Origin of the sequence: Aureimonas pseudogalii, from assembly GCF_014196835.1 — a bacterium.
Classification (GTDB): domain Bacteria; phylum Pseudomonadota; class Alphaproteobacteria; order Rhizobiales; family Rhizobiaceae; genus Aureimonas; species Aureimonas pseudogalii.
Genome location: NZ_JACIEK010000008.1, coordinates 57,672 through 115,342, shown reverse-complemented (window position 1 = coordinate 115,342; position 57,671 = coordinate 57,672). Strand labels below are relative to the sequence as shown.

General features: G+C 67.8%; 46 protein-coding genes and 1 tRNA gene (1 of these 47 only partly in view). 14 read left to right on the top strand and 33 right to left on the bottom strand.

Annotated features, from left to right (window positions below):
* Position 1: 1 nt before the first annotated feature.
* Together alaS and recA are read right to left on the bottom strand one after the other, a co-directional pair.
* Positions 2–2,650, bottom strand: a complete 2,649-nt coding sequence (alaS, locus tag GGR04_RS14910) for an alanine--tRNA ligase (protein WP_183200723.1) — start codon at positions 2,648–2,650, stop codon at positions 2–4.
* Positions 2,651–2,842: 192 nt separating this feature from the next.
* Complete coding sequence (recA, locus tag GGR04_RS14905; protein WP_183200722.1) at positions 2,843–3,925, bottom strand: recombinase RecA; 1,083 nt, start codon at positions 3,923–3,925, stop codon at positions 2,843–2,845.
* Positions 3,926–4,077: 152 nt separating this feature from the next.
* On the opposite strand from recA, the gene GGR04_RS14900 reads away from it, so the two are divergent.
* Together GGR04_RS14900 and GGR04_RS14895 are read left to right on the top strand one after the other, a co-directional pair.
* Positions 4,078–5,055, top strand: a complete 978-nt coding sequence (locus tag GGR04_RS14900) for a PfkB family carbohydrate kinase (protein ID WP_183200721.1) — start codon at positions 4,078–4,080, stop codon at positions 5,053–5,055.
* Complete coding sequence (locus GGR04_RS14895) at positions 5,052–5,972, top strand: pseudouridine-5'-phosphate glycosidase (protein WP_183200720.1); 921 nt, start codon at positions 5,052–5,054, stop codon at positions 5,970–5,972. Before GGR04_RS14900 ends, GGR04_RS14895 begins: the two co-directional genes overlap by 4 nt.
* Before the next feature lie 4 nt (positions 5,973–5,976).
* Here the strand turns inward: GGR04_RS14895 and cckA are convergent, their stop codons facing one another.
* Positions 5,977–8,490, bottom strand: a complete 2,514-nt coding sequence (gene cckA, locus GGR04_RS14890; protein ID WP_183200719.1) for a cell cycle histidine kinase CckA — start codon at positions 8,488–8,490, stop codon at positions 5,977–5,979.
* A gap of 271 nt (positions 8,491–8,761) precedes the next feature.
* Between cckA and GGR04_RS14885 the strand changes: the two genes are divergently transcribed.
* Positions 8,762–10,591 (top strand): flagellar biosynthetic protein FliO, encoded by a 1,830-nt coding sequence (locus GGR04_RS14885; RefSeq protein WP_183200718.1) that lies wholly within the window; start codon positions 8,762–8,764, stop codon positions 10,589–10,591.
* 395 nt (positions 10,592–10,986) lie between these two features.
* On the opposite strand, the gene dksA is transcribed toward GGR04_RS14885, so the two are convergent.
* On the bottom strand, positions 10,987–11,403 hold the full coding sequence (gene dksA / locus GGR04_RS14880; protein ID WP_183200717.1) for an RNA polymerase-binding protein DksA: 417 nt from the start codon (positions 11,401–11,403) through the stop codon (positions 10,987–10,989).
* Positions 11,404–11,706: 303 nt separating this feature from the next.
* On the opposite strand from dksA, the gene GGR04_RS14875 reads away from it, so the two are divergent.
* From GGR04_RS14875 to GGR04_RS14860, 4 genes are all read left to right on the top strand, one after another.
* Entirely contained in the window at positions 11,707–12,183 is a 477-nt protein-coding gene (locus tag GGR04_RS14875) for a SixA phosphatase family protein (protein WP_183200716.1), read from the top strand.
* 87 nt (positions 12,184–12,270) lie between these two features.
* Complete coding sequence (locus GGR04_RS14870) at positions 12,271–13,716, top strand: YcjX family GTP-binding protein (RefSeq protein ID WP_183200715.1); 1,446 nt, start codon at positions 12,271–12,273, stop codon at positions 13,714–13,716.
* Positions 13,713–14,774, top strand: coding sequence for a YcjF family protein (locus GGR04_RS14865; protein ID WP_183200714.1), 1,062 nt, complete (start codon positions 13,713–13,715; stop codon positions 14,772–14,774). The genes GGR04_RS14870 and GGR04_RS14865 overlap by 4 nt, the downstream gene beginning before the upstream one ends.
* A gap of 110 nt (positions 14,775–14,884) precedes the next feature.
* Entirely contained in the window at positions 14,885–15,418 is a 534-nt protein-coding gene (locus GGR04_RS14860; RefSeq protein WP_183200713.1) for a hypothetical protein, read from the top strand.
* Here GGR04_RS14860 and folK read toward each other — a convergent pair.
* Positions 15,393–15,920: a 2-amino-4-hydroxy-6-hydroxymethyldihydropteridine diphosphokinase gene (folK, locus tag GGR04_RS14855; RefSeq protein WP_183200712.1), complete on the bottom strand. Its 528-nt coding sequence runs from the start codon at positions 15,918–15,920 to the stop codon at positions 15,393–15,395. The genes GGR04_RS14860 and folK overlap by 26 nt on opposite strands.
* Positions 15,917–16,897 carry a dihydropteroate synthase gene (gene folP, locus GGR04_RS14850; protein ID WP_246393176.1) on the bottom strand — a complete coding sequence of 327 codons (981 nt, stop codon included), beginning with the start codon at positions 16,895–16,897 and terminating at the stop codon, positions 15,917–15,919. Before folP ends, folK begins: the two co-directional genes overlap by 4 nt.
* Between folP and GGR04_RS14845 the strand changes: the two genes are divergently transcribed.
* Positions 16,883–17,485: a DUF922 domain-containing protein gene (locus GGR04_RS14845; protein WP_183200711.1), complete on the top strand. Its 603-nt coding sequence runs from the start codon at positions 16,883–16,885 to the stop codon at positions 17,483–17,485. The two genes, folP and GGR04_RS14845, sit on opposite strands and share 15 nt — an antisense overlap.
* 35 nt (positions 17,486–17,520) lie before the next feature.
* Here GGR04_RS14845 and GGR04_RS14840 read toward each other — a convergent pair whose 3' ends face one another.
* Both GGR04_RS14840 and GGR04_RS14835 read right to left on the bottom strand, forming a co-directional pair.
* Positions 17,521–17,841: a 2Fe-2S iron-sulfur cluster-binding protein gene (locus tag GGR04_RS14840; RefSeq protein WP_183200710.1), complete on the bottom strand. Its 321-nt coding sequence runs from the start codon at positions 17,839–17,841 to the stop codon at positions 17,521–17,523.
* 57 nt (positions 17,842–17,898) lie between these two features.
* Positions 17,899–18,285 (bottom strand): Hpt domain-containing protein, encoded by a 387-nt coding sequence (locus GGR04_RS14835; protein WP_183200709.1) that lies wholly within the window; start codon positions 18,283–18,285, stop codon positions 17,899–17,901.
* 399 nt (positions 18,286–18,684) lie between these two features.
* Between GGR04_RS14835 and GGR04_RS14830 the strand changes: the two genes are divergently transcribed.
* Entirely contained in the window at positions 18,685–25,863 is a 7,179-nt protein-coding gene (locus GGR04_RS14830) for an apolipoprotein A-IV repeat region-like domain-containing protein (RefSeq protein WP_183200708.1), read from the top strand.
* A gap of 777 nt (positions 25,864–26,640) precedes the next feature.
* On the opposite strand, the gene GGR04_RS14825 is transcribed toward GGR04_RS14830, so the two are convergent.
* The 4 genes from GGR04_RS14825 to GGR04_RS14810 form a co-directional block, all read right to left on the bottom strand.
* The gene (locus GGR04_RS14825) at positions 26,641–27,237 is read right to left on the bottom strand and encodes an ABC-type transport auxiliary lipoprotein family protein (RefSeq protein ID WP_183200707.1); all 597 of its coding nucleotides are present in this window, start codon (positions 27,235–27,237) and stop codon (positions 26,641–26,643) included.
* Positions 27,238–27,399: 162 nt separating this feature from the next.
* Positions 27,400–29,076 (bottom strand): MlaD family protein, encoded by a 1,677-nt coding sequence (locus GGR04_RS14820; protein ID WP_183200706.1) that lies wholly within the window; start codon positions 29,074–29,076, stop codon positions 27,400–27,402.
* Complete coding sequence (locus tag GGR04_RS14815) at positions 29,076–29,894, bottom strand: ABC transporter ATP-binding protein (protein ID WP_246393175.1); 819 nt, start codon at positions 29,892–29,894, stop codon at positions 29,076–29,078. The genes GGR04_RS14820 and GGR04_RS14815 overlap by 1 nt, the downstream gene beginning before the upstream one ends.
* 1 nt (position 29,895) lies before the next feature.
* The gene (locus tag GGR04_RS14810; RefSeq protein ID WP_183200704.1) at positions 29,896–31,083 is read right to left on the bottom strand and encodes an MlaE family ABC transporter permease; all 1,188 of its coding nucleotides are present in this window, start codon (positions 31,081–31,083) and stop codon (positions 29,896–29,898) included.
* A 158-nt stretch (positions 31,084–31,241) separates the two neighbouring features.
* Here GGR04_RS14810 and dgcA point away from each other — a divergent pair, with 158 nt between their 5' ends.
* Complete coding sequence (dgcA, locus tag GGR04_RS14805; RefSeq protein ID WP_183200703.1) at positions 31,242–32,228, top strand: N-acetyl-D-Glu racemase DgcA; 987 nt, start codon at positions 31,242–31,244, stop codon at positions 32,226–32,228.
* Here the strand turns inward: dgcA and GGR04_RS14800 are convergent.
* The 3 genes from GGR04_RS14800 to GGR04_RS14790 all read right to left on the bottom strand — a co-directional run bounded on the left by GGR04_RS14800 (position 32,180) and on the right by GGR04_RS14790 (position 35,386).
* Entirely contained in the window at positions 32,180–33,433 is a 1,254-nt protein-coding gene (locus tag GGR04_RS14800) for an MFS transporter (RefSeq protein WP_183200702.1), read from the bottom strand. The two genes, dgcA and GGR04_RS14800, sit on opposite strands and share 49 nt — an antisense overlap.
* 85 nt (positions 33,434–33,518) lie before the next feature.
* Complete coding sequence (locus GGR04_RS14795) at positions 33,519–34,553, bottom strand: glycosyltransferase family 4 protein (protein ID WP_183200701.1); 1,035 nt, start codon at positions 34,551–34,553, stop codon at positions 33,519–33,521.
* Entirely contained in the window at positions 34,553–35,386 is an 834-nt protein-coding gene (locus GGR04_RS14790; RefSeq protein ID WP_376769862.1) for a UDP-2,3-diacylglucosamine diphosphatase, read from the bottom strand. The genes GGR04_RS14795 and GGR04_RS14790 overlap by 1 nt, the downstream gene beginning before the upstream one ends.
* A gap of 173 nt (positions 35,387–35,559) precedes the next feature.
* On the opposite strand from GGR04_RS14790, the gene GGR04_RS14785 reads away from it, so the two are divergent.
* Complete coding sequence (locus GGR04_RS14785; protein WP_183200807.1) at positions 35,560–37,863, top strand: NADP-dependent malic enzyme; 2,304 nt, start codon at positions 35,560–35,562, stop codon at positions 37,861–37,863.
* 23 nt (positions 37,864–37,886) lie between these two features.
* On the opposite strand, the gene gltX is transcribed toward GGR04_RS14785, so the two are convergent.
* Both gltX and GGR04_RS14775 read right to left on the bottom strand, forming a co-directional pair.
* Complete coding sequence (gene gltX / locus GGR04_RS14780; RefSeq protein WP_183200699.1) at positions 37,887–39,260, bottom strand: glutamate--tRNA ligase; 1,374 nt, start codon at positions 39,258–39,260, stop codon at positions 37,887–37,889.
* Positions 39,261–39,320: 60 nt separating this feature from the next.
* Positions 39,321–39,629, bottom strand: coding sequence for a hypothetical protein (locus GGR04_RS14775; protein ID WP_183200698.1), 309 nt, complete (start codon positions 39,627–39,629; stop codon positions 39,321–39,323).
* A gap of 290 nt (positions 39,630–39,919) precedes the next feature.
* Here GGR04_RS14775 and GGR04_RS14770 point away from each other — a divergent pair, with 290 nt between their 5' ends.
* Positions 39,920–40,585 (top strand): DedA family protein, encoded by a 666-nt coding sequence (locus GGR04_RS14770; RefSeq protein ID WP_183200697.1) that lies wholly within the window; start codon positions 39,920–39,922, stop codon positions 40,583–40,585.
* Positions 40,586–40,688: 103 nt separating this feature from the next.
* Here the strand turns inward: GGR04_RS14770 and GGR04_RS14765 are convergent, their stop codons facing one another.
* The 5 genes from GGR04_RS14765 to rpiA form a co-directional block, all read right to left on the bottom strand.
* Positions 40,689–42,044 (bottom strand): class II 3-deoxy-7-phosphoheptulonate synthase, encoded by a 1,356-nt coding sequence (locus tag GGR04_RS14765; RefSeq protein WP_183200696.1) that lies wholly within the window; start codon positions 42,042–42,044, stop codon positions 40,689–40,691.
* Between the two features lie 156 nt (positions 42,045–42,200).
* Positions 42,201–42,860 carry a gamma-glutamylcyclotransferase family protein gene (locus GGR04_RS14760; protein ID WP_183200695.1) on the bottom strand — a complete coding sequence of 220 codons (660 nt, stop codon included), beginning with the start codon at positions 42,858–42,860 and terminating at the stop codon, positions 42,201–42,203.
* A complete protein-coding gene (gene gor, locus GGR04_RS14755) occupies positions 42,853–44,268 on the bottom strand; it encodes a glutathione-disulfide reductase (protein WP_183200694.1) in 1,416 nt (471 codons plus the stop codon). The genes GGR04_RS14760 and gor overlap by 8 nt, the downstream gene beginning before the upstream one ends.
* Positions 44,269–44,358: 90 nt before the next feature.
* Positions 44,359–44,904, bottom strand: coding sequence for a DUF2059 domain-containing protein (locus tag GGR04_RS14750; RefSeq protein ID WP_183200693.1), 546 nt, complete (start codon positions 44,902–44,904; stop codon positions 44,359–44,361).
* Positions 44,905–45,004: 100 nt separating this feature from the next.
* Positions 45,005–45,700 (bottom strand): ribose-5-phosphate isomerase RpiA, encoded by a 696-nt coding sequence (rpiA, locus tag GGR04_RS14745; protein WP_183200692.1) that lies wholly within the window; start codon positions 45,698–45,700, stop codon positions 45,005–45,007.
* A gap of 244 nt (positions 45,701–45,944) precedes the next feature.
* On the opposite strand from rpiA, the gene GGR04_RS14740 reads away from it, so the two are divergent.
* On the top strand, positions 45,945–46,715 hold the full coding sequence (locus GGR04_RS14740; protein ID WP_183200691.1) for an HAD-IA family hydrolase: 771 nt from the start codon (positions 45,945–45,947) through the stop codon (positions 46,713–46,715).
* A gap of 97 nt (positions 46,716–46,812) precedes the next feature.
* Positions 46,813–46,887, top strand: a tRNA-Val gene (locus GGR04_RS14735).
* Positions 46,888–47,340: 453 nt separating this feature from the next.
* On the opposite strand, the gene GGR04_RS14730 is transcribed toward GGR04_RS14735, so the two are convergent.
* The 11 genes from GGR04_RS14730 to argS form a co-directional block, all read right to left on the bottom strand.
* Entirely contained in the window at positions 47,341–48,633 is a 1,293-nt protein-coding gene (locus tag GGR04_RS14730; RefSeq protein WP_246393174.1) for a M23 family metallopeptidase, read from the bottom strand.
* A 133-nt stretch (positions 48,634–48,766) separates the two neighbouring features.
* The gene (locus GGR04_RS14725) at positions 48,767–49,417 is read right to left on the bottom strand and encodes a methyltransferase domain-containing protein (RefSeq protein WP_183200689.1); all 651 of its coding nucleotides are present in this window, start codon (positions 49,415–49,417) and stop codon (positions 48,767–48,769) included.
* A 10-nt stretch (positions 49,418–49,427) separates the two neighbouring features.
* A complete protein-coding gene (surE, locus tag GGR04_RS14720) occupies positions 49,428–50,183 on the bottom strand; it encodes a 5'/3'-nucleotidase SurE (RefSeq protein WP_183200688.1) in 756 nt (251 codons plus the stop codon).
* Positions 50,184–50,186: 3 nt separating this feature from the next.
* Positions 50,187–51,470, bottom strand: a complete 1,284-nt coding sequence (serS, locus tag GGR04_RS14715) for a serine--tRNA ligase (protein WP_183200687.1) — start codon at positions 51,468–51,470, stop codon at positions 50,187–50,189.
* A 40-nt stretch (positions 51,471–51,510) separates the two neighbouring features.
* Positions 51,511–52,323 carry a twin-arginine translocase subunit TatC gene (tatC, locus tag GGR04_RS14710; protein ID WP_183200686.1) on the bottom strand — a complete coding sequence of 271 codons (813 nt, stop codon included), beginning with the start codon at positions 52,321–52,323 and terminating at the stop codon, positions 51,511–51,513.
* Positions 52,320–52,868 carry a Sec-independent protein translocase protein TatB gene (gene tatB / locus GGR04_RS14705; RefSeq protein WP_183200685.1) on the bottom strand — a complete coding sequence of 183 codons (549 nt, stop codon included), beginning with the start codon at positions 52,866–52,868 and terminating at the stop codon, positions 52,320–52,322. Before tatB ends, tatC begins: the two co-directional genes overlap by 4 nt.
* 48 nt (positions 52,869–52,916) lie before the next feature.
* Entirely contained in the window at positions 52,917–53,147 is a 231-nt protein-coding gene (locus GGR04_RS14700; RefSeq protein ID WP_183200684.1) for a twin-arginine translocase TatA/TatE family subunit, read from the bottom strand.
* Between the two features lie 38 nt (positions 53,148–53,185).
* On the bottom strand, positions 53,186–54,307 hold the full coding sequence (locus tag GGR04_RS14695; protein ID WP_183200683.1) for an ABC transporter ATP-binding protein: 1,122 nt from the start codon (positions 54,305–54,307) through the stop codon (positions 53,186–53,188).
* Between the two features lie 85 nt (positions 54,308–54,392).
* A complete protein-coding gene (nagZ, locus tag GGR04_RS14690; RefSeq protein WP_183200682.1) occupies positions 54,393–55,415 on the bottom strand; it encodes a beta-N-acetylhexosaminidase in 1,023 nt (340 codons plus the stop codon).
* A gap of 119 nt (positions 55,416–55,534) precedes the next feature.
* Entirely contained in the window at positions 55,535–57,070 is a 1,536-nt protein-coding gene (locus GGR04_RS14685; protein WP_183200681.1) for an SPOR domain-containing protein, read from the bottom strand.
* Positions 57,071–57,171: 101 nt separating this feature from the next.
* A protein-coding gene (gene argS / locus GGR04_RS14680) for an arginine--tRNA ligase (RefSeq protein WP_183200680.1) crosses the window boundary here: on the bottom strand, positions 57,172–57,671 show its final stretch. It continues 1,252 nt past the right edge of the window; the window shows 500 of its 1,752 coding nt (coding positions 1,253–1,752); the start codon falls outside the window, past its right edge — the gene reads right to left on this strand; the stop codon is at positions 57,172–57,174.

Here is a 57,671-nt window from a genome sequence, read left to right as displayed (position 1 = left end):
GTCAGGCCGCGAGCGCGGCCTCGATCGCGGTGATGGCATCGTCCGCCTTTTCGGCATTCGGTCCGCCGGCCTGTGCCATGTCCGGCCGCCCTCCGCCGCCCTTGCCGCCGATCGCCTCCGACGCCGCACGCACAAGATCGACGGCGCTGAAACGCGCGGCGAGATCGGCGGTCACGCCGACCACGACGCTCGCCTTACCGTCGGCAACGCCGATGAAGGCGACGATGCCGGAGCTGAGACCTGCTTTCGCCTCGTCGACCATGCCCTTCAGGTCTTTCGCGGCGACGCCTTCGAGAACACGCCCGACGAACTGGACGCCGCCGATCTGCTTCGGTGCAGCCGCGGCGGTCGATCCGTCGCCGGCCAGAGCCAGCTTCTTCTTGGCTTCGGTGAGTTCGCGTTCCAAGCGGCGACGTTCCTCGACCAACGTCTCGACACGATCCGCGATCTCGCCCGGGCCGACCTTCAGCGAGGCGGCGATGCGGCGCACCCGCGCATCCTGCTCCAAGAGATAGTCGCGCGCGGCGACGCCGGTCAGCGCCTCGACCCGGCGCACGCCGGCGCCGACGGCACTTTCGGACACGACATGCACGAGGCCGATATCGCCGGTGGCGCGCGCGTGGGTGCCACCGCAGAGCTCGATCGAATAGGCGGCCTTGCCGTCCTTCGGCACGCCCATCGACACCACGCGAACCTCGTCGCCGTACTTCTCGCCGAACAGCGCCATGGCGCCGAGGGCGATCGCGTCGTCGACCGCCATCAACCGCGTCTCGATCGGCGTGTTGTCGAGGACGACGGCATTGGCGAGGCGCTCGACTTCGGCGAGTTCGGCCGGCTCCAGCGGCTTGGGGTGCGAGAAGTCGAAGCGCAGGCGATCGGCCGAAACCATCGACCCCTTCTGCGCTACGTGCGTGCCCAGCACCTCGCGCAGGCCTTCATGCAGGAGATGGGTCGCCGAATGGTTGGAGCGAATGCGGGTGCGGCGGTCGTGATCGACCACGAGTTCGAGCGCCGCGTCCTTGCGGAGCGTTCCCTCGACCACTTTGCCGCGATGGATGAAAAGGCCGTTGGCCACCTTCTGCGTGTCGAGGACCTCGAACCGGACACCCTCGCCCTTCAGAAGCCCGACGTCGCCGACCTGACCGCCCGACTCCGCGTAGAACGGGGTCTGGTTGAGGACCACGGCCGCCTCGTCTCCGGCCTTCGCCGTTTCGACTTCCGCGCCGCCCTGGACGATCGCGCGAACCTGTCCTTCGGCCTTCTCGGTGTCGTAGCCGAGAAACTCGGTCGCGCCCTCGCGCTCGCGGATCGAGAACCAGACGGTCTCGGCGGCCGCCTCGCCGGACCCGACCCAGCTCGCGCGCGCCTCGGCCTTCTGGCGCTGCATCGCATCCTCGAACGAGGTGAGATCGACGCCGATGCCGCGGGCGCGCAGGGCGTCCTGCGTCAGGTCGAGCGGGAAGCCGTAGGTGTCGTAGAGCTTGAACGCGGTCTCACCGTCAAGGCTGTCGCCGGTGCCGAGCGAAGCCGTGGCGTCGTTGAGAAGCGACAGGCCGCGATCGAGCGTGGTGAGGAAGCGCTTTTCCTCGAGCTTCAACGTCTCTGAGATCAAGCCTTCCGCGCGCACCAGTTCGGGATAGGCGCGGCCCATCTCGGCGACGAGCGCCGGCAACAGCTTGAACAGCACGGGCTCGCGCGCGCCGAGGAGCTTCGCATGGCGCATGGCGCGGCGCATGATGCGGCGCAGGACATAGCCACGCCCCTCGTTCGACGGCAGCACGCCGTCGGCGATCAGGAAGGCGGTGGACCGCAGGTGATCGGCGATGACGCGGTGGCTGGCGACCTGCTCGTCGTTCTGGGGCGCGCCGATCGCCTCGACCGAGGCGCGGATCAGCGCCTTGAAGAGATCAATGTCGTAATTGTTGTGGACGCCCTGCAGGACGGCAGCGACGCGCTCCAGGCCCATGCCGGTGTCGATCGAGGGCCGCGGCAGCGCGACGCGGTTGCCCGGCGCGATCTGCTCGAACTGCATGAACACGAGGTTCCAGATCTCGATGAACCGGTCGCCGTCTTCCTCGGCGCTGCCGGGAGGGCCGCCCCAGATATGGTCGCCATGGTCGTAGAAGATCTCGGAGCACGGGCCGCACGGGCCGGTCTCGCCCATCGACCAGAAATTGTCGGACGTGCCGATGCGGATGATGCGATCGTCGCCGAGGCCGGCGATCTTGCGCCAGAGCGAGGCGGCATCCTCGTCCTCGGCATAGACGGTGACGAGGAGTTTCTCCTTGGGCAGCCCGAACTCTTTGGTGATCAGGTTCCAGGCGAGCTCGATCGCACGCTCCTTGAAATAGTCGCCGAACGAGAAATTGCCGAGCATCTCGAAGAAGGTGTGATGGCGCGCGGTGTAGCCGACATTGTCGAGATCGTTGTGCTTGCCGCCGGCCCGCACGCATTTCTGCGAGGTCGCGGCGCGCGAGTAGGGGCGCGACTCCAGCCCGGTGAAGACGTTCTTGAACTGCACCATGCCGGCGTTCGTGAACATCAGCGTCGGATCGTTGCGCGGAACCAGCGGCGACGAGGCGACCGGTTCATGTCCATTCTCAGCGAAGTACTGCAGAAAGGTCGACCGGATCTCGTTGACGCCGCTCATGAGAGCCTCTTGGAAAAGGGAGAAGAACGGCTGCAGGAACGCCGCGGATCGGGCCTTTTAACCAGCCGTCAAAACCCTGTCCATGCCGGCGCGGACGGCGGGTCATCGGGGATCGCCTCGCCACCGCGCGAGGCTGAGTCCAGACAGCGAAACGCCCGCCAGAGGGGCGGGCGTTTCGTTCGATCGGTCGGGTCAGGCTTCCGCGCCGTCGTCCTCGTCCGGCTCGGGGCCGGTATCGAGCAACTGATCGGCGATCAGTCCGGCATTCTGGCGGATCGCCAGTTCAATCTCGGCGGCAAGGGCCGGATTGTCGCGCAGCGTCTGCTTGGAGTTCTCACGGCCCTGCCCCAGCCGCTGGCTGTTGTAGGAGAACCAGGCGCCCGACTTCTCGACGATGCCTGCCTTGACACCGAGATCGACGAGCTCGCCGACCTTCGAGACGCCCTCGCCGTACATGATGTCGAACTCGACCTGCTTGAACGGCGGCGCCAGCTTATTCTTCACCACCTTGACGCGGGTCTGGTTGCCCGTGACCTCTTCGCGATCCTTGATCGCGCCGATGCGGCGGATGTCGAGGCGGACGGACGCGTAGAACTTCAGCGCGTTGCCGCCCGTCGTCGTTTCGGGCGAGCCGAACATAACGCCGATCTTCATGCGGATCTGGTTGATGAAGATGACCATGCACTTGGAGCGCGAGATCGAGCCCGTGAGCTTACGCAAGGCCTGGCTCATCAGGCGGGCCTGCATGCCCGGCAGCGAATCGCCCATCTCGCCCTCGATTTCGGCACGCGGCGTCAGCGCCGCGACCGAATCGACCACGAGCACGTCGATCGCGCCCGAACGCACCAGCGTGTCGACGATTTCCAGCGCCTGCTCGCCCGTGTCGGGCTGCGAGATCAGAAGATCCTCGAGATTGACGCCGAGTTTGCGGGCATAGGTCGGGTCGAGCGCATGTTCCGCGTCGACGAAGGCGCAGATGCCGCCGGACTTCTGCGCCTCGGCCACCGTGTGCAGCGCCAGCGTCGTCTTGCCCGACGATTCCGGTCCGTAAATCTCGACGATGCGGCCCTTGGGCAGGCCGCCGACGCCGAGGGCGATATCGAGGCCGAGCGAACCGGTCGACACGGTCTGCACTTCGACGATCTTCTCGTTTGCGCCGAGGCGCATGATCGAGCCCTTGCCGAAAGCGCGCTCGATCTGCGAAAGCGCTGCATCGAGCGCCTTGTTCTTGTCCACCTGTGTATCCTCAACGAGACGAAGTGAATTCTGGGCCATGACGGTGAGACCTTATTCCACGGGGTGGTACGGGGCGCAATCGGAATGCCTGTGCCGATGATGTACTCTTTTTGTTCTTCCTCCACAAGGCGTGATCCCGGTTTGTTCGCAGTTTTCGTCCTTGATTCGCGGCAATCCGGTTCGTCCGATCGATGAACGAAACGTTAACGTCGTCCAAGCTCGCGTCCTCGCCGCGCATCGTCCTCGTCGGCGCCGCGCACATGGATCGCGTCGCACGATCGGGTGAGCCCTACAGGGCCGGCGCCTCGAACCCTGGCGTCGTCCAGTCCCGCGTCGGCGGAGCGGCGTTCAACGCTGCCAGGGCGTTGGCATGCTACGGCGCCCGACTCGATCTCGTGTCGGCACGAGGCGGCGATGGCGACGGACTGACGGTCGCGGAGGCGATCGAGGCGCTGGGCATCGGCGACCGCTCGTCGACCTGGCTCGATCGTCGCACCGCCCAGTATTTGGCCGTCCTCGATGCCGGGGGCGAGCTCGTCGCCGGCGTCGCCGACATGGCGATCTACGATCTCCTGTTGCCGCGCGTCCTCATGCGCCGGCATCAGCGCCAAGCTCTCATCGAGTCGGACGCCGTCTTCCTCGATGCCAACCTCCCGTCCGCGACGCTGACGCAGCTGGCCGCGACCGATCTTCGCATCGCCGCGATCGGCGTCTCGCCCGAGAAGGTCGTGCGGCTTCGGCCGACGCTGGATCGGCTCGAAGCGCTGTTCCTGTCGCGCGCCGAAGCGCTAGCGATGCTGGCGCTCGACGCCACCGCGACGGCGGACGATGTCCTTGCGGCGCTTCGTCGGGCTGGCGTGCGGAGGGCTGTCGTCACCGATGGACCGCGGTCCGCGCTCGTCGTCGACGGACCGAACGCCTGGATGCAGACGCCGCCGAACGTCGAGGCGGTGGCGGACGTGACCGGCGCGGGCGACACGCTCGCAGCGGTCGCCTTCGCGGAATGGCTCGCCGGACGCCCCTTCCTCCAGGCGGCGCGTGCCGGGATGTCGGCCGCAGCGCTCCATATCACCTCCGGCCTTCCCGCATCCTGCGCCGCCTCATGCCGGCAGCGCGGCGCCGCCCTTCCACTCGCCATTCCTCTTCCGATCGAGACGAGCCGACCATGACCCTGCCCTTCACACTCTCGCCCGCCGTCGAGGCCGCCCTCTCCGAAGGGCGCCCGGTCGTGGCGCTCGAATCGACCATCATCACCCACGGCATGCCGTGGCCGCAGAACCTCGAAATGGCGCGCGGCGTGGAAGCGCTGATCCGCGACGCCGGGGCGGAACCCGCGACGATCGTGGTGATCGACGGAACGCTGCACATCGGCCTGACCGACGAGCATCTGGCGGCGCTGGCGCAGCGGAGCGATGCGTTGAAGCTGTCGCGCGCCGACCTCGCCTACGCCGTTTCGGCGGGGCGGACGGGCTCGACCACCGTCGCCGCGACGATGATCGCGGCGGCGCTGGCGGGGATCGACGTGTTCGCGACCGGGGGCATCGGCGGCGTCCACAAGGGTGCGGAGGAAAGCTTCGACATCTCCGCCGATCTCGACGAGCTGGCGCGAACGCCGGTGATCGTGGTCTGCGCCGGCGCGAAGGCGATCCTCGATCTCAGGAAGACCTTCGAAGTGCTGGAAACGAAGGGCGTTCCCGTCGTCGGCTACGGCGTCGACGAGCTGCCGGCGTTCTGGTCGCGCTCGTCCGGCATCGCCTCGCCGATCCGGCTCGACACCGCCGACGAGATCGCCGCGTTCCAGCGGGCGCGCGAGGCGCTGGCCATCGACGGCGGCCTGCTCGTCGCCAACCCGCTCGACGCCCCGCAGGAGATCGATTCGGAAACGGTGGCGGTGTGGATCCGCGAAGCGCTGGCCGATGCCGGGCGTGACGGGATCACCGGCAAGGCGACGACGCCCTACCTCCTCAAGCGCATCTTCGAGCTAAGCGAAGGGCGTTCGCTTGCGGTCAACATCGAGCTCGTGCGGTCCAATGCGCGTCTCGCGGCCGCCATCGCCATCGCGCTGAAGGCCCTCGACGAGGGCTGAGGCGCTACTCGTCGAGCGCTTCCTTCACGGCGACGGCGAGATCGCGCAGCGAGAAGGGCTTGGGCAGGAAGCCGAACTTCTCGCCATCCGGCAGGTTCTTGGCGAAGGCGTCCTCGGCATAGCCGGAGACGAAAATGAACTTCAGTTCGGGCCGCATCTTGCGCATTTCGCGCAGCAGCGTCGGTCCGTCCATCTCCGGCATCACGACGTCGGAGACGACCAGATCGACCTTGCCGTCGATCGCCTCCATCACCTCGAGCGCCTCGATACCGCTCGAGGCCTCGTGGACTTCATAGCCGCGCATCTTGAGCGCGCGCACGTTGCCGGCCCGCACGTTGTCCTCGTCCTCGACCAAGAGGATGGAGGCGGTGCCGGACAAATCCATCTTCGCCGGCGAGACCGCCGTCGTGGTTTCGGACTTCAGCATCGGCAGGTCTGCGGGAATATGCCGCGGCAGGAAGATGCGGAACGTCGTGCCCTCGCCGAGCTTCGACTCGACGAAGATGAAGCCGCCCGACTGCTTGACGATTCCGTAGGCCATAGAGAGGCCGAGCCCGGTTCCCTTGCCGATATCCTTCGTCGTGAAGAACGGCTCGAAGATGCGCTCGGCGACGTCGGCCGGCATGCCCGAGCCGGTGTCCGCGACCTCCATCAACACGTAGTCGCCCTCGATCAGCTCGGCATAGCCGAAGGCTTTGATCTCGCCCGCCGGGACATTGCGCGTCGAGATCGTCACGCGGCCGTTGGTCGACATGGCGTCGCGGGCGTTCTGCACGAGGTTCGTCACCACCTGCTCGAACTGGCCGATGTCCGCCATGACGGGCCAGAGATCGCGGGCATGGTGCCGTTCGAGCTTCACGAGATCGCCGGAGATGCGCTTCAGCAGCAGGTGCATGTCGGCGACGACGTCGGTCAGGTTCAGCATCTTCGGGCGCATCGTCTGACGGCGCGAATAGGCGAGAAGCTGTCGCACGAGCGAGGCGGCACGGTTGGCGCTCTGCTTGATGAGCAGCAGGTCCTGGAACGACGGATCGCCGGTGCGGTGGTTGAGGAGGAGGAAGTCCACCGAGGCGGTGATGATCGTCAGCACGTTGTTGAAGTCGTGCGCGATGCCGCCGGCGAGATTGCCGACCGCCTGCATCTTCTGGCTCTTGGCGAACTGGTCTTCCAGCGTGCGCTGCTGGGTGATGTCGACTCCGTAGAGGATGGCGACCTCGCCAGTGTCGTCACGCGAATCCGAGTTGGCGCTGATGTAGAGGCGCGAGGACCGGACGGGATCGGTGACGAGCTCGGCGTCGACCGAGGGAATGTCGGCCTGCCCGCGTCCCGCGGCGGCCAGGGCCTGGCGCAGCGCCTCTCGGTTTTCGTCGCGCACGCAGTCGGTGATGAGGGCCGAGCCCGAGGCGGCGGTCTCTCCGAACAGCCGGGCGAAGGCACCGTTGGCGCGCGCGACGCGGCCCTGCGCGTCGAGCGCGGCGATCGCCATCGGCGAGGAATTGAAGAAGCGCATGAAACGCACTTCGGCCGCCCGCAGCGCACCCTCCTTCTCGCCCGCGCCCGAGCGGTTGAGGACGAGGGTTCGGGTCAGCCCCGGCGCGCCGTCGCCGGTGCGCGCGACGTTGCGCAGTAGCCGCACGGGAAGCCGCTGCCCGGTGGCGGTCACGAGGTCGATGTCCACCGTCGAGATGCCGGTCTCGTCGTCGGTGCGCTCGCCCCGCTTCATGAAGGTCGCCGCGTCGTCGCCGACATGGTCGAAGATCGAGCGCGAATAGGGCTTGAAGGTCGCGAGATCGACGCCGAGCCAGTCGGCGAGCGTGGCGTTGATGTAGGCGATGGCGCCCTTCTCGTCGGCCGCGAAGAAGCCGGCGGGTGCATGATCGAGATAGTCGATGGCATGCTGCAGATCGCGGAAGAAGTTTTCCTGCTCCTCGCGCTCGGGCGTGATGTCGGCGATCTGCCAGGCCTGCATCGTATGCCCCTCGGCCGGAAGCGGGCGAACGGACGCGCGGTACCAGCGCGGGGCCGCGTCAGCGCCGCCGCCAAGCTGGCGCGTCAGCCGAAACTCCTCCTGTCCGGCGGTGTTCTCGCGCGCCAGGTTCGCCAGTCGGTAGATCGCCTCGGATGCCTCGGGTTCGCGCGAGAGCAGGCGCTCGAGCGTACGCACGTCGCTGGAAGCCGGCGCGCCCGTCACCTCGCCATAGGCGCGGTTGGCATAGACGATCCGCGCGCGTCGATCGGTGATGATGGTGCCGGTGGGCAGTTCGTCGAGAAAGTCCTTCGCGATGTCGCGCCGCGAATCGCGACCGCCGAACCGGAGGATGCCGAGCGCCAGAGCGAACACCGCGGCGATGCCCACCATCGCGAGGAGACCGAAGATCGCGAGAAGCGCGATCGCCCCGTAGACGTGACCGAAGAGCGCGAGCGTCGCGGCGAAGAGGAACAGGAACCCGGCGAGAAACAGCAGGCGGCGCACGCCGACCGAATCCGTCTTGCGATCGATCAGGGGCTTGTCGCTCATGCCGGACGCCGACTGTTCCACAGGTGATGCTCCATGCGCCGGAATCCGCCCTTTCGGTTAACGAGCGAAAGGAATACGAGCGTGGGGCGCCAAACGCACGAGAATCTGTCGGATTTGCGCCGGATGACGTCGTCCGACATGATACGAATCGGAAGTAGGGACGGAAGCTGACCTGGCGCTGGACCGGATCGGCCTTCACCCTATCAGGAAATACGGACCGCCGCTCGCCGCCGTCAAGCGGAGCGAGCGGCGCTCTTCGGAGGAAGTTTATATGCGTGAGTGGCTTGCCGGCGTTGTTGGCGAAAATCTGGCGCCGGTGGTCTCGGTGATCCTGGCCGCGGCCGTGGTCATTCTGCTCGCACTGGTCCTCATCGGTCTGGCGAAACGCGTCTTCTCCGGCACCGGCGGCATCGGAAGCCGTTCGCGCGCTCCGCGTCTGGCAGTTCTGGACGTGACGGCGATCGATCCCAAGCGAAAGCTGGTTCTCGTGCGGCGCGACGAGGTGGAGCACCTGCTTCTCATCGGCGGGCAGAACGATCTGGTGGTCGAGCCGACGATTCTACGGGGCCAGGTTGCGCGCCGGCCGCGTGTCGATGGCGCCGCGCCGCGCCGCGAGCCCGAAGTCGCCCGCGACGCTCCAGCCGATCGGGTGGCCGCGCCCGTACCGCCGCGCCGCGTTCCCGCGGTGTCCTCGTCCGATACGCTCGCGCCCGTCGTCGATCTGCCGCTCGCCGAAACAGTCTTGCCGGTTTCCATCAGCCCGCGCGAGACCACCGCTTCCCGCCAGCGAGCCGCCGCGCGGGTCGAACCGCTCGTCGATGCACCCTCGGCGCCGCGCGGCGACGAGGGCACGCGGTCCGGCGAGCCCGACAGTCTCTTTCCCACCCCCACCCTGCCCGGGCGCGGCGATGACGTAAGTCTTCCCTCGAAGCCCACTCGCGAAATTCCGCAGCCGCCGGGCGGCGCGGCGATGCGATCGCCGGAAACCGATCCAACGCCACCGTCGGACATTGGACGCCGGGCCCCAGCCGACGCGCGGCCTGCCTGGATGATGGCGAACCCGGAGCCGCAGGATCGGTCGCCGCCGAAACAGGACGGCGTCAACCCATCGACCCGCGCAGCCGAGCCGGTCGAGGATCTGCGTTCCCGCGGCGACGCGGGCGGCGCTCCTGCACCGGTGATCTTCGCTTCGCCCGTTCTGCCGACCTCTCCAGCGCGCCCGACAGTCTCTTCGCCGGCGGTGACAGCGCAGACACGACCCGAACCGTCGGCTTCGATCGCGAGCCCGGTTCTCCCGCCTGCTCCCACGGCCACAGCGCAGACATCTCCCACCGCGCCGCGCTCGATGGCGACTCCAACCCTGCCCGTGCCGGTCCGTGCACCAACCCTCCCCTTGCCGCCGTTGCAGCGCCCGGAACCGGCGCCCCCAGCGCCCCCCGCATCCCCGCGTTCGCTCTGGTCGCCCGCAACGGCGACGACGCCCGGTAACGTACGCGCCGCGACGCCCGAAACCATGCCGTTGGAACGTGCTCCGACATCGGCGGGTTCAAGCGATCCGATTCCCGTCACGACCTCGTTCATCGAGGCTCCGAGAGCGGACGCCGCACCGGCTTCGGAGGCACGCGCCGAACCCGCTCGCGCTGTGCCGGCGCCAAGCCGTAGCGGTCCGGCGCCCTTCCCGGCAGCGCCCGGCACGAGCAATTCGGCTCCCGCGGGCGCCTCTGCGGTTCCCGCACCGGTCGCATCCACGCCGTCGTCCGAACCGGATAGCCGTCAGCCATTGTCGGTTCGCAGCTTCGCGACGACGATCCAGGAGCGGCGCACTACGGTGCCAACTGTGACCGAACCACGGCCCGTTCCGACGACGCCGATCGCCCCTCCCGTACCGGCGGCGCCTGCAGCATCAGCGGTGGCATCCGCCCGCGCGAACGACGTGGATACGCCTCGGGTGGACCCGGTTGCGACGCCGAAGTCCGCGGAGGCGACCGATTCCTCAAGCGAACGTGACGCTGAAGCAGCGGAGACGCGCCCCCTGACGCTCGAGGAGGAGATGGAGCGTCTGTTGCACGACTTCACGATCGACGTTTCTGACCGGCGCTGAGAGATGAGAGCGAAGGGGCGACTGGACGCTGGGGTAAGAGCGACTACGACAGCACAGGTCGCCAGTGCCTTTCCCGGTGCCAAGGTCTGGCGCGAGGCGAATGAACAGGTCGCACGCCGGTTGATGAACCCGCGTGGGTGGCCTGATCCTTCTGAGCGTCACCATCATGGTTTCGATGGGCCGCCGGCGACGACAGCTAGACGCTCGTGCTGGCCGTCATCGGACGGAACGCGTCGCATCGGCTATCGGTTCGGTCGATCACCGTTCCGCCGTCTCACGGTCCGAGCCTGTCCCATGCCGGCAACCTCCGCCCATGAAAAAGCCTCCGCATCGAGCTTCGATGGGAGGCTGCATGAGCTGGGAGGCAAGATCGGCGCGGTGACGAACCGGCGACACTACTCGTCGCGGTAGACCTTTTCGCGCCGCTCGTGACGTTCCTGAGCTTCGAGGGACATGGTCGCGATTGGCCGCGCATCGAGCCGCCGCAAGCTGATGGGCTCGCCCGTCTCCTCGCAATAGCCGTAGCTGCCGTCGTCGATCCGCTCGATCGCCGCGTCGATCTTGGCGATCAGCTTGCGCTGGCGGTCCCTCGCCCGCAGTTCGATGGCCCGATCGGTTTCGGATGACGCACGGTCGGCGGCGTCCGCCTGGTTCGAGCTTTCGTTGGCGAGAGCATCGAGCGTCTCGCGTGATTCCCGTAGAATGTCGGCCTTCCAGGCGAGCAGCTTCTTGCGGAAATATTCCTTCTGGCGATCGTTCATGAACGGCCCGTCCTCGGGAAGCCCCGTTCCGATCGGTCGGGTTTCGCTCATATGCTTCCTCCAAGATCGCCGTCGCGGTGCTTATAGCGGGGGAGGAAACCGTGAACAAGGCTCGAAAAACCGCATGGTCCCGCGTCGCACCCCTCGCGTAAGCCTCGACAGGCGCTTGCCTTTCCGCAAAGCGAACACCCTCTGGAGGGCGCGGAGCGTCGGGGCGCCGCCTTCTTGTCAAACGCGAAACCGGGCCCGAAGGCATCGCGTGCAGATTGAAGGGCGTAGCGGGACGTCGTCGTCTTCGGGTCCGCTGGCCGCCCTTTTTCCCTTCGATCGATCGAGAGCGTGATGGGCCCAACGATGACGACGCATCTTCACCTTCTGAGGCACGCGCATTCGTCCTGGGCGGAGCCGGGACAGCGCGATCATCAGCGCCCGCTGGACGAACGCGGACGCCGCGAGGCCACCCGGCTGGCGGGGGAACTCGCCGCGAGGCCGAGAGCAGTCGATCGTGTCGTCTGTTCGACGGCGACACGTGCGGTGGAGACCTTCGATCTCATCCGCCCCGCGCTGCCCAACGGCTTCACCGTCGAGTGGTCGGATGCGCTCTATGCCGAGGGTGTCGACGCTTATTTCTCCGCCCTTCGATCTGCGCCCGGGAGCGTTCTTCTCGTCGGCCACAATCCGACGCTCGAAGAACTCGTCGACTCGCTGGCGCCCACCGTCGAATCGAGCCTGCAAGACGGGATCGGCACGGCGAACTGGCTGACGCTGCATCACGAACCCGTCGGCGACGATGAAGGGGCATGGCGGTTGAGCGAGATCTGGCGACCGTGAGATCGAAGCCGTCGGACACCTGTCGGCAGAGCGCCACGGCAACTATATGAGACTTCCTCTTCCTCGACCGAAAGTCGCCACCCCTTCATGACGTCCTTCGCCGACGAAGCGCGGATCGCCCTCGACAATCTCACCGATCGCGGCGCCGGCCTGTTCCATCCGACCCTTCGCCTGGGGGTCGCCGGCCTGTCTCGCGCCGGCAAGACGGTGTTCATCACATCGCTCGTCCACAACCTGCTGCATGGCGGGCGGTTGCCGATGCTGGAGGCGCAAAATTCCGGGCGCATCAGCCGAACCTACCTGGAGGAACAGCCGGACGACGCGGTGCCGCGCTTCCAGTACGAGGAGCATATCCGCGCCGTTCTCGAAGATCGTGTCTGGCCGCAATCGACGCGCGCCATCTCGGAACTGCGCCTGACCATCGAATACGAGTCGGCGTCCGGTTGGTCGCGCCTCTTCTCGCCGGGCCGGCTCTCGCTCGACATCGTCGACTATCCCGGCGAATGGCTTCTCGACCTGCCGCTCCTCGATAAGGACTTCGCGACCTTCTCACGCGAATCGCTGGAGCGGGCACGGCTGCCGGCGCGCGCGTCGATGGCCGCGGCCTATCTCGCCGTCGCCGACGCCGTGCCGCTGGACGACCCCGCCGACGAGGCGACGAGCCTGCGCCTTTCGCAGGCCTTCGCCGACTACCTGCGCGCCTGCCGACAGGACAAGACGGCGCTCTCGACTCTACCGCCCGGGCGCTTCCTGATGCCCGGCGACCTCGAAGGCTCGCCGGCGCTCACCTTCGCGCCGCTCCCCGTCGAGCCCGGCCGCGTCTACCCGAAGGGCAGCTTCGCCGCCGTGCATGCCCGCCGATACGAGGCCTACAAGACGGTGGTCGTGAAGCCCTTCTTCCGCGACCACTTCGCCCGGCTCGACCGGCAGATCCTCCTCGTGGACGCCCTGCAGGCGATCAACGCCGGGCCTGATGCCGTGGCCGACCTGGAGATGGCGCTCAGTGACATTCTCGAATGCTTCCGGCCGGGCCGGGCGAGTTGGCTCGGCTCGCTGCTGACGCGGCGCATCGACCGCATTCTCGTGGGCGCGACGAAGGCCGACCATCTGCACCGCGAGAGTCATCCCAAGCTCGAGGCCATCGTGCGGCGGCTCGTCGACAAGGCGATCGAACGCGCCCGCTTCTCCGGCGCCGCCACCGAGATCGTCGCGATGGCGGCCATCCGCGCAACGCGCGAGGGAACCGTCCCGGACGGGGGGCGCACCCTGCCGGTGATCGTGGGAACGCCGATGGTGGGCGAGACGATCGGCGGCGAGCGCTTCGACGGCGAGACGGAGACGGCGGTGTTTCCCGGCGATCTTCCGGCCGACGTCTCGCGCCTGCTGCGTGGCGGGCCGGCGCTCGATCCCGTCACCTTCGTTCGCTTCCGCCCGCCCCGTGTGGAGCGAACCGAAGACGGCATCAAGCTGTCGTTGCCCCATGTCCGGCTCGACCGCGCCCTGCAGTTCCTGATCGGGGACCGGCTGACATGAGCGACCTCCCGCCCCGCCGCCCCGCCGCCTTCCGGATCGATCCACCGCCGACGACAACCGCTGCCCCCGAGCCGCCGCGCATGCCGCGGGCCTTCGGCGACCTCGGGCGCATCGAGATCGCCGCCGACGAAGGGTTCGAGACCGAGGCGATGGCGACGCTCGACGCCGAGCCCGCCCGCCGCCACGCCCGGCGCCCGTTCTCGTTCGGCCGCCTGCTGATGGGCGCGCTCGGCGTGCTCGTGTCGCTCGTCACGGGCCTGGCGATCGACGATTTCGTGCGCGATCTCTTCACGCGCGCCGACTGGCTCGGCTGGATGGCCGTCGGCGTCACGGGGCTCGCCCTCGTCGGACTTTTCGGCATCGCTGGACGCGAGATCCGCGGTATCGTCAAGCTCAACCGGGTCGAACGAGAACGGCTGGACGGGGCCGCGGCCTACGAGAGCGATTCGGCGCGCGACGCGCGCGACGTCGTCTCCCGCCTCGTGGCGCTTCTCGCCTCCCGGCCCGAGAGCGCGCGTGGCCGCGAGAGACTGGCCGCGACGCGCGACGACGTGATCGATGGTCGCGATCTCGTGACGCTCGCGGAGCGCGAGCTTCTGCTGCCGCTCGATGCGCGCGCTCGGGCACTTGTGCTCGCAGCGTCGAAGCGCGTCTCGGTGGTCACTGCCGTCAGCCCGCGCGCCATCGTCGATCTCGCCTTCGTGTTCTTCGAGACGATCCGTCTCGTGCGTGCGATCTCCGAGCTCTACGGCGCCCGCCCCGGCACGATCGGGCTCGTCCGACTGACCCGCGACGTTCTGGCGCATCTCGCCGTGACGGGGTCGATCGCGGTCGGCGACAGTCTGATCCAGCAGGTCGTGGGTCATGGACTGGCGACGAAGCTCTCGGCCAAGCTCGGCGAGGGCGTCGTCAACGGCCTTCTCACCGCCCGGATCGGACTGGCGGCGATGGACCTCTGCCGGCCGCTGCCGTTCCTCTCCGTCCAGCGTCCGCGAATCGGCGACTTCCTGAACGATCTCACGCAGTTCGGCCGCAACGAGAACGGCCGTGCGCCGTGATCCACCTGTGTCGGCGCGCCTCTTCAGGGCGCCATCGAAAAGGATCGGTTAACCAATCGAGCGGATAAAGGAAGCAACGCACCCGCCTCCTCGCCCGAACGGTTTTCTCCATGATCCGACCGCTCCTGACCGCCCTGTCGCTCTCCCTCGCCGTTGCGGCGGCCTGCGGCTCGGCCGCTGCCGCCGACAAGGACGAAGCTTTCTTCCAGACCGTCTTCGGCCGCTGGACGGGCCCCGGAGAGATCGTCGCCGGCAAGTACAAGGGAACGAAGTTCGTCTGCGACCTTAGCGGCGAGAAGCCGTCGACGGATGTCGGCATGGCGCTCGACGGCACATGCCGGGTCGGCATGTTCTCGCAGCCGATGTCGGCAAAGTTCACGAAGGGTGGCTCGTCCTACAAGGGCGCCTTCCTCGACGGCTCCAAGGGCAAGGGCCTCGACATCATCTCCGGCGACGTCGACGGCAATCGGGTCGTGGTCGGCCTTGACCGCAAGCAGTTGAAGGGCGCGATGGTCGCCCGCCTCGTCGATCCCGACAAGCTGAACATCACCATCTCGGTGCAGGTCGCCGACGAACTCGTGCCGGTGATCGGCATGAATCTGAAGCGCGACGCCAGCGTCAAGCGGGCATCGCTGGCGGACTGAGCGGCGGCCGCCACCAGTCGCTCGCCTCGTCCGCGATCTCGATCCCGTCCTGCGGCACTTCCGCCAGCCACGAGTCGATCGTTCGCCCGGCGATCCGCAGGTCCGGGGCAATGCGCGACAGCGGCAGGAGCACGAACGCCCGGCCCAGCATGCGGGGGTGCGGCAGCTGCAATGCCTCCTCCGCGACGATTTGGCCGCCGAAGTCGAGAATGTCGAGATCGATGGTGCGCGGCCCCCATCGCACACCGCGGCGCCGATGCAGCAGTCGCTCGACATCAAGACACAGCGTGAGAAACGCCGTCGGCGACAGCGTCGTGAAAATCGCCGCGCAGGCATTGAGGAAGTCCGGCTGGTCGGTCTTGCCCCAGGGGGGCGTGCGATAGAGCGGCGAGACAGCGAGGACCGAGTGACCCGGCTCGGCTTCCAGCACCTGCAGAGCCTCCGCCATTTGCCGCCTGGGGTCACCGAGATTGCCGCCGAGGCTGAGATAGGCGTGCGTCACTTCGCCTCCCCCACGGCGAGTGCGGCGTCGACCAGAGCCAGCGCATCGCGGTTGGCCGCGACGTCGTGGACCCTGAAGATCGCTGCGCCGCGCTCGCGCAGGAGGACGCTGGTCGCCGCGGTGGCGTGATCGACGCCGCGTTCGTCCCGCAGCCCGGCCCGGACGAAGCGCTTGCGCGAGGTCCCGACCAGAAGCGGGTAGCCGAGCGCGTGCAGCTCGGCACATCGCATCATCAGGCGAAGGTTCTCGGTCGTATCCTTGGCAAAGCCGAACCCCGGGTCGAGCACGATGCGATCAGCGGAAATGCCAGCGTCGCTTGCCAGCCTCAACGACCGACCAAGGAACGCGAACTGGTCGTCGATCACGTCGGCGAGCTTCTCGCGCTCGCGGCCGGTGTGCATGATGCACAGCCCGACGCCGGTGCGGGCGGCCAGCGTGGCCATGCCGGCGTCCCGCTGCAGGCCCCACACGTCGTTCACGATATGCGCGCCGGCGGCGACGGCCAGCGCCGCGGTCTCGGCGCGATAGGTGTCCACCGAAACGAGGCAGCGTCCAGCTGCCGCCAACCGCTCGATCACGGGCAGGACACGGCGCTGCTCCTCGGCCGGCGAGACCGGATCGGCACCAGGACGGGTGGACTCGCCGCCGACGTCGACAATCTCGGCGCCCGCCTCGACCATCGCGTGCGCAGCCTCCTCGGCTCGTTCGGGATCGCCTGCGAACCGGCCGCCATCGGAGAAGCTGTCGGGCGTCACGTTGAGGATGCCCATCAGGACGGCGCGCGGTCCAAGACGCAGCCGGCGGCCATGGGCGAGGGTCCAGAACCGTTCACCGAAGGCGCACCGCAGGCCTTCGTGGGAACTTGCGAAAACGTCGTGAGAAAATTCAGTCATAAGGCAGTTGTGCCATTCCGATAATCGCGTAGCGTGAGGCCAGGATCTTTCAAGCCGTCGAGGCCGTCGATGAATCTGGTTCATGCCCTGAGTGCCGCACTGCTGCTGTTGCCGACGGTTCCGGCGGTGGCAGGATCCATATCAGAGCGGACGACCTACTTCATGGTGCAGGGCACGACGCTCGATGAGCTGAACAATTCGTTCGGACGGGGCGGTCCGCTCCTGGGGGGCGGCGAGCGACATGGTGGCAAGACGGCCGTGACCTTCACACCGGCCTTCGACTATGCCGAACGTCAGGGCGGATGCTCGGTGAAGAGCGCCAGCGTTCGTCTGAACGTGGTGACGACGCTGCCGAAATGGTCGCCGCCGGCTGGCGCGACGCGGGAGATGACGATCCTCTGGCGCACCATGCGGGACGAGATCGCTACCCACGAAAGCCGACATGCAGCGATTGCCAAGACGTGGCAGGCGCGCATGGAGAACGAGATCCGGTCGCTGCCACCGCGTGCCACCTGCGCCGACATGAAGCGGGTGGCGGACATGGCGTTTCGCGGCGATCTCGCCGAACACGACCGGGCCCAGCGAAACTTCGACCGGGTCGAGTCCTCCGTGGCGGACACCAGGGTCAAGCGCCGCATCGACAAGAATCTCGGGCAGTTCGTTCTTCGCTGACCGCAGCATACCAGCCGCTTGGCCGACTCGCGAAATCAGGCCTGCCGAGCCGGCACCGTGAGGGTCAGGCCGGCAAGGTCGGGGCGAATGCGAATCTGGCACGACAGGCGCGAGTTCGAGCGAACGTCGAGCGCGAAGTCCAGCATGTCCTCTTCCATCGCCTCCATCGGGGCAAGCTGCTCGGCATGGTCGCCGTCCACATAGACATGGCAGGTGGCACAGGCGCAGGCGCCGCCACAATCGGCGTCGATACCGGGAACGTCGTTGCGGATCGCGTTCTCCATCGCGCTCGACCCGTCGGCGGCGTCGATGTCGTAGCGGGTTCCGTCGTGCGCGATGAAGGTGATGGCGGTCATGCCGTTCGCTAGGCCACGGCCGTATTGCGTGTCAATCGCCAACGCCTGGCGACGTCGCTAGATCGGCTGCTGCATCGAGCGAAGGAACAGCGTGACGCGCGCCATTTCCCTTTCGACCGACGCGAGGTGATGGGCGTTCTCCGGTTCGCTCTCGAGCCGTGATGCGGCGTTGGCCAGGGAGAAGGCGCCGACATTGCGTGCCGACCCCGCCATCGCATGGGCGGCCGTCGCGCGTCGCGCCTCGTCGGCGCCGACGAGGCTCGCCGAAATGGCGGCGATCTGGGTGCGCAGCAGATCGAGGATCTCCGCTTCGAGAGCCCGATCGCCCATCGTCTGAATGGACAGGTGAACGAGGTCGACCGGTCGGTCCCGCGACGGACAGGCGGATGGCGGGGCCCAGCCTCGGCGAGATCCCGGCTCGAATGTCTCGCTCGCTGCGAACATGATCTCTCTCCTCTGCCCGGTGCGTTTTGGGCGGCAGTTCCGCTGCGCGGGACTGCGCTTCGATCGGCTCGGGCTCTCTTCACGATGCGCCGGAAGCGGTGTAGGTTTCCTCAACGCGCACTGGTCTCCCGCCGTCCTGCACGGCAGAGTTGATGACGTCTTTCGCAAGACGGGAAACTTCGTCCGAGTAGCGTTAACCAAATGTTTAAACTTGTACCGAACCACCGTTTTAACGGTTTCCTTCGGCACGCTGCGTATCTACCTTGTCCAAGAGTGAATTCCGACTTGAGTCCGTTCTTCGTGGCGGACCCGAGACAACGGTTGGACTGACGTTCGTTCGTGGGCAAGCGAACCGAGGTCCGCGACCGGGCGTAACCGAGTATCGAGGCGTAGCGGACCATGTCGAAGATCAAGACGGCCGAACAGCTTTCCGAAGAAGCGATGCGGGAACTCGAGGCGACGCTTCAGGGCGCCGACTTCGAGACGCCGACGGATGGCGGAGCCAACGTTTCGGGCACGGCGCAAGGCCATGTCGAGGCGGAGACGCTGAAGGCCGACGACGTGTCGATCGACTTTGCCTTCTCGGAGTTCGATCGAACCGTCGAGGCTGCCACCAGCGCATTCCGTCAGGAAGCCGCCGCTCCCGAAGTCCCCATAGACGAGACGTCGTCTGCCTCCGAAGGCGTCGACGAGCCGGTGGCCGAAGCCGAGCCGACGGATGACTTCTTCCTCGGCGAAGAAGAACTGATCGCCGCCGTTGCGAGCGAGGCGCCGGACGACCGGACCACCGAGGAGCCTTCGCTGCACGCGGCCCCCGAGGTCGTCGCCGTGGCCGGTGGTGCCGCTGCCGCCAGCGCCGCCGAAGAGGCCCGTCGCCCGCGTTCGACGCTCGGCGAGCCGGCGTCCCGCCAGCCGGTGTTTACCGAGGCACCGCAGCCGACCCGCGCCCCGTCGGCGACACAGCCCGCCGGCCCTCGTGATTTCAAGACGAGTGTCGCCAACGACGAGAAGCGGTCCGCGAGCGTCATGGCGGATGCCCTCCTTTCCCGCCGCGCGTCCGGTCGTCATCTGGTCGCGGGCTTCGCGGCGGCCGGCGCCTGGGTGGTGCTGTCGGGCCTCGCCGCCGCAGCCTTCTTCAACAATGGCAGCTTCGCGCCTCTCGGCAGCGAAGGCGGCAGTGCGTTAATGCTCGCCATCGTGGCAGCCGCGGTCGTGCTTCCCGCACTCCTCATCGTCGCCTTCGCGATGATGATGCGCCGGTCGCAGGATCTGCGCTTGATGAGCCGTTCGATGGCCGAGGTGGCACTTCGCCTTGCCGAGCCGGAGACGGTGGCCTCGGAGCGCGTCGCCAGCGTCGGTCAGGCCATTCGCCGTGAGGTCGCCTCGCTCGGCGAAGGCGTCGAGCGCGCGCTGTCGCGCATGAGCGAGCTCGAAGGCATCGTGCATTCGGAGGTGTCGTCGCTCGAGCGAGCCTACGCCGACAACGAAGTGAAGATCCGTTCGCTGGTCGCCGACCTCGCCAGCGAGCGCGAGGCGATGCTGTCCCATGCCGAGCGTCTGCGTACCTCCGTCGTCGGTTCGCACGACCGTCTGGTCGGCGACGTCGACAGCGCGTCGCAGCGCATTCTCGCACAGGTCGAGGACGCCTCTCAGCGCTTCCACCGCATCCTCGACGAACGTGGCGAAGCGCTGTCGCGCTCCTACGACGATCGCTCGCGCTCTCTGATGACGCTGTTCGACGAGCGCAGCGCGCAGGTCGATGCGGCTCTCGCCGGCAACACGGCCATCGTGGTGGAGCAGATTTCACGCACCGCGGATGAAACCACGTTGCGCCTGCAGAAGACCGGCGCGGCGCTGGCCAAGGCCTTGGAACGCCAGACCGCGGAGCTTCGAACCCGCTCCGACGAATTGGTGGCGCAGGTCGAATTCGTGGGCACGGAAGCGGGCGATCGCCTCGCGGCCTCGAATGCCCGTGTTCTGCAGCTCCTCTCCGAGCGGTCCGATCGCCTGTCGAACGATGCCGAAGTCTTCGACCGCACGCTGGCCGAGACGCTCGATGCGCGGTCCACGCGTCTTCTGTCCGACGGGGAGGCCCTCGCTGGCCGGATCGCGGCGAGCGTCGACGAGCGGGTGTCGATGATGTCGTCGGCGACCGACGGCTTCCTGCGTCGGATGGACGAAGGCTTCGGCGAGCGCATCGAACGCGCGACCGGGCTGCTCGACGATCGCAACGCCTCGTTGCTGCTCCAGTTCGACCAGCGCCTCGCATCGCTGGAAGAAACGCTGTCCGGCAAGGGCGCGACACTCGTCACCACCATCGAAGGCCGCGCCGCCGCCATCGATCGCTCCACCGACCGGATCGCAGAGGCGCTGGGTCAGCGCACCAGCGAATTCGCCAAGGTGCTGTCGGAGAAGACCGGCGAGATCGGCCGCGTCTTCGCTGAGGGGCATGCCTCGGTCAACCGGACGGCGGAAGGTGCGGTCCAGTCCGTCGATGCCGCGCTCAAGCGCCAGGCGGCCGGGCTCCACTCGACCTTCGAGTCCCATATCGGCTCGCTCGGCGCCGTTCTGAGCGATCGCTCGGCCGACATCGACACGTCCCTCGCCTTCGCCCAGCAGTCGCTTCTGGCCAGCCTCGAAGAGCGCGGTCAGGCGATCACGCAGGCGATCGAGACGAACGTCTCGCGCATCGAGACGGTCCTCGAAGGCACCGACGGTCGCCTCTTCGCCGGCGTCGATTCGCGCTCGGCCGATCTGCAGCGGGCCTTGGACGAACGCGCCGATCGGATCCACCGCCTCCTCGCCGAGAGCCAGACATCGGTCGGCACCGATCTCGACGACCGCCTCTCGCGCATCACCACGCTGCTCTCGGAGCGCAGCGCCGCGATCAACGTCGCGCTCGACGATCATTCGCGCACCCTCTCCTCCGACCTCGACCGCCGCCAGGGTGAGATCGACACTCTCATGGCCGACCGCACGGGTCGCTTCCTCGAAGGCCTGGACGAGCGCTCCACCGCGCTGACCACGGGTCTCGCCGATCGCATCTCCGCTAGCGAGGCGTTCATGCGCTCGAGCGGCGAGCGCCTGTCGGACTCGCTGGAAGCCTACACGGCGCGCGTCGGCGACGACGTGATCGCCCGCCTCGAGACGGCCCTCCTCACCGGCGACGACCGCCGGTCGGAGTTCCTGTCGCGGCTGGAGACACAGACCGCCGGCATCGAAACCACCTTCGAGCGTTCGGTGCAGCTCGTCGCCGACAATCTCGCCGCGCGGATCGTCGATCTGCAGTCCGCGATCGATACGTCCAAGACCGACTTCGTCGCCAGCCTCGATGCGCGTACCGGCATGTTCGGTCGCGAGATCGACCAGAACGCCAGCAACATCCTCACGGCGGTCGAAAACGCCCTGACGCTGCTGATCCAGGGCCTCGACGGTCGCGGCGTCTCGCTTCGCGAAAGCGTCGAGCATGCCCGCACCGCGATGCTCGAAGGTCTCGACGAGCGCGTCACCTCGATGCGCAGCATCGTCGACACGTCGCAGACCTCCCTCCTTGGCGATCTGACGGACCGCACCGACCGCCTCGCCTCGGAACTGGATCGTGGAAACGCTGCGATCGTCGAGACGCTGGACACGCGCATCGAAGCGCTGCGCCAGTCATTGTCGGACTCCGACGGTCAGCTTGCGGTGGCGATGGACGAGCGCCGCGAGAACCTCACGGCCGCCATCGAGGATGTCGCGAGTTCGCTGGCCGCCACGCTCGGCGATCGCGCAGACGACGTCCGCCGCGTGCTGGAGCAGAGCGCCGGCAACGTCTCCACGACGCTGGAGGCCAAGCGCGACGAGATCGTCGCCGCGCTGGAGACGGGAACCGCCACCCTGTCGCTCGCCGTCGAAGAGCGTACGGACGCCATGTCCGCCAATCTCGAACGCGGCCTCGCCAACGTGGAGCGGACGCTCTCGGGCCGAACCTCGCTGATCGCCGACACGCTGCGCGACACGATCGTCGCCGCCACGGCCACGATGGGCCAGGAGGCGGACCGCGCCCGCATCGGTCTCGAAACCGAGACCCAGAAGATCGCCATCGTGATCGGCGAACTCGGCAACGTCTTCCGCGCCTCCTCCGAGGAAGCGCAGTCGCGCTTTGCCGAGGAAGTCGCGAAGTTCGAAGAGCGCATTCAGGCCGTCGCCCGCTCCGTGCAGGAGACCTCCGAGACCGCACGCACCGAACTCACGGGCGAGAGCGCCCGCATTGCCGAAGGCATCGCATCGAGCGCGGACACCATCCGCGCCATGACCGAGGAAGCTCGCGGTCGCTTCGCAGCGGAGGCAGAGACGCTCGGCCGTAACGTCGCAGAGGTTGCCGACCGCATGCGCGGCGACGCGCAGGAGATCCGCGAGTCGCTGGCCCTCGAAGGCGACGCCTTCACGACGCAGATCGGCGGCGCCTCGCTTGCCATGCGGACAGAAGCCGAGGCCGCCCGCGAGCGCCTTGCCCTCGTCGCCGGCGAATTTGCCGGTGGCCTGGAGGACATGGCCGAGCGCCTTCGCCAGGACGCCGAGGCGGCTCGCCGCATCGTCGCCGATCAGGCGTCCAGCCTGTCGAGCGACGTCGAGGCTGCGGCCGAGCGGCTGCGCCTCGTCGGAGACCGCACGCGCGAACAGTTCTCCACCGATGCCCGTCAGATCCGCGAGGAGGTCGCCTCCGCTGCGATCCAGATCCGCGAGCACGCCGATCTCATCCGCCACGACGTCTCCGAGCAGTCGGCGGCCATCGTCGGCGAGTTCACCAACGCCAGCTCGCATCTGCGCGACGCCGGCGAGGCTTCGCGCCGCCTGATCCTCGACGACGCCAGCCGCATCGCGGCGGAAGTCGGAAACGTCGCGGCCGCGATGCGCGGCGAGACCGACCGCGTGCAGAATGAGCTTGGCGCGCATGTGCAGCGGATGATCGAAGAGGTCGCCACCGCAACGGACCGCGTCCAGGCCAGCACCGGCGAGACGCGCGAGCGCCTGACTGCCGAGAGCGTCCGCCTCGTCGAAGAGCTCGATGCCGTCGCGCTGTCGATGAGCGAGCAGGCCGAGGCCGCGCGCAAGCGCCTTCTCGGCGACGCCGAGGCCTTCTCGGGCCGCGTGCAGGAGGCCGCCGCGCTGATCCACGGGGAGACCGATCGCTCCTCGTCGTCGCTCGACGAGCGGGCGACCCGTTTCGCCGCGGAACTGTCCGGTCTGTCCGCCCAGCTGTCGATCGCGCTCGAAGGCACGACCGGCGACATCCGGGGCGATCTGTCCGAGGCAGCGTCTGCGCTCCGTACCGAGATCGAAGACGCGACGCAGCTCATCCGCAACGAGGTCGGCACTGTCGCCGGAAACCTGCGCGGCGACTCGCTGCAGATTGCGGGCTCGATTCGACAGGAGGCCGAGCAGGCTCGCGAGACGCTTCTTCAGGAAGGCGCCGACATCTCGGCTCGTCTGTCCGGCATGGCGACCGCCATCCGCATCGAGGCCGATCGCATTCGCGAGCAGTTCGCCGACTCGACTACGCAGTTCGGCAGTGAAATCGCCGATCGCGTCGCGATTTCTGACCAGACTCTGTCCGAGCGCGCCGATCATATCGGCCGCGACATGGAAGGCCGTACACGCGATCTGGCCGAGCTTCTCGCCAGCCGCAATGCCGAGCTCGCCCGGCTCATCGACGACGAGACCCGTCCGCTGGTGGATCGTCTCTCGGAGAGCGGTGCGAACGCCGTGCGCGCGCTCGAAGACAGCTCGCAGAACGTCGCCGATCGCCTGCGCGACGAGAATGCCAGCATCGTCGCGGCCTTCGTTCGCCGCGCCGAGGAGACCGTCGAGCAGCTCGGCGCCTCGTCGGCCGATCTTCTGGCGGCGCTGGAACAGCGCACGCAGGGCGCCGTCGCCTCGATCTCGGATGCGCGCGGTGAACTGGTCCGCGACGTCGGCGATCTCGTCGATCGCCTCGGCCTCAGCAACCGGTCGCTTCGCGAACTTCTCGACGAATCGTCGCGTCAGCTCGGACAGGCCGAGGGCACACTGGCGGAAACCGGCGAGCGCTTCCGCACCGAAGCCGATCGCGTCGGCAGCGACATCGCAGCCTCGTCCGATCGATTCGCTCAACAGGTTGGCCGCATGGACGGCGCGACCGTCGCGGCGATGGATCGCATCGCAGCGCTGACCTCGCAGTTCGCCGAGCATGGGCAGATGCTGACGGAAGCCGGCGCCCTGCTCGACTCGGCCCAGCAGAACCTGCAGATCACGCTCGAGGATCGCCGCGAGGGTCTGCAGAGTCTGGCGACGGGTCTGACACAGCGTTCCGACGAGATCGGTGCGATGCTCGGCTCGTTCGAGACGGTGGTGGAGCGTCTGTTCGGCGATGCCGAGAAGCGGTCCCATGCCGTGGCCGAGACGATCACCGGTGACCTCGGTGCGTCGCTGGGCGAGGCCGAGCGGCAGCTCGAAGAGACCGAGCGGCGCTCGCAGGATGCCGCGGAGCAGGTCCGCGCGATGATCCGCGCCGTGATGGAGGAAGCCACCGAGCGGTTCGGCGGCGCCACCGCCGAGATGAAGCGGGCCGCCGGCGAAATCCGGCAGGAGCTGGAGAACGCACGGGGCGAGATCCGCCGCGGCGTGTTCGAGCTGCCGGACGAGACCCGCGAGAGCACGAAAGCCATGCGTCGCGCCGTGTCCGACCAGATCCGCGCCCTGCGCGAGTTGAGCGAGATCGTCTCGCAGTCGGGCCGTGGCTTCGACGTTCGTGCCCCCGACAGCGTCGGCCCGTCACCCCGCCCGCTCACCGCGTCCCGGCCGGTTGCATCAGCACCGCCGCGTGCCGCGGCGCTTCGTCAGGAGGCAGAGCCGGCAGCGGACGAGATCGAGGACCGCTCGGCCGGGCAGTTCATCGTCGACGGCAATCTAGCCCGCGACACGCGGGGGCCGAGCTTCGAGGCGCCCCGCGCCGACGCGGGTTCGCAGGGGCGCGTCACGCCGACGGCCGCGCCGCGCGCCGGCGATCTGTCGCCGCTCCGCCCGGCTGCGCCTGCCGAGCCACGCCGCCCGGCAGCGAGCGTCACGGCGCCGGTTGATGAGGCCAATCGTCAAGGTGGCGGCTGGGTGTCGGATCTCCTGCGGCGTGCGTCGCAGGACGAGGACGGCGACGAGGCATCCCAGCCGGCGGCTTCCGCCGAGCCGGCCCGGCCTGCCGAGCGGACGCAGGCCCACGTGGTCGACTCCCTCAACTCGCTGTCCGTCGACATCGCACGGGCGATCGATCACAACGTCTCGGTGGAGCTGTGGGATCGCTATCGCAACGGCGAGCGCAACGTCTTCACCCGCCGGCTCTACACGATGAAGGGTCAGCAGACGTTCGACGAGATCCGCCGTAAGTACCAGCGCGACACGGACTTCCGCAGCGCCGTCGATCGCTACATCGCGGACTTCGAAATGCTGCTGCAGGACGCCTCGCGCAAGGATCCCGACAACACCCGCAGCAAGAGCTATCTGACGTCCGACACCGGTAAGGTCTACACGATGCTCGCGCACGCCTCGGGACGCTTCGACCAATAAGGTCTTCCCGAGAGAGTTCAGTCGAAGGGCGGGATCGCAAGGTTCCGCCTTTTTTCGTCACGTCTGTGAGGTCAAGACTTCGGCCGCTCGAATGTTCGGGTGGAAGCCCTCCCGTTGAATAAGGAGCCTGGCGGAAGGGTTCCGGGAACCTGTTTCGGCGGCATTGCCCAGGCGTGAGAGCTCGCTTGCACCTCCCCGGGATCGTTCTCGTTCGCCAGCATGACAACCCGTATCGTCACTCGGGTCTGCTTGCGGCGTCTTCGCATCGCTTGCACCACATGCCGAAGAGGTCTCTCGACAGCAGCGATCATGCGGCGATCCAGCATGACCAGTTGCCTTCGCTCTTCGATTTGTCCCTGGGAATGACCGGTGTCCCCCGCTCGGGTGGCGGCCTTCCTCGAACACCCTCTCCCGTCAAAAGGTCCCAGGCGGTCATCCTCTCGATCGTGGATGTGTTGCGCCGACTGGCTACGGTCGAGGCGGACTGCTTCCGCGGCCGGAGGCGCCTGCCCTACCTCCGTAATCCGTTGCGAAATGATGCGCTTCGTCGGGCGGATCATCGTCCGCCGAAGACGACATATCCCGCACGGCTGCACCGCGACAAAGGCCCGGCGGATCGCGGAGGCGAACCGGCATTCGGCGTCTGCACGACGCAGGTTTGAGGCCGCTTCGATCAACCGATCGAGGAAGAGGCCGATGGGGCTTGGATACGAAAAGGCCGCCCCGAAGGGCGGCCGATCGAAACACGCATGGGAAAACGGTGGTATCTTCGGCTCGTCAGAGCAGACGGATCGTCCAGGCCACGATCTCGTCGGCGACCTGGCCGAACGCCGTGTCGAGTGCGGCGACGTAGGCCGGACTTCCGGCGCCAGCCACCGGAACCACCGCGCGGAAGATGCGGGTGTCCCGCACGACGCCGGTCTTGTCGTTCAGCGCCTTGACTGCGATCTCCACCACCGCCGCGGCTCCCGGTTCGAACGCCACCTCGAACCGGCGCAGTTCCATCACGACCTGATAGTCGATGGCGAGGCCCTGCCCGGGCACGCCGACCGCGCCGACGCGCCCGGTGTTCTGGAAAGCCTGTAGCGTGCGAAGCTGGACCAGCCGCGGCAGGCGATCGCTCCACTGGCTGGCGCCGAGGCTCTCGATCGTCTGGGGCGTCGGCTTCACGACGATCTGCTGGCTGTCGAGCGCCTTCGTCGCCGTCGGCTCCGGGATGAGGATCTGCGCCCGCGTCGCGGAAGCGCGCTGGCTCGCCGGCGGCGGTGCCGACAGCTCGAAGGTCGCCGGCGCCTCCTTCAGGGACGCGCAGGCCGACAGGGTCCATCCCGCCAGCGCCAGCATCGTCAGTCTCGTTGCAGCTCTGACCACCATCTTGCCCTCGACTCGAAACGCGTTTCCGACCCCCGATCTCGCGAGGTGTCGGGTCTTTTCAATTCCATGACGATGCCGCATTCCAGCTTCGCCTTCGGCTTTATCTGTTCTGCCGCGTCGCCCATACGCCATCGCTCCCGAGCGACGTGGCAGAAGTCTTGGCTATCGCCGGGTCCGACCGTCGAAGGTGCGAACCTCGCCGCCGCCCGCGCCGCCTTCGCCGCCGAACAGGATTCGGCTCGGATTGGCCGACAGGTCGGTCACGGCGCTTTCGATGCGCGACACGGCACGCGTCGTCTCGCGTACGAGATTACGCACTTCCTGCAGGCCCTGTCCCGTAAAGCCCTGGAGATTCGCGGAGATCGGCCCGATGGCGACGCGGATGGATTCCGCCGTCTGCTGGATCGTGGCGAGGGTCGTGCGTGCCTGCGCGGCGAGGCCCTGCCCGTCCGGGCTGTTGACGAGACCGTTGGCGGAGTCGATCAGGGTCTGCACCTTGGCCGATGCCGTTCGGAGGTTGGCGGTGGTGTCCTGCGTGTTGGTGATGATCGCGTTGATGTCGTCGCGGCGCTGGCCGATGTCGTCGGCCACGCCCCGCACCGAGTCGGCGGCGCTGGCGATGTTGGTCGTCGCCGAGGAGACGTTGTTCACGGCGCGCGAAATGTCCTGCGGGTCGATGCCCGTGAGGATCTGGTCGACGCGGGTTCGCGTGCCGTCGAGCCCGGTGAGCGCGCCGTTCAGGGTGGCGAGAACCGTATCCGCACCCGCGACGACCGAGCCGATGCGGTCCGACTGGCCGTTCAGCGCGTCGGTGAAGCCGTTGACGTTGCCGATCACGTTGCGCACCTGCGCCGGATCAACCGCCGCCGTAATCTCGTTGACGTCTCCGAGCGTCGAATCGAGTCGGGTCGCGACGCTCGATGCCGTCTCGGAGATCGGCCCGAGGCGGCCGAGGAAGTCGTTGATGCTCGGCGTGTTCTGCCGGATGGCGTCACCCACCGATCCGAAGCTGCGGGCGGCGTTGGAGATCGAATCGACGGCGGCCACGATGTTGTCGGTCTGGCCGCGCACCGACTGGGTGATCGAGGCGACGTTCTCGATCGATTGGTTGATGGCGTTCACGTTGAGCGCGGAGACGAAGCGGCTGGCCTCGTCGAGGATCGGCGGCAGCCGCTCGGCCACGTTGTTGGCGCTCGTCGCAAGCCGGCCGAGACTGGCGAGGAAGTCGTCGATCTGGTCGGAGTTGGAGGCCAAGCTGTCGGTGAAGGTCTTGACGTTGCTGGATGTCGCGGCAACGTTTTCGGCGGTGGTGCGCACGGAGGGGCCGATCGCCTGCACGATGCTCTCGAACTCGCCGAGAATGTTGTTGGCACGGTCGGCGATGTCGCGTGCCGTCGCCAGGATGTCAGTGACGTCGGACGGGTTGGCGTTGATGATGGGCGTCGCGCCCTGATCGAGCGCCGACTGGATGATGTTGCGATCGTTGACGTTGCCGCCGGTGAGACCGATGAAGCCGAGGCCGGTCAGGCCCTGGAAGCCGATCGTGGCGGTGGTCGAAGTGGTGATCGGCGTTGTGCGGTCGACCTGCGTCGTCGCGATGACGACCCGCGGATTGTTGGGGTCGATGCGCAGATTGGTCACCGTGCCGACGTTGAGGCCGTTGAACAGAACCTGGCTGCCCTGGCTGAGGCCCGACACGGAGCCCTCGATGCGGATCAGCAGCGCGGTGCGCGCGTCCTTGTCCGAGACGTTGGCGGACCAGTAGACGAAGCCGAAGCTCAGCGCGAGCACGACGAGCGTGAAGATCCCGACGAGGACGTAGTTAGCCTTGGTTTCCATCACTGATCCTCGTCGTAATACGGATTGTCTTCCTTCGACACGACGGTGCGAGCCCGTTTGCCGTGGAAGTAGGAACGGACCCAGGGGTCGTCGTTCTCGAGCATGGTTTGGAGGGGACCCTCGACCAGAACCTTCTTCTGTCCGAGCACCGCGATGCGATCGCAGGCCATGAACAGCGAGTCGAGGTCGTGCGTCACCATGTAGACGGTGAGCCCCAGCGTGTCGCGCAGCGTCATGATGAGTTCGTCGAAATCGGCGGCACCGATCGGATCGAGGCCGGAGGTCGGCTCGTCCAGAAAGACGATGTCGGGATCGAGCGAGAGCGCACGCGCCAGCGCTGCGCGCTTGATCATGCCGCCCGAGAGTTCGGAGGGAAACTTCTCGGCGGCGTCGGGCGCGAGGCCAACGAGATCGATCTTCAGCCGGGCGAGTTCCTCCATCAGTCCCGGCGAGATGTCGAGATACTCGCGCATCGGCACCTGGATGTTCTCGAGCACGGTGAGCGACGAGAACAGCGCCCCTTGTTGGAACAGCACGCCCCAGCGCTGCTCCACGGCGAGGCGATCGGCATCGTTGGCGCGCTCGTAGTCGGTGCCGAAGACCTCGATCGTGCCGCCCTGCTTCTGGTTCAGCCCCAGGATCGTGCGCAGAAGCACCGACTTGCCGGTGCCGGAGGCGCCGACGAAGCCGAGGATCTCGCCGCGCCGCACGTCCAGCGACAGGTTCTCGAGAATCGTCTTCGAGCCGAACCGCACGGTGACGTCGGTCGCGCGGATGATGACGTCGTCGTCCGACGCCGCGCCCTTGGCCTTGCTCATGTCAGTATCCGATCGCGGCATAGAAGATGGCGAAGACCGCATCGAGGAGGATGACGAGGAAGATCGACTTCACGACGGAGGCGGTCACGTGCGTGCCGAGGCTCTCGGCGCTGCCGCCGACCTTCATGCCCTCCATGGAGGCGACGACGCCGATGAGGATCGCCATGAACGGTGCCTTCAGGAGGCCGGCGAAGATCGTGCCGATGTCGATCGCCCCGCGCAGGCGCGTGATGAAGGCGTCGGGCGTGATGCCGGAATAGATCCAGCTGACCGTGATGGCGCCGACGAGGCCGGCGATGTCGGCGATGAAGGCGAGCAGCGGCAGCACGACGATGAGCGCCAAAAGCCGCGGGAAGACGAGCACGCCGATCGGGTTCAGGCCGATCACCTGAAGCGCGTCGACCTCCTCGCGCATCTTCATCGAGCCGATCTCGGCGGTGATGGCGCTTCCCGAACGGCCGGCGATCATGATCGCCGTGAGCAGCACGCCGATCTCGCGCAGCTGCAGGATGCCGACGAGATCGACCACGAAGATCTCGGCGCCGAAATTGCGCAGCTGGAAGGCACCCTGCTGCGCGATCACGGCGCCGATGAGGAAGCTCATCAGCGCGATGATCGGCACGGCGCGAACGCCCATGCGGTCCATCTGGCTGACGATGGCGGCGGGGCGAACCTGCGTCTGCCCGGTCATGCGGCGCCCGGCGCCGTAGAGCGCCGCGCCGATGACGTTGACCCCGGTCAGAAGCTCGCGGCCCACCGCGAAGACCGCCTCGCCGATCGAGGCGAGACCGTCGGTGACGGGGTTGGACTTTCGGACGACGGGCTCGGGACGCTTGACGTCGAGCGCCTTGCGCACCGCGTCGAACAGTGTCGCGTCCTTGTCGGCTCCCTCGAAGGAAACCTTCGCGCCCTTCTCGGTCAGAGTGCGGGCGAGGCGCTCGATGAGAAAGGCGCCCGACGTGTCCAGCCGGCCGATCTCGCCGCAATCCATCGTCACCGACTTGCCGAGATCGGTCTTGCGGGTCTCGTCCATCACGTCCTCGACGGACCCGATGGTGCGGGCGAGCCAGTCGCCGCGCAGATGCAGGACGACACCGCCCTTGCCCTTCTCCGCTTCGACGGTCGGTTCGGTGGATCCGGCGGGACCCTTCCGTTCCGATCCTTGCTTGTCCTTCGGGATGTCCAGCATGCTGTCGAATCGGATCCGGGTTTGAGGTATGGCGAGCGTATCGAACTTGGAGCCGCCCACGACGAGCGGGACTCGGATCAGAACTTGATCTCGCACGAGAGACTTAGCGGTCGCCTTCGCACTCGCAATCAGACATTGACTTGGAATTAAGGATTAAAATGGAACGTCGTGTTTCGGTCACAGTGGAGCGGTTCCCCCTCGCGGCACAATTCACGATCGCTCGCGGGTCGAAAACCGAGGCGGCGGTGGTGGTTTGTCGGATCGAGGACGAGAACCATGCCGGCCGCGGAGAATGCGTTCCCTATGCGCGCTACGGCGAGAGCGTCGAGTCCGTGGTCGCCGCCCTGGAAGCGCTGCGGCCGGCGCTCGAAGCCGGCCTCGACCGCGCAACGCTGCAAACGGCCCTGCCCGCCGGCGCGGCGCGCAACGCGGCCGATTGCGCACTCTGGGATCTCGACGCCAAGCTGGGCGGTCGCGGGGCCGCCGATCTCGCGGGGCTCGCCGCCCTGCATCGTGTCACCACCGCGTTCACGATCTCGCTGGGAACGCCGGCCGAGATGGCGGAGGCGACGCGCGCCGCGAGCGGGCGCAGCGTGCTGAAGGTCAAGGTCGGCCGCGGCGCGGACGACATCGCCCGCATGCGGGCGGTGCGCGAAGCCGCGCCGGACGCACGCCTGATCATCGACGCGAACGAAGCATGGAGCGAGGAGACGATCCGGGAGAACATGCTGGCGGCGGCGGCCTGCGGCGCCTGGGTCGTCGAACAGCCGCTTCCCGCGGGCCAGGACGCCATCCTCGCCCGCATGCCGCGCCCGGTGCCGGTCTGTGCCGACGAATCCGTCCACGGCGCGGACGATCTCGGCGCCCTCGTCGGGCGCTACGACTACGTGAACCTCAAGCTCGACAAGACCGGCGGGCTGACCGAAGGGCTGCGCTTTCTTGCAGAGGCGCGCGCCCATGGGTTCGGCGTGATGGTGGGCTGCATGGTCGGCACGTCGCTGGCCATGGCGCCGGCGCTTCTCCTCGCGCAAGACGCGGAAATCGTCGATCTCGACGGTCCGCTGCTGCTGCGGACCGACCGGCCGGACGGCCTCGTCTACGAGGGCTCGCTCGTCGCCCCGCCGACATCGGCCCTCTGGGGCTGAGGACCGAGAAGCGCCAGGAGAACGCCCGCGCCGGCGAGCGCCGCCATGGCGAAGAAGGCGTCGGCGCCGAAGGCCGAGTAGAGAAGTCCACCGCCGAACGTGGTGGCGGCCATCAGCCCCGTCTGCAGCGCGAAAGCCGTGCCCTGGGCCGCGCCCAGCCGATGTTCCGCAACGGAGGAGCCGATCAGCGTCTGGAGCGCCAGATGGGTGCCGGCGAAGGTCAGCGCGTGGGTGGTCTGTAGCAGGAGGAACCCTGCGAAGCCGAGATCGAGGGTGAGAAGCGACCATCGCAGCACCGAGGCGAGGCCGGAGACGAGCAGAAATCCGCGCACGCCGAAGCGCCGCATGGGCCCAGCGGCAAACCGGAACAGCACGACCTCTGCGACGACGCCGACGGCCCAAAAGATCCCAATCTCGGTCGGCGAGTAGCCAAGACGGGTCCATTGCAGCGAGCCGAAGCCGTTCAGGAGCGCATGGCTCGACTGCACGAGACCGATCGCCAGGAGCAGCGGCAGGAGGCTGCGCAGGTCGGGCGCGGGTGCGAGACGCCGAAACCGGCCGAAGACGCTCGGTGCCGGCAGCCAGGGCTCGCTCATCGGCGGCAGGGGCGCGGGCGAGGCTTGCCGCGGTCGCCCGAAACGGGGCACGCGCAGCGTCGCCGCGGCGGCGATCGCGAAGGCCGCGAAGAGAAGCGCTGGGAACCAGCTCTCGCCGAGCCGGGCGATGACGAGGCCGCCCGCGACGTTGGCGACGATGAAGGCGACGGAGCCCCAGAGCCGCGTACGGCCGTAATCGACCGCGAGACGCCGGACGCCGGCCAGCGCCACGGCATCGCTGAGCGGAATGACCGGCGACCAGACGCAGGCGAGGAGAAGCGTCGCCGCCAGAATCGCGGTCCAGCCTTCTACGAACGAGAACAGGCCGGCGGCTGCCAGCGAGGCGAGCGAGATGGCGACGAGCACGTCGGCGCGCTCCGGCGAGCGATCGGCCCAGCGCAGCACGAGCGGGCAGACGACGACGCGCAGAGCGATCTGCAGCCCGAGGATCAGGCCGATCTCGTCGGCATCGAGCCCCTCGAAGGCCAGCCATACGGGAAAGAACGGACTGAAGACGCCGAGCGTGATGAACGAGCCGACGAAGACGAAGGCCATCCGGCGCTCGAAGAGGCGCCGGTCTTCGCGGGAAGGAGACGGGGCGGCGGACATCGGACTCGGCATCGCATGGGGCGGATGGCCCCGTGCCTAGCAGCCGTCGCCCCCAGCGACAATCACGATGGCGCTAGTCGCCCTGTCAGTGGGCGCCGATCAGCTCGTAGCGCGCGGGCGGTCGAGCCCGGCGGTTCGCCGCCTCCAGGAAGACGTCGGCGCAGGCCTCCCAGGTGTAGTGCAGCGAACGACGCAGCGCGTCCTCGCGCGACAGCGTGAGCGCTTCGCGGCAGGCGGTGAGGAGATCGGTGGAGATCGCGCCGGCTCCGGTGCCGGCGAGAACGTCCATGGGACCGGGCTCGGGATAGGCGGCAACCGGCAGCCCGCAGGCCAGCGCCTCGATCAGCACGATGCCGAACGTGTCGGTCTTCGAGGGGAACACGAACACGTCGCCGGAGGCATAGTAGCGCGCCAGCGTCTCGCCCGTCTTGGCCCCGGCGAAGTGGACGCGCGGATAGCGCCGGATGAGCTCGGCCAGTTGAGGCCCATCTCCCACCACCAGCTTCGATCCCGGCAGGTCGAGGTCGAGAAAGGCCTCGAGGTTCTTCTCTCTCGCGACGCGCGACACGGTCATGAAGATCGGGCGCGGCAGATCCAGCGCCAAGGGCTCGGCGGGGCGAAACAGTCGGCGGTCGACGCCGCGCGTCCAGGTGACGAGATTGGCGAAGCCGCGCCCGGCGAGATCGCGCCGCATCGTCTCGGTGGGCACGAGACAGGCGGTCGCGGGCGCATGAAAGCGACGCAGCCAAGCGTAGGTCAGCCCCTCCGGCACCGGCGCGCGCTTGCGGATGTATTCGGGAAAGCGCGTGTGGAAGCTGGTGGTGAAGCTGCGCTTCCCCCGCAGGCAGAAGCGCCGCGTCTGGAAGCCGATGGGCCCTTCGGTCGCGATGTGGATCGCGTCCGGGTCGAAGTCGCGGATCGCCTTGGCGACGGCCGTCTGCCAGGCCACCGCCAGCCGGATCTCGGGATAGCTCGGACAGGGGAAGGTCTTGAAGTGCTCGGGCGAGAGCACGAGCACCTCGGCGCCGCGCTCGCGAAGCTGGTCGGCGAGGCTCGACAGGGTGCGCACCACGCCGTTGATCTGCGGCGCCCAGGCGTCGGTCGCGATGAGGATGCGCATCACGCGGCCTCCGACGCCGCGGCGCTCTCGGGCGAGACGAGCCGCACCGGAACCGCGGGCGGGCCGAGCTTGACCGCCGCCGAGGCCTGCGTCCACCGGATCAGCTCGAGGCTTCCATCGTGGCGCTCGGCGATCGCCGTGCAGCTTTCCACCCAGTCGCCGGTGTTGACGTATTGCAGCCCCTCGCGCTCCGAGATGGCCGCGTGGTGGATATGGCCGCAGATCACGCCATCGCAGCCATGGCGCGCCGCTTCCGCCGCCAGCGCCGCCTCGAAGGCGCCGATGAAGCTCACGGCGTTCTTCACCTTGAGCTTGGCCCAGGACGAGAACGACCAGTAGCCGAAGCCGAAGCGGCGACGAATGGCGTTGAAGACGGGGTTGAGGGCGATCGCCGCGTCGTAGGCCCAGTCGCCGAGATAGGCGATGAGGCGGGCGTTGCGCACCACGACGTCGAACTCGTCGCCGTGCATCACCAGGAAGCGCCGTCCGTTGGCGGTCTCGTGGATGTCGTTGAGCTTCACCTCTATGCCGCCGAAATGGCGGCCGGTGAAGTCGCGCAGGAATTCGTCGTGATTGCCGGGAACGTAGACGATCTCGGTGCCCTTGCGCCCCTTGCGAAGGAGCTTCTGCACCACGTCGTTGTGCGACTGCGGCCAGTACCAGGAGCGCCGCAACCGCCAGCCGTCGACGATGTCGCCCACGAGGTAGATCTTCTCGGCGTCGTGCGTCTTCAGAAACTCGATGAGAAGCTCCGCCTGCGCCGCCTTCGATCCGAGATGGATGTCGGAGAGAAAGAGCGTGCGGAAATGCCGGGTGTCGTTCAGCTGGTTCATCATGCCGCTCCCCGCCGATGCCGAAGCCGTCTGGCAAGGGAGGAGATGACCGAGTCTCATTGCACGCGTATGACGGCAGTCGGCCTTACGATCCCGGACGCGGGATTTGCGCTGCCCTCCGCTTCTGATCTAGGAACCGGACCGACATGAACAGCGACACGAACGGAGAGATCATGCCCGGCGCCGAAGACACGAAGACCCGTCAGGCCGCAGCCGATCTCGATGCGCAGGCGCTATTCTACCATCGCCATCCCAAGCCCGGGAAACTGGCCATCCAGGCGACCAAGCCGCTCGGCAACCAGCGCGATCTCGCGCTTGCCTATTCGCCGGGCGTCGCCGCGCCCTGCCTCGCCATCGCCGCCGATCCCTCGAAGGCCGCCGACTTCACCAGCCGTGCCAATCTCGTGGCCGTCGTCTCCAACGGCTCGGCGGTGCTGGGCCTCGGCAATATCGGCCCGCTGGCGTCCAAGCCGGTGATGGAGGGCAAGGCCGTGCTCTTCAAGAAATTCGCCGACATCGACGTCTTCGACATCGAGATCGACGCCGCCAGCATCGAGCGGATGGTGGACGTCGTCTCGGCGCTGGAGCCGACCTTCGGCGGCATCAACCTCGAAGACATCAAGGCGCCCGAGTGCTTCGAGGTCGAGGAGCAGCTGCGCGCCAAGATGGCGATTCCCGTCTTCCACGACGACCAGCATGGCACCGCGATCATCGTGGCCGCGGCCGTTCGCAACGCGCTGCTCCTCGCGGACAAGAAGATCGAGGAGGTGCGCATCGTCACCTCCGGCGCCGGCGCGGCCGCGCTGGCCTGCCTCAACCTCCTAGTCTCGCTCGGCGCGAAGGTCGAGAACATCACCTGCACCGACATCGAGGGCGTCGTCTACGAGGGCCGCGAGAAGCGCATGGATCGCTGGATGGCGGTCTATGCCAAGAAGACCGAGGCGCGCAGCCTTGCCGAGGTCATCGAGGGCGCCGACGTGTTCCTCGGTCTTTCGGCCGGCGGCATCCTTAAGCCCGAGCTTCTGGAGAAGATGGCGCCGCGCCCTCTCATCATGGCGCTCGCCAACCCGACGCCCGAGATCATGCCCGAGCTCGCCCGCGCCGTGCGCGCCGACGCGATGATCTGCACCGGGCGCTCGGACTTCCCGAACCAGGTCAACAACGTCCTCTGCTTTCCCTACATCTTCCGCGGCGCGCTCGACTGCGGCGCCACCTCGATCAACGAGGAGATGAAGATCGCGGCGGTGGACGCCATCGCCGCGCTCGCCCGCGAGGAAGTGTCGGAGGTCGCCGCCAAGGCCTATGGCAGCGAAACGCCGCAGTTCGGGCCGGAATATCTCATCCCCTCGCCCTTCGACCCGCGCCTCATCCTCAAGATCGCGCCGGCCGTGGCGCGCGCCGCGGAAGCGTCGGGCGTCGCCTCGCGCCCGATCGCGGATTGGGACGCCTACATGGACCGGCTCAACCGGTTCGTGTTCCGCTCCGGCCTCGTGATGAAGCCGATCTTCGCCATCGCCCGCAATTCCGGCAAGCGGGTGATCTTCGCCGACGGCGAGGACGAGCGGGTGCTGCGCGCCGCGCAGGTCATGCTGGAGGAGAAGATCTGCAAGCCGATTCTCGTCGGGCGACCGAGCGTGCTGCAGACCCGGTTGGAGCGCTTCGGCCTGCGAATCCGCCCCGGCGTCGACTTCGAGGTCGTGAACCCCGAGGACGATCCGCGCTACCGCGACTATGTCGACCACTACTTCTCCAAGGTCGGCCGGCGCGGCGTGAACCCGGACACCGCCCGGGCTCTCGTGCGCACCAACACCACCGTGATCGCCGCCGTGTCGGTCTCGCGCGGCGATGCCGACGCGCTGATCTGCGGTCTCGGCGGGCGCTTCTCGCGCCACATCCGCGACATTCGGCAGGTGATCGGCGTCGCGCCCGGCGTCAAGAAGCTGTCGGCCATGAGCCTTCTTATCTCGCAATACGGGACGATCTTCTTCGCCGACAGCTACGTGCAGGAGAGCCCGAACGCAGAGAACCTTGCCGAGATCGCGCATCTCGCCTCGGTCGAGATCGAACGGTTCGGCATCAAGCCGCGTGCCGCCCTGCTCTCGCACTCGAACTTCGGCACGGGCGACACCGCCGACGCGCGCAAGCTGCGCGAGGCGCTTGCGCTGGTGCGCCAGCAGTCGCCCGATCTCGAAATCGACGGCGAGATGCATGGCGACGCCGCGCTCTCGAAAGACCTGCGCCACCGCGTGATGCCGAACTCGACGCTGACGGAGGACGCCAATCTCCTGCTCTTCCCGACGCTCGACGCCGCCAACATCACGATGAACGTCGTGAAGGTGACGACCGACGCGCTGCATGTCGGGCCGATCCTGCTCGGCGCGGCCACGCCCGCGCACATCCTGACGCCGTCGGTGACCTCGCGCGGGGTCGTCAACATGGCGGCGATCGCGGTGGCCGAGGCGGTTCAGCGCGGCTGACAGGGCCTTCCCTGGTCGAAGGGTCAGGGCCGGCGCGAGAGCGCCCGGTCCCGCCCGATCAGCGGCAGGAGACCGGCGAGATCCGGTCCGTGGTCGAGGCCGGTCAGCGCCTGGCGCAGCGGCATGAAGAGCGCCCGCCCCTTGCGGCCGGTCGCCGCCTTCACGGCGTCGGTCCAGCGCTTCCACGTCGCGTCGTCGAAGGGGCCGCTCGGCAAGAGGTCGAAGGCCGCCTGGAGGAAGACACGGTCGTCGTCCGAGCCCTCGAAGCGCGACGGCAGATCGCCGAACACCACGGGCACCCACTCCGCCGCGTCGCGAAGGCGCACGCAGTTCTGCCGAACCACCATCCAGAACGCCGCGGCCTGCCCCTCGGGCACGCCCATCGCCGCAAGGCGCGATGCCGCCACCTCGTAGGGCATCGCGTGGACGAGTTCGGCGTTCAGCCGGTCGAGTTCGGCGGGATCGAACTTGGAGCTCGACGCCGAGACGGTGGTGAAATCGACGCGCTCGCCGAGGCCGGCAAGGTCGGGCATGGCCTCGATCGACCCGGCGAGCCCGGTGAGGACAGCGAGCGAGGCGACCGCCATGGGCTCGAGGTCGGCCTCGCGCAATGAGCGCAAAGACAGCGCCCCGGTGCGCTTGGAGAGCCCCTCGCCGTCGATCGTGGTCAGCAGGTTGAAATGCCCGTAAACCGGCGTAGCGAAGCCGAGGGCTTGGCAAATGGCGATCTGCACGCCGGTGTTGGTGATGTGGTCGTCTCCCCGCAGCACGTGGCTGATGCCCATCTCGCCGTCGTCCACCACCGAAGGCAGAGTGTAGAGATAGGTGCCGTCCTCGCGCACGAGCACGGGATCGGAGAGCGAGGCGAGATCCACCGTCTGCGGGCCGCGCACGAGATCGTCCCAGTGGATCTCCGTGCGCTCGGGCGCGAAGGGATCGTTCGTGAAATTCGGCAGCCGGAAGCGCCAATGCGGGCGCCGCCCTTCCGCCTCCAGCGTCGCACGCTCCGGGTCCGTCAGCCGCAACGCCTCCCGGCCGTACACCGGCGGCAGACCGCGCAGCTTACGACGCGCGCGAGCGCGCTCCAGTTCGTCTGATGTCTCGTAGCAGGGATAGAGCCAGCCGGCCTCGCGCAGCCGGTCGGCCGCGGCGTCGTAGAGCGCGAGCCGGTCGGACTGCGCGGTCACCTCGTCGGGCTCGATGCCGATCCAGTTGAGATCTTCGAGGATCGCCGCGGCATATTCGGGCTTCGAGCGCTCGGCGTCGGTGTCGTCGAAGCGCAGAACGTAGCGCCCGCCCTCGCGCTGCGCGAACAGCCAGTTGAAGAGCGCCGGCCGGAGATTGCCGATATGGAGATAACCCGTGGGGGACGGCGCGAAGCGAACGATGATGGTCATCGCCCGCGATAGACCAGAGCGGCGGTGGAGCGCAATCGACCGGCGATCCGCGGCACCCGCTCAGGCGAGGCCGGCCTGGGCGAAGACGGGTCCGAGGACGGCCTGCGCGAGAATGCCGGCGAAGAGCAGCAGGCCGACAGCCAGAAACGTGATGCCGACATAGAGCTGGCGGGCGGCATGGCGCCGGTCGGGCTCGAACTCCGGCCCGTACGCGTCTGTCCGAGTGGCGCGCCAGACGTCGCGAATGGCGCGCGGCCAGCCGTCGACCGCCCAGATGCGGCGCATCGCGACGAGATGGCGGACGACGAACAGCACGCCGACGAGCGAGCACGCGGACGCGACGTCACGAAGCGTGGGGATTTCCATCATGCCGGTGTTCCTCTGGTGGGGCTTGCCGCTCGGTGGCGCCCGCGGATCGAATGCGCTATGGCCGCAGGGCCGGCCCGCCTTTCGAATCGCCTGGCGCGGCCCATCGGCGATGGCCTGCGTCGAACGATCGAGGGCGGCATAGATTCGGGGATCGAGGCGAACCCGTCACACAAATTTCGGGATGCTGCGCGAAGGGTGTGACCCTGAAGCCGTTCCGATTGCAAATCGAGTTCGGCGCCCGACATAGGGCGCACGGCAGTCGGCGACCCGCCGCATCCATCGGAGCACGCGTGAACGAAATCCTTGCACTGATCGACCGGTTCGGTCTCGGCATCGTGTTCATCGGCACCTTCTTCGAAGGCGAGGTGTTCGCCATCATCGGGGGGTTCCTGTCGTACCGAGGAACCTATCCGATCTGGCTGATGGCGGGGCTGGCCTTCGTCGGCTCCTTCTGCGGCGATCTCGCCGTGTTCCTTTTCGCCCGCTACTTCTCTGGAAACCGCTGGGTCGTGCGCTGGACGAAGAAACCGAAATTCGCCAAGGCGCTTCGCCTCGTGGATCGGTTCCAGGCCTATTTCGTCATCGTCAACCGCTACGTCTACGGCCTGCGCATGCCCGGCCTCGTGGCGCTCGGTCTCTCGTCGATCAGCGTGCCGCGTTTTCTTATCCTGAACTTCCTCGGCGCCGGCATCTGGGCGGGAATCTTCACGTCGATCGGCTTCGTGTTCGGCTATTCGATCTCGTCGGTCTTCGCGCGTCTCGAGATGATGGAGCACGGCGTCATGGTGGCACTCGCCGTCCTTGCCGTCGCGCTGGCGCTGTTCTTCGCTTGGCAGCAGGGCGGATCGGTGGTCCGCGACAAGCTGTTTTCCCGCAAGGAGCCGAACGAGGACAAGCCCCGCGAGCTACAGCCGGCGTCCTCCGGCCCGCCTCGCAAGCCGCGCATCCCGGATTGACCGAGGCTCCGCATCCAAAATGAAAAAGGCCGGCCCCTCGCGGAGCCGGCCTTTCGTTTCTGCGAACGGGCGTCCCGTTCTAGAAGTTCGCGGCCTGCCGCGGCTAATGGGCCTCGGCTTCCTTCTTGATGCGCTCCGCCACCAGGAACGACAGTTCGAGCGCCTGATTGGCATTGAGGCGCGGGTCGCAATGCGTGTGGTAGCGGTCGGACAGATCCTCGGCGAGAACAGGGCGCGCGCCGCCGGTGCATTCCGTTACGTCCTTGCCGGTCATCTCGATGTGGATGCCGCCGGCATGCGTGCCCTCTGCGCGATGCACGTCGAAGAAGGACTGCACCTCGCCGAGAATGCGGTCGAACGGCCGGGTCTTGTAGTCGTTCACCGTGATCGTGTTGCCATGCATCGGATCGCAGGACCACACGACCTTGCGCCCTTCCCGCTCCACGGCGCGGATGAGGCGCGGCAGGTACTCCTCCACCTTGTCGTGGCCGAATCGCGTGATCAGCGTCAGGCGCCCCGCCTCGTTCTGCGGATTGAGCACGTCGATGAGGCGGATGAGATCGTCGGCCTTGAGCGACGGGCCGCATTTCAAGCCGAGCGGGTTCTTGATGCCGCGGCAATACTCGACATGCGCGTTTTCGAGCTGGCGCGTGCGATCGCCGATCCAGATCATGTGGCCGGAGGTCGCGTACCACTCGCCCGTCGTCGAATCGACGCGCGTCATCGCCTCCTCGTAGCCCAGAAGCAGCGCTTCGTGGCTGGTGAAGAAATCGGTCTCGCGCAGCGCGGGATGCGTCTCGGAGTTGATGCCGATGGCGCGCATGAAGTTCATCGTTTCGGAGATACGGTCCGCGAGCTGGCCGTATCGCTCCGCCTGCGGCGAGCCGGACACGAAGCCGAGCATCCACTGGTGGACGTTGTCGAGATTGGCATAGCCGCCCTGCGCGAAGGCGCGCAGCAGGTTGAGCGTCGCCGCCGACTGGCGGTACGCCATCTCCTGCCGTTCGGGGTTCGGGATGCGCGAGGCCGCGTCGAACTCGATGCCGTTGACGATGTCGCCACGGTACGAGGGCAACGTCACGTCGCCCTTGGTCTCGACGCCCGACGAGCGCGGCTTGGCGAACTGGCCGGCGATGCGCCCGACCTTCACCACCGGCGACGAGGCGCCGAAGGTCAGCACCACCGCCATCTGGAGGAAGGCGCGGAAGAAGTCGCGGATGTTGTCGGCGCCGTGTTCAGCGAAGCTCTCGGCGCAGTCGCCGCCCTGCAGCAGGAAGGAGCGGCCCTCGGCCACCTCCGCCAGCGCGCGCTTCAGCTTGCGTGCCTCACCTGCAAAAACGAGGGGCGGAAAGGTCGCGATGCGCTTCTCGGTCTCGGCCAGCGCGTTCGCGTCGGGATAGGCGGGCACCTGCTCGATCGCCTTCGCACGCCAGCTCGACGGGTTCCAATCCTTCGCCATGACCATCTCCTTCACCGAACGCGAGCCGGCCGTCTCCTCTCGGGTTTGTTCTTGTCCGGGACGGCTTCGCGGCAGTCCCGCCGATGGGGACGGGCGCTCGGTCGCCGCTCAATGGCATGAAGCCGGCGCTTTGTCACCCACGACGGATATCGTGTGTCAGCCTGCGAAATCGACGAACCGGGCGCCCCGCCGGATCACCAGGTCGTCGAACAGTTCGGCCTCGGTCAAGGAGAGCGCCACCGAACGCGGATAGAGCGGCGCGGCGCGATCGCGCAGGATCGCGGTCTCGAACCCCTCCGTCTCCTCGACGAAGCGCCGCAGGCCAAGTTCGCCGTAGAGCGAGGCGAAGCCCTGCAGCACGGCGTCGAGATAGGATTGCATGATCGTCGCGCCGAGTTCGGCCGCATCCGGCTCTTCCGGCGACGCCTCGTAGATGAAGAGCGGAACCTCGGCGACCGGAGCATGCTCGATGGCGATCCACGGCAAGGGCACGACGCGGCGTACATAAGCGGCCTCTCGCTCGTCCACCGAGGGCAGATGATCGGCATGGTCGTAGACCACCACGCCTTGCGTCTCAGCGCCCTCCTCGGGCCGCACCGAGAGCAACGCCATGTTGGGGCTCGCGCGCCGCATCCAGGCGCGCCGCCAGCCCGAGACCGTGGCGCGGCGGATGCCGAGAAAGCGGGTCCGCAGGGTCAGGCGGTTGACCAGCGAGCCATAGCCGAAATAGGCAACGACGCGGCCCTCCCGCGCCAACCGCACGAGGTCGGGATCGTCCTCGTGGATCGGGTCCGATCCCTCGCCGCGATCAGCCATCGACGACGGCGCCCCCGCGCACGCGGGTGCTCGGCTCGTACATCGTCACTAGTTCCTCGGCGGCGGTGGGATGCACCGCCATCGTGCGGTCGAAGTCCTCCTTGGTCAGGCCTGCCTTCACGCAGATGCCGAGAACCTGCGCGAGCTCGCCGGCGTCGGGACCGAGGATGTGTGTGCCCAGAACCCGGCGGCTGGCGGCGTCCACCACGATCTTCACCATCATCGTCTCGTCGCGGCCGGTCAGCGTGTGCTTCATCGGCTTGAAGCTCGCCTTATAGATGTCGAGGTCGCCAAAGCGCTTGGCTGCCTCCGCCTCGGTCAGTCCCGCCGTGCCGATCTCGGGATGCGAGAAGACGGCGGTCGGCACCGTGTCGTGGTCGGGCTTCGTCGGCCTGTCGAGGAAGACGGTATCGACGAAGCACATCGCCTCGTGGATGGCGACCGGCGTCAGCTGCACGCGGTTGGTGATGTCGCCGATCGCCCAGACATGATCGGACGTCGTCTTCGAGAAATCGTCGACCCGCACGGCGCCCTTCTCGTCCAACTCGACGCCGGCTTTCTCGCAGCCGAGGTTCAGCGTGTTGGGCATGCGCCCCACCGCCAGCATCACCTGATCGGCGTCGAGGGCATCGCCGCTCTTCAGCGTCGCCCGCAACCGCCCTTCGGCCGAGCGCTCCACGGCGGTGATCGTGTCCTCACAGCGAATCGCGATGCCACGCTTCGTCATCGCCTCGTGCAGGGCGGCACGAATGTCGTCGTCGAAGCCCTGCAGGATCTCGGCACCGCGATAGACGAGCGTGACCTCGACCCCGAGGCCGCAGAAGATGTTGGCGAACTCCACCGCGATGTAGCCGCCGCCGAGGATGACGATCGATCGTGGCAGGCGCTCCAGATGGAACGCCTCGTTGGACGTGATGCAGTGTTCGGCGCCCGGCAGCGTCGCGAACGGGTTGGCGCGCCCGCCGGCCGCGATCAGGATCCGCTCGGCCGTCACCACCGTGTCGCTGGCGAGCAGCCGGACGCGGTGAGACCCGTCGATCACCGCTCGCGACTCGAGAATTTCGGTGCCCGCACGCTCCAGGTTGCGCCGGTAGATCCCTTCCAGACGGTCGATCTCGCGATCCTTGGCCGCGATCAGCGTCGGCCAGTCGAACGAACGCTCGCCCACGGTCCAGCCATAGCCGGCCGCGTCCTCGAACCCGTCGGAGAACTGCGAGGCGTAGACGAAGAGCTTCTTCGGCACGCAGCCGCGGATCACGCAGGTTCCGCCGTAGCGGTACTCCTCCGCGATCGCCACGCGCTTGCCGAGCGCCGCGGTGCGACGCGCCGCCCGCACGCCGCCCGAGCCTCCACCGATGACGAACAGGTCGTAGTCGAACTCGCCTTGGGCCAAACGCCGTCTCCTCATACGGAAAAGGCGGCCCGCGGGCCGCCTGCTCGAACCATATAGCGCATCCCGGCGGTCGTCACCGGATCGCGATGTCGCCGGGTCGCAACGTTACTGGGCGGGTGCGGTGCCCGGAGGTGCCGTGGTCGGCGCCGCGCCCGGCGCGAGCTTGGCCATGCCGTTGATCGCGCTGGCGCGCAGGTCGCGCACGATGCCGTTGGACCACACGTCGGCGGCCGACAGCATTTCGCGGCTGGCCTGCGGCCCCTGCTGGATCAGCTTGCGGCCGGCCTCGGACTTGTAGAACTGCGAGACCTCGCGCAGTTCCTGCTCGGTGAAGAGCTTGGCGTAGATCCGGGCGACCTCGTTCTCCAAAGCGCCGCGGCGCGGTGCGAGCGCGATGGCGCTCTCATCCACCATATCGGAAATCTCGGTCTGGAGATTGGGGTTGTTGACGATCAACTCGGCCTTGATCTGCGTCGCGGCGTTGAGGAGAATCTGGTCGAACTGCTCGGTCGTATCGAGCGCATCGACCGCCTCGCGCGCCGCCGTCAGATGCGAGGGACTGACGTCCTGCGCCATGGCCGGCACCGCGGACAAGCCGACGACGGCCACCGTGGCCAACATTGCGCGGCGCAGCGTGTCGCTGAGAACCATCAGAGTTCCTTCTCCATCAAATTCGATCGATTGGCGGTGGCGCATCCCGTGCCAAACTCCGCCGCGTCCCGCAAGCCCCCGGCGCCGGCTGGCGCGGAGCTCAGTCGGCGGCGAGTTCCTCGATGCCGTCCGGACCCGCCAACATAACCGAACTCGCCAAGCCCAGAAACAAGCCGTGCTCGACCACGCCCGGAATCGCGTGGAGAGCAGCCGAGAGGGCTTCTGGATCGGGAATGCGGCCAAATGATGCGTCGACGATCAGGTGTCCGCCGTCGGTGATGAAGGGGTCGTCGCCCGTGCGGCGCAGTGCGAGCGTGCCTGCGACTCCGACGAGACCGGCAGCCCGTTCGATGGCCAGGAGGGTCGAGACGATGCCGAAGCCGTTGATCTCGACGGGCAGCGGAAAAGCGCCGAGCGTCTCGACCTTCTTCGTGACGTCGGCGATGACGAGCATCCGCGCCGAGGCGGAGGCGACGATCTTCTCGCGCAGGAGCGCGCCGCCGCCGCCCTTGATCAGCCGGAGCGCGCCGTCGACCTCGTCGGTGCCGTCGATGGTGAGGTCGAGTTCCGGCAGCTCTTCGAGCGTCGTCAAGGGAATGCCGAGGTCGCGGCAGAGCCGCGCCGTGCGCTCGGAGGTCGGCACGCCGACGATGCGCAGACCCTCCTTCACCCGCTCGGCCAGCGCGCGAACGAAGGCTTCAGCGGTCGAGCCGGTGCCGATGCCGAGGCGCATGCCGCTGTCGACGCGGCGCGCCGCCTCGAAGCCGATGCGGTCCTTCATCGCCTGGGCGTCCATGTCGTCCTCCGTCCTCGCCATGCCTCGGTCAGGCTTGAGACCAAAGACGACGCGCACGCAACCGGAAATGCGCCCGGCCGCCGGCAAAAGTCGCCGACTGGAAAGGCTTTCTTCGCGATTGCCCCGGCACAGTGTGACCCGGTTACGCCAACACCGGGAAGAAGCAGACGCCCGCGCGCCATGATGGCGGCCTCGGCGACGCGCCGGCTTGACCTCCCGCCTGCCCCAGCCAAAGTCCACGCCCATGAGCGCCGTCGCATCCCTCACCGCACGCCCCCGCCGATCCGCCTCCGTTCGCACCGGACACCCGAATTCCGCCGGGGCTCCGCGCCCCACCGTGGTGTTCGATCTCGACGGCACGCTCGTCGACACCGCGCCCGACCTCGCCGGCAGCCTCAATCACTGCCTGACGCTTGCCGGACTGGAGCCGACGACGCTGGCCGAGGTGCGCCCGGATGCTGGGCGCGGCGCGCAGGCCATGCTGCGGGCCGCCTACGCCCGCGCCGGTCGCCCTCTTCCGGTAGACGAACTGGCCGGCCAGACCGCGCGCTTCCTCGAACACTACACCGCGAACATCGCAGAGGCCTCGACGCTCTATCCCGGCGTCGCCCTCGCGCTTGATCGTCTCGCCGCCGACGGCTCGATCCTTGCCGTCTGCACGAACAAGACCGAAGCGCTGGCGGTTCGCCTGCTCGACGCGTTGGGCTTGTCGCCCCGTTTCGCGGCGATCTGCGGCGCCGACACCTTCGCCTGTCGCAAGCCCGACCCCGTCCATCTCCACGGCACGATCGACCGTGCGGGCGGCCACCGCGCCCATGCCGTGCTGGTCGGCGACAGCGAGACCGACATGGAGGCGGCGCGACGGGCTTTCGTGCCGGGCATCCTCGTCTCGTTCGGCTACGACGCGGGTGCTCCCGTCCGCGCGATGGCCAGCGCCACGATCGACAACTTCGGCGAACTCGAACCCCGCCTGCTCGATCGCCTGACGAGCGCGTTCATTCCGCGTCCCCTCTGACGGGTTTTTGCTTGCGAGCCCGACGCCTCGCATTGACGAGAGCGGGGAATCGGCCTTATACGACGCTCACCGCCGGTTGCCATGGCAGCCGCAGAGCGGGCGATTAGCTCAGCGGGAGAGCACTGCATTCACACTGCAGGGGTCGCAGGTTCAATCCCTGCATCGCCCACCATTCACCGTCAGTTCGAGTTTCGATCCGCATAGTCCTGTCATTTCGGCGATGGTCGGCGGACTGATGTCCTGCGACGAGACGGACACGCCGGCGATCTCTGGCTGTCTCGTGGCGGAATCTCGAACTCGGGTTTGCGAGACCCGTTTTTTCGTCGGAGCTCTTTCGCTCAATGACGATGCAGATCGCTTCGAGCGGCCTCGCATAGAGTTTTCCCGCACGCCGTCGTTCGTCGGCGTAGGCCCTGAGCGTGATCCATTGTCGGTCGCGATCAGCCGGCGTACGCGCACCTGATCGCCGGCAAGCGCTATTGCCTCCCTCAATCGCGACGCCGGTTGAACTCGGTTGGGCGCCTTCGGTGATCCGCAACGATCTCCCCGTGCGCTCTTACGAGGACGCAACGAAAAGGGCCGGCGTCACCGCCAGCCCCTTCCCCTTCGACATCAGCCGAAGTCTTCAGCGCAGATACGTCATCGGGTTGACGGGCGAGGAATCCTTGCGGACCTCGAAGTGGACGATCGGCACGTCGGTCTCGCCGGTCATGCCGGCCTTGGCGATCTCCTGCCCGCGCTTCACGGTGGCGCCGCGCTGCACGAGGATGTCGTCGGCGTGGCCGTAGACGGTCACGAGGCCGTTGTCGTGCTTGATCAGCACGGTCTTGCCGAACTCCTTGAGGCCCTCGCCGGCATAGATGACGACGCCGTTCTCGGCGGCCTTCACCGGCGTGCCGCGCGGCACCGAGATGTTCAAGCCGTCGTTGCGGCGCGAGCCGACCTTGTCGCCGAAGTTCTTGACGACGCGGCCCTGCACCGGCCAGCGGAACTCGTCGATGCCCGTCGACTTCGGCGCTATCGACGCCTCTTCCTGCTTCTCTTCCGCCGCGACCGTGGTCGCCGGGGCCGGGGCAGCCGCGGCGATGGCCGAGCTGGAGGCCTCCGGCTTGGCGGGCGTCGCAGGGGTTGGTGCCGCGGCGACGGCAGGCTGCGACGCGACCGGCGCCGTGTGGGCTGGCGCGGCCGGCTTCACCGGGGTGACCGTCGCCAGCGTCGGTGCAGGCTTGGCGGCGGCAGCGACGGCGGGCGCCGGCGGCGCCACGCGCGGCGAAGGAATGGCCTTGGCCTGCGCCTGCAGCGTGGTCGGCGGGGCGCCGAGGGTGGCGACGCGGGTCTGCTGCGCCGGTGCCGAAGCGCCGCCCGGTATCGTCAGCACTTGGCCGATGCGGATGTTGTCGTCGCTGAGCCCGTTGGCGCGGCGAAGCTCGGCGGCGCTGACGCCGTTGCGGCGTGCCAGGCCGAGGACCGAGTCACCCGACGTCACCGTAATCGAACCGGCCGAGGCCGAGCGCACCGGCTGGCTGCGGGCGGGCTCGCTGGCCGAGAGGCCGCGCGCCGCGCTGGTCTGCGCCACCTGCTGCGAACCGACGGGCGAAGACGCCATGGGAGCGGAGGCGGGCGCCGCAGCGGGGTAGCCGCCGTCGCCGTAGGACGCGGCCGGCGGGGGCGGCAGCGTCGAGCGCGAGACCGGGCCTGTCGCCACCGCATAGGTCTGCGACGGGCCTGTGGTGCCGGACCCGTAGGAGGCGTTCGGCTGGCCGGCGCCGTAGCTCGGCGCAGCGGCCGCCATCTGCGTCTGCTGCTGCACCGGGGCCTTTGGGATCGCGCCCGTGTAGAAGCCGTCCTGCAGTCTCGTCGCGTCGGCGCTGCAGCCCGCGACGAGCATGGTGACGGTCACGAGCGCTGCGGAGCGCATCAATGGAGCCCGAAATCTGATCAACCCATCCACGCGCATCGTCGTCCCCATGCATTCGCCCAACCTTGAGCCGCATTAGAGCGCGTTAATGTTACCCGCGGGTTAAACCACGGCGCGGGAATGCCGAATTCCTTTACAGGAGTGTCGCGACGCCCCGTTCGAGCGGCTGCAAACGGGCGTCGAACAGGAGCTCTTCCTCGAAGCGACTGCCGAGCTTCTGATGGCGCACGATCCGCTGGCGCTCGCCCGGCGCCCCGATGGCGGTGACGAGGATACCCTGCGACGCCATCTGCTCGACGAAGGCGCGGGGCAGCGCCTCGAACGAGGCATGGACGACGATCCGGTCGAAGGGCGCCTGGCCCGCATAACCATCGCGCCCATCCTCCTGGATATAGGTCACGTTCGTGATGCCGCAGGCCTTCAGACGCTCCGCTGCGCGGGTGAGCAGCGTCTTGTAGCGGTCGAGCGTCGTCACATGCAGGCCGAGCCTGGCGAGCAGCGCCGTGACGTAGCCGCTGCCGGTGCCGATCTCGAGGATGCGGCTCTCGGGCTGCACCCGAAGCGCACCCGCCAGCCGAACCGCGGCGCGCGCACTCGGCATCGTCTGCCCGCATTCGAGGGGCAGCGACTGGTCGGCGAAGATGTCGGCGATGTCCGGCCCGACGAAGAGCCGCCGCGGCACTGCCTCGACCACCGTCATGACGCGTGCTCCGATCCCGTCGTCGGATCGAAGCGTCATGAGAAAGGACGCGAGTTGTTCCCGGTCGGCGGTCGAAGTCGTCATGGCCGATCCGTCAGGCGAAGCTTGCGCGCAGCGATTCGCGTAAGGCGTGGTTCGTGAGATCGAGATGCAGCGGCGTCACCGAGATCCGGCCTGCCTCCAGCGCGCCGATGTCGGACTCGTCCATTTGCGGTCCCGCCTGCCGGCCGAACTTCAGCCAGAAATAGGGGTTGCCGCGCCCGTCATGCCGCTCCTCGACGTCGAGCGAATAGTCGAGCTTGCCCTGCCGGGTCAGCGACACGCCCTGCACCTCGTCCGGCGCGACGGCGGGAAAGTTGACGTTGAGCAGCGTGCCGGCCGGCACGTCCACGTCGATGAGACGACGGATCACCGACGCCCCGTGGCGTTCGGCCGTCGCCCAGGTCGCCTCGCGGTCGCGGTCGGGGCGGAAGGCCTGGCTGAGCGCGATCGAGCGGAAACCGAGGAGCGTGCCTTCGATGGCGGCTGCGACGGTACCCGAATAGGTCACGTCGTCGCTGATGTTCTGGCCGGCGTTGACGCCCGAGAGAACCAGATCCGGGGCGCCGGGCAGCACGCGCTTGGTCGCCATGATCACGCAGTCGGTCGGTGTGCCCGTGAGGGCGAAGCGCTTCTCCGATTCTTGCCGAAGACGCAGCGGCGACGAGAGCGTGAGCGAATGTGACAGGCCGCTCTGGTCGGTCTCGGGCGCCACGATCCAGACGTCGTCCGAGAGCTCCCGCGCGATGCGTTCGAGCACCTTCAGGCCGGGCGCGTGGATGCCGTCGTCGTTGGTCAGGAGAATACGCATCGATCAGCCCTTCGCGATCACGTCGATGCCGCCCATATAGGGCCGCAACGCCTCGGGAATGGCGATGGCGCCGTCCGCCGTCTGATAGTTTTCCATCACGGCGATGAGCGCGCGCCCGACCGCCGTGCCGGAGCCGTTCAGCGTGTGCACGAAGCGCGGCGCCTGCTTCTCGCCCGCCGGGCGATAGCGGGCGTTCATGCGCCGGGCCTGGAAGTCGCCGCAGACCGAGCAGGACGAGATCTCGCGGAACGTGTCCTGTCCCGGCAGCCAGACCTCGATGTCGTAGGTCTTGTGCGCCGAGAAGCCCATGTCGCCCGTGCAGAGGACAACGGTGCGGAAATGCAGGCCGAGCTTGGTCAGCACGGACTCGGCGGCGGCCGTCATGCGTTCATGCTCGGCGACCGCGGTCTCCGGCGTCGTCACCGAGACGAGCTCGGCCTTATAGAACTGGTGCTGGCGCAGCATGCCGCGCGTGTCGCGGCCGGCCGAGCCCGCCTCGGAGCGGAACGAGGGCGTCAACGCGGTGAAGCGCAGGGGAAGCTGCGCCTCGTCGAGGATCTCCTCGCGCACGAGATTGGTCAGCGACACCTCGGCCGTGGGAATCAACCAACGGCCGTCGGTGGTCTGAAACAGATCCTCGGCGAACTTCGGCAGCTGGCTGGTGCCGAACAGCGCCTCGTCGCGAACGAGCAGCGGCGGCGACACCTCCTCGTAGCCGAATTCCTGCGTGTGGACGTCGACCATGAACTGGCCGAGCGCGCGCTCCAGACGCGCCAGCCCACCGCGCAGCACCGTGAAGCGCGAGCCGGACATGCGAGCGGCGCGATCGAAGTCCATCATGCCGAGCGCTTCGCCGAGTTCGAAATGCTCGCGCGGCTTGAAGTCGAACGCCGGCTTCTCGCCGACACGGCGGACCTCGACATTGCCTGCCTCGTCGGCGCCGACCGGCACGTCGGCAAAAGGAACGTTCGGCATGCTGGCGAGCACGTCGCGCAGTTGTGCGTCGAGTTCGCGCTCCTGCCGTTCGCCGTCCTGGATGCGCGTCTTCAGGTCGGCGACGCGCGCCATCACTTCGTCGGCGCGCGCGGCATCGCCAGAGGCCTTGGCCTTGCCGATCTCCTTGGAGGCTTCGTTGCGCTGGCCCTGCCAGTCCTGCAGCGAGGTCAGGTGGGCGCGGCGCGCCTCGTCGAGGCGGATCGCCTCGGCGGAGCCGAGCTTCGACCCTCTCGCCGTCAGCGCTTCGTCCAACTTCTCCGCGTTCTCGCGGATCCACTTGATGTCGAGCATGTTTCTCCAGTCCGCGAGCTGCGGACCGGCAACGACCGGATCACTCCGTGGTCGCTTGGCCTGCCGCCACCCGCTGGGCGCGCTTCTTCTCGATCAGCCGTGCGGTGATGATGCCGACTTCGTAGAGAAGGATGGTGGGGATCGCAAGACCGATCTGGGACAGCGGATCGGGCGGCGTGAGGATGGCCGCCGCGATGAAGGCGATGACGATGGCGTATTTGCGCTTGCTGCGCAGCGACTCCGACGAGATGATCCCAGCGCGCACCAGCAGCGACGACACCACGGGAAGCTGGAACACCAGACCGAACGCCATGATCAGCGTCATGATCAGCGACAGGTATTCCGACACCTTCGGCAGAAGAAGGATCGCCGCGTCAGTACCGCTGCCCTGCTGCTGCATCGACAGGAAGAACCACATCACCATCGGGCAGAAGAAGAAGTAGACGAGCAGTGCCCCGAGCAGGAAGAGCAGCGGCGTCGCCACGAGGAAGGGCACGAAGGCCGCACGCTCGTCGCGATAGAGGCCTGGCGCCACGAACTTGTAGACCTGGATGGCGATCACCGGAAAGGCGAGGAAGAACCCGCCGAAGGCCGCGACCTTCACCTGCGTGAAGAAGAATTCCTGCGGCGCCGTGTAGATCAGCTCGACACTCGCCGGGTCGAGTCCCGCCCAGCCGGTGGCGATCTGGTAGGGGATGACAAGGAGATTGAAAATCTGCTTGGCGAAGAAGAAGCAGATCAGGAACATGCCCATGAAGCCGAGGATCGACCAGATCAGCCGGCGGCGGAGTTCGATCAGGTGTTCGATGAGCGGCGCGGACGAGGCCTCGATGTCGGACTCCGAACGGCTCACGAAACGCCTCCTGCCATGTCACGCGTCGAAGCCGCCGGGGTGGCGGCTCCGTTCATCAGCGCCGGCTCGGGCGCCGCCGTCTTTTCCGCCGGACCGACTTCGCCGACCTTCGGCTCGCTCGATGCCACGACGTCTGCGGCAGGCGCGGCGGCGCCATTGGGATTGGACGACATCGTCTGCGCCTGCGCCGCCGCGACGGGAACCGGTCCCTGGCTCGCCGACGGCACCTGAGGCGCCGCCGAACTGGCGGCTGCCTTCAGCGACGACCGGATCTCGTCGCCGACGGCGCGAACCGGATTCATCGCCTTGCGAATGTCGGCCCGCGGATCGAGTTGCTTCACGTCGCGGGCGACCTCGCGCAGTTCGTCGAGTTCCGCCTCCTTCAGCGCCTCGTCGAACTGCTTGCGGAAGTCGCCGGCCATGCGACGCATCTGCGTGCTGACGCGACCGAAGGTCCGCAGCATCTTCGGGAGATCCTTCGGTCCGACCACGACGATCAGAACGACGGCAATGACGAGAAGCTCAAGACCACCGATGTCAAACATGGCTACGCCCGTTCACGAGGGATGCCGGCGGAAGCCGGCATCGAACGTTCAGATCCGGGACTTCTCCACTGTGGTGTCGTGGGTCATCGGCTCGCCTTCGCGGGTTTCAAGCACGCGGCGCTCCTGGACCGTCGTCACGTCCTCGTCCGACATGCCCTTCTTGAAGTTCTTGATGCCCTTGGCGACGTCGCCCATCAGCTCGGGAATCTTGCCGCGACCGAAGAGGAGGAGCACGACCGCCAGAACGATCAGCCAGTGCCAGATGCTGAAGCTACCCATGATACGCCTCCTTGCGACGCGAACCGTTCGCGTTCTATTCAGATCGAACCGTCCGTGTCTTCAAACACGAAAATCTCTTGCGGATCAACGGACACGACGATTTCGTCCACGCCCTCCCCCAACTCGCTCGGGCGGATCCGCGCCCGCAAGGGCCGATCCGCGCCGTCGACCGCCAGGGTAAGGAGATCGACGCTCCCGAGAAACCGCCGGGAGAGCACCCTTGCCGGGACGCCGCTTCCGTCCACCGCGAGACGCAACCCATTCAACCGTAAGCCGATCTTCACCGGGGTACCGTCCGATCGTGGCGAAGCTGCGACCGTGCCGAGCGGGCATTCGACCCGCCCGCCCCGCACGGTGCCGGCGAGCACGTTGAGTTCGGAAAAGAAGCCGGCGGCGAACAGGCTGGCCGGGCGGCGATAGAGTTCGTGGGCGGTGCCCGCCTGCACCAGTCGCCCATCGCGCAACAGCGCGATTCGGTCGCCCATCCGCATCGCCTCCTCGGCGTCGTGCGTCACGACGATGGCGGTGGAGCCGGTCTCGCGCAGGATCTGCAGCGTGTCGGTGCGGATCACGTCCTTCAGCCGGCTGTCCAGCCCGGAGAACGGCTCATCCATCAGCAGAACCCGGGGGCGCGGCGTCAGCGCCCGGGCCAGCGCCACGCGCTGCTGCTCGCCGCCCGAAAGCGTGTGCGGATAGTCGGCCGCCGCCGCGCGCAGGCCGACCCGCTCCAGCGCCGCGAGCGCTGCAGAATGGGCGTGGGAAGCGCCGAGAGGGCGCAAGCCGAAGCGCACGTTGTCGAGAATCGTCATGTGCGGAAACAGCGCGAAGTCCTGAAACATCAGGCCGACGCCGCGCCGCTCCGGGGGAACGAAACCCTCCGGTCCCGCCACCGCCGTGCCGCCGATCAGGACGCGCCCGCTGGTTGGCCGCTCGATGCCGGCGGCGATGCGCAGCAGCGAGGTCTTGCCAGAACCGGACGGACCAAGCAGGCAGAGGACTTGGCCCGACTCGGCCCAGATCGAAACCTCGTCGAGAATGCGCTTGCCGCCCGCTTTGAAGCCGACCGCCTCGAATTCAAGATCGGATGCGAAGCTGGCGGCTGCGGTGGCCGTCGGCGCTTCCTGGTCGATCCAACGCACGATCGGCGTTCTGGCGGTCATGGGGCCGATCCCGTCGAAGGGCGGCCGCAACGGCGGCGCGCGAAACCTTTCGCGAACCCTCCGTTAGCCCGCTCGCCCCCGGCCCTCAAGCCACGAGTGCGAGAAGCCCCTCGAATTCGCGGCGTTCCTCGTCGATCGAACCGGGCGTCGCCCCGCGGCGGATCACGTCCAGCGCCCGCTCCGCCCGCTCGGCCGCGCGTCCCGTCAGCTCGGGAACACTCGCCGCGACCTTCGCCATTTCCGCCATGTCGCCGTTGCAGTGGAGTGCCAAGTCGCAGCCCGCCGAGATCGCCGCCGCCGTGAGGTCGCCCATGTCGCCGTCGAGCGCCTTCATCGACATATCGTCGCTCATCAGGAGGCCGTCGAAGCCGAGCTCGCCGCGGATGATCTCGCCGATCGTGCTCGGCGACAGCGTCGTCGGGCGCAAGGCATCGAGTGCCTCGAAGAGGAGATGCGCGGTCATGCCGGCGGGAAGATCGCGCAGGGCCCGGAACGGCGGGAAGTCCACCGCCTCGAGCTCGGCCCGCGTGGCGCGAACCCGCGGGAGTTCGAGATGGCTGTCGGCGTCGGTGCGCCCGTGCCCCGGCAGGTGCTTCATCACCGGCAGCACGCCGCTCGCCATCAGCCCGTCCGCCGCGGCGCGCCCGAGCGCCGCCACGACAGCCGGATCGTTCGAATAGGCGCGGTCGCCGATCACCGAATGGGTGCCGGGAAACGCCACGTCGAGGCAGGGCAGGCAATCGACGTTGATGCCGTAGCCGTCGCGAAGGTCATGCCCGAGTAGGCGACCTTGAAGCCAGGCGGCGCGAAGGCCAGCCTCCTCGCCGTCGCGCTCGTGCACGCGTCCGACCGTCATGGAGGGCGGATAGCGCGGCGCCAGCGGCGGCCGCAACCGCTGCACGCGTCCGCCCTCCTGGTCGACGAGAATGGGAACGGTGTCGCGGGCGCCCGCCTCGGTCAACTCGGCCACGAGATCGCGAAGCTGCGCGGGTTCCGACACGTTGCGACCGAAGAGAATGAACCCCCATGGCCGTTCGTCGGCGAAGAAGGCGCGTTCGTCGGCGGTCAGCGCCAAGCCGCTGCAGCCGGCAATCCAGGCTTTGGGCATCGTCGAAGTCCTGTCCGCAGGAGAAGAAGCCGCCGACGGGTTCCGGTCGGCGGGCAAGCCGGATCGCCATGGCGGCCCGGCGGGAGCCGACGCGGCGAGAACGCCGCCGGCGAGTGCGGTCAGCGCGTCACGAAGCAGCTTCCGCCGGCAGACTTCACGCTCTCGCAAACCGTGTTGGCCTCCGCCTTCGACGCCGCGACCACGCGCACGCGGTAGAACGTGCCCTTACCCGGAATGTCCGCCGGCTTGATGTTCAGGCCGCGACCGCCGATGGCGCCGGAATAGCGCTTGCCGAGATTGCTCATCGACTGCTTGGCGAGATCGGCGCTTGGCTGCGAGGCGATCTGCACGAAATAGCTGCCTGCGGCGGGCTCCGGCTCCAGCGAGGCGACCTGAATCGGCGCGGCAGCCTTGGGGGTAGCAGCCTTGGCGGGAGCCGCGGTGGCGGCAACCGGCGGCGCGGGCGGCGGCAGCATCTCGGGCTCGGCCGCGGCCAAGCTCTCGTCGTCGGCGTCGGCAGCGTAGGGCAGCTGCGGCGCGATGCCGGCCACCGGATCGAGCATCGCGACCTGCGCGCTGCTCGAGGCCGTCGTCATCAGATCCGTGCCGGCCGGCGCTTCGGCCTCGGTGGCGACCAGCGTGCCATCGGGGCGAACCGTGAGCGTCTTCACCTTGCGAGGCTGCAACGTCGGCTCGGCCGGCGCGGCCGCAGGCGTGCCCGCGTCCGCCTGCTCGGACGGGAGAGCGACCTCGTCGCCGACGCTGACGCCGGGAAGCGCATCCACCGCCGGCTCGTCGTCCTCGGCGATGTCGAGCGGCTCCTCCATCGCGGTCACCAGCGATTGCTGGGTGGGCGTCGCGTCGGCGCCGACCCCGGCGACGCGCTGGTAGACGGCCTTGTTCTGGTTGGGGATCGAGCGGCCGCCGGGATCGGCCGGCGCGACCTTGTAGGGCGTGGCGTCGGCCTTGATGAGCAGCGGCCCGTCGGACCCCGACATGCCGTCGACATTGTGATAGACGGCAGCCGTCGCGACGCCGACCAGCGCCAGCAGCGCCACGCCGCCGAGCAGCATCGCCGGACGCCGGAAGCGCGAGCGCGCCGCCACGGGATAGTCGTCGTAGCGATCGACCTCGACGTCGGACTCATCGTAGCCCTGCGCGTAGTCGTCCTCGTCGTCGGCGACGTAGGGCGCGTTCATCGCCGCCATCTCGCTGGCGATCAGCTCATCGAAATCGTCGAGGGTCAGGGTCTGTCGCAATTCCGGCTCATGCTGGCGGGCCGGCGCGAAGGACTGGGTCTCGGCGGGGTTGGAATCGCGCGGGCGCTGGGGCTGGCTGAGGCCGAACAGCGCGTCCTCGATCTGCAGATCGCCCTCGCCGCCACGCACCGCGGGCCGACGTGCGGCGGCCGGGGCCGGCATCGGCGCTTCGATCGCGAGGGCGACGCGGGCGCGCTCAGACACTGCGCCGCGCTCGGGAGCGTAGGTGAACTCGTCCCAGCCCGCGGACTGGGGAACCTCAACCGGCTCGAAACCCTGATACGACTTGGCGGACGCAGGCGTGCGCATCGAGGTTCCTTCCACCGCGCGGACGAGATCGGCGAAGGGGTCGCGGCCGCCGACCATGCCGGGATTTGAATCCTTGACGTTCTTCATCCCACCGATCCCACCCCGGATTTCGGCCCGCAGCAGCCGAAATTACACAATGCGTCGCGAAGCTTGCGCCTAGTTCGCGAACTTGTTCAAAGCGTGGTCCGTCAGCGCATTTCCTCCGGCGCGGAGACGCCGACGAGGTCCAGCCCGGACGCGATCACGAAGGCCACCGCCTGCACGAGGCCCAGTCGGGCCGCCGTGGTTTTCGCATCATCAGGCTTAACGAAGCGTAACTCCGGGTGGTCCTTGCCGCGATTGTACTGGGCGTGGAACGCCGAGGCGACGTCGTAGAGGAAGAAGGCAAGACGGTGCGGCTCCTTGGCCTGTGCCGCGCTCTGCACCAGCCGGGGATACTCGGCAAGCTTGCGCACGAGGCCGAGTTCGCCTTCGTCGGTCAGCCGTTCGAGCGTCGCCGCGTCCACCCGGTCGAGCGCCGAGACGTCCATGCCCTCCGCCGCGGCCTGCCGCACGATCGAGCGTGAGCGGGCATGGGCGTACTGCACGTAGAAGACGGGATTGTCCTTCGACTGCTCGGTGACCTTCTGGAAGTCGAAGTCGAGCGGCGCGTCGCTCTTGCGGAACAGCATCATGAAGCGGACGGCAT

Coding starts and splice junctions, on each gene's coding strand:
- alaS (WP_183200723.1), bottom strand. CDS start 2,650: ATGAGCGGCGTCAACGAGATCCGGTCGACCTTTCTGCAGTACTTCGCT.
- recA (WP_183200722.1), bottom strand. CDS start 3,925: ATGGCCCAGAATTCACTTCGTCTCGTTGAGGATACACAGGTGGACAAG.
- GGR04_RS14900 (WP_183200721.1), top strand. CDS start 4,078: ATGAACGAAACGTTAACGTCGTCCAAGCTCGCGTCCTCGCCGCGCATC.
- GGR04_RS14895 (WP_183200720.1), top strand. CDS start 5,052: ATGACCCTGCCCTTCACACTCTCGCCCGCCGTCGAGGCCGCCCTCTCC.
- cckA (WP_183200719.1), bottom strand. CDS start 8,490: ATGAGCGACAAGCCCCTGATCGATCGCAAGACGGATTCGGTCGGCGTG.
- GGR04_RS14885 (WP_183200718.1), top strand. CDS start 8,762: ATGCGTGAGTGGCTTGCCGGCGTTGTTGGCGAAAATCTGGCGCCGGTG.
- dksA (WP_183200717.1), bottom strand. CDS start 11,403: ATGAGCGAAACCCGACCGATCGGAACGGGGCTTCCCGAGGACGGGCCG.
- GGR04_RS14875 (WP_183200716.1), top strand. CDS start 11,707: ATGACGACGCATCTTCACCTTCTGAGGCACGCGCATTCGTCCTGGGCG.
- GGR04_RS14870 (WP_183200715.1), top strand. CDS start 12,271: ATGACGTCCTTCGCCGACGAAGCGCGGATCGCCCTCGACAATCTCACC.
- GGR04_RS14865 (WP_183200714.1), top strand. CDS start 13,713: ATGAGCGACCTCCCGCCCCGCCGCCCCGCCGCCTTCCGGATCGATCCA.
- GGR04_RS14860 (WP_183200713.1), top strand. CDS start 14,885: ATGATCCGACCGCTCCTGACCGCCCTGTCGCTCTCCCTCGCCGTTGCG.
- GGR04_RS14845 (WP_183200711.1), top strand. CDS start 16,883: ATGAATCTGGTTCATGCCCTGAGTGCCGCACTGCTGCTGTTGCCGACG.
- folP (WP_246393176.1), bottom strand. CDS start 16,897: ATGAACCAGATTCATCGACGGCCTCGACGGCTTGAAAGATCCTGGCCT.
- GGR04_RS14840 (WP_183200710.1), bottom strand. CDS start 17,841: ATGACCGCCATCACCTTCATCGCGCACGACGGAACCCGCTACGACATC.
- GGR04_RS14835 (WP_183200709.1), bottom strand. CDS start 18,285: ATGTTCGCAGCGAGCGAGACATTCGAGCCGGGATCTCGCCGAGGCTGG.
- GGR04_RS14830 (WP_183200708.1), top strand. CDS start 18,685: ATGTCGAAGATCAAGACGGCCGAACAGCTTTCCGAAGAAGCGATGCGG.
- GGR04_RS14825 (WP_183200707.1), bottom strand. CDS start 27,237: ATGGTGGTCAGAGCTGCAACGAGACTGACGATGCTGGCGCTGGCGGGA.
- GGR04_RS14820 (WP_183200706.1), bottom strand. CDS start 29,076: ATGGAAACCAAGGCTAACTACGTCCTCGTCGGGATCTTCACGCTCGTC.
- GGR04_RS14815 (WP_246393175.1), bottom strand. CDS start 29,894: ATGAGCAAGGCCAAGGGCGCGGCGTCGGACGACGACGTCATCATCCGC.
- GGR04_RS14810 (WP_183200704.1), bottom strand. CDS start 31,083: ATGCTGGACATCCCGAAGGACAAGCAAGGATCGGAACGGAAGGGTCCC.
- dgcA (WP_183200703.1), top strand. CDS start 31,242: ATGGAACGTCGTGTTTCGGTCACAGTGGAGCGGTTCCCCCTCGCGGCA.
- GGR04_RS14800 (WP_183200702.1), bottom strand. CDS start 33,433: ATGTCCGCCGCCCCGTCTCCTTCCCGCGAAGACCGGCGCCTCTTCGAG.
- GGR04_RS14795 (WP_183200701.1), bottom strand. CDS start 34,553: ATGCGCATCCTCATCGCGACCGACGCCTGGGCGCCGCAGATCAACGGC.
- GGR04_RS14790 (WP_376769862.1), bottom strand. CDS start 35,386: ATGAACCAGCTGAACGACACCCGGCATTTCCGCACGCTCTTTCTCTCC.
- GGR04_RS14785 (WP_183200807.1), top strand. CDS start 35,560: ATGCCCGGCGCCGAAGACACGAAGACCCGTCAGGCCGCAGCCGATCTC.
- gltX (WP_183200699.1), bottom strand. CDS start 39,260: ATGACCATCATCGTTCGCTTCGCGCCGTCCCCCACGGGTTATCTCCAT.
- GGR04_RS14775 (WP_183200698.1), bottom strand. CDS start 39,629: ATGATGGAAATCCCCACGCTTCGTGACGTCGCGTCCGCGTGCTCGCTC.
- GGR04_RS14765 (WP_183200696.1), bottom strand. CDS start 42,044: ATGGCGAAGGATTGGAACCCGTCGAGCTGGCGTGCGAAGGCGATCGAG.
- GGR04_RS14760 (WP_183200695.1), bottom strand. CDS start 42,860: ATGGCTGATCGCGGCGAGGGATCGGACCCGATCCACGAGGACGATCCC.
- gor (WP_183200694.1), bottom strand. CDS start 44,268: ATGAGGAGACGGCGTTTGGCCCAAGGCGAGTTCGACTACGACCTGTTC.
- GGR04_RS14750 (WP_183200693.1), bottom strand. CDS start 44,904: ATGGTTCTCAGCGACACGCTGCGCCGCGCAATGTTGGCCACGGTGGCC.
- rpiA (WP_183200692.1), bottom strand. CDS start 45,700: ATGGACGCCCAGGCGATGAAGGACCGCATCGGCTTCGAGGCGGCGCGC.
- GGR04_RS14740 (WP_183200691.1), top strand. CDS start 45,945: ATGAGCGCCGTCGCATCCCTCACCGCACGCCCCCGCCGATCCGCCTCC.
- GGR04_RS14730 (WP_246393174.1), bottom strand. CDS start 48,633: ATGCGCTCCGCAGCGCTCGTGACCGTCACCATGCTCGTCGCGGGCTGC.
- GGR04_RS14725 (WP_183200689.1), bottom strand. CDS start 49,417: ATGACGACTTCGACCGCCGACCGGGAACAACTCGCGTCCTTTCTCATG.
- surE (WP_183200688.1), bottom strand. CDS start 50,183: ATGCGTATTCTCCTGACCAACGACGACGGCATCCACGCGCCCGGCCTG.
- serS (WP_183200687.1), bottom strand. CDS start 51,470: ATGCTCGACATCAAGTGGATCCGCGAGAACGCGGAGAAGTTGGACGAA.
- tatB (WP_183200685.1), bottom strand. CDS start 52,868: ATGTTTGACATCGGTGGTCTTGAGCTTCTCGTCATTGCCGTCGTTCTG.
- GGR04_RS14700 (WP_183200684.1), bottom strand. CDS start 53,147: ATGGGTAGCTTCAGCATCTGGCACTGGCTGATCGTTCTGGCGGTCGTG.
- GGR04_RS14695 (WP_183200683.1), bottom strand. CDS start 54,307: ATGACCGCCAGAACGCCGATCGTGCGTTGGATCGACCAGGAAGCGCCG.
- nagZ (WP_183200682.1), bottom strand. CDS start 55,415: ATGCCCAAAGCCTGGATTGCCGGCTGCAGCGGCTTGGCGCTGACCGCC.
- GGR04_RS14685 (WP_183200681.1), bottom strand. CDS start 57,070: ATGAAGAACGTCAAGGATTCAAATCCCGGCATGGTCGGCGGCCGCGAC.